Annotated in this window: 54 protein-coding genes and 1 tRNA gene (1 of these 55 running past the window's edge); 40 read left to right on the forward strand and 15 right to left on the reverse strand. The window is 68.5% G+C overall.

Features of this window, described 5'->3' with window-relative positions:
- The 10 genes from AB0N02_RS16855 to AB0N02_RS16900 all read right to left on the reverse strand — a co-directional run.
- Positions 1–2301 carry the 5' portion of an excinuclease ABC subunit UvrA gene (locus AB0N02_RS16855; protein ID WP_363946774.1) on the reverse strand. It extends 90 nt beyond the left edge of the window, so the window shows 2301 of its 2391 coding nt (coding positions 1–2301); it begins with the start codon at positions 2299–2301; the stop codon falls past the left edge of the window.
- Positions 2302–2349: 48 nt separating this feature from the next.
- On the reverse strand, positions 2350–2802 hold the full coding sequence (locus AB0N02_RS16860; RefSeq protein ID WP_363946777.1) for a pyridoxamine 5'-phosphate oxidase family protein: 453 nt from the start codon (positions 2800–2802) through the stop codon (positions 2350–2352).
- A gap of 5 nt (positions 2803–2807) precedes the next feature.
- Positions 2808–2975: a hypothetical protein gene (locus AB0N02_RS16865; RefSeq protein WP_363946780.1), complete on the reverse strand. Its 168-nt coding sequence runs from the start codon at positions 2973–2975 to the stop codon at positions 2808–2810.
- Positions 2972–3382: a VOC family protein gene (locus AB0N02_RS16870; RefSeq protein WP_363946783.1), complete on the reverse strand. Its 411-nt coding sequence runs from the start codon at positions 3380–3382 to the stop codon at positions 2972–2974. The genes AB0N02_RS16865 and AB0N02_RS16870 overlap by 4 nt, the downstream gene beginning before the upstream one ends.
- Positions 3383–3387: 5 nt before the next feature.
- A complete protein-coding gene (locus AB0N02_RS16875) occupies positions 3388–3837 on the reverse strand; it encodes a helix-turn-helix transcriptional regulator (protein ID WP_363946786.1) in 450 nt (149 codons plus the stop codon).
- Between the two features lie 124 nt (positions 3838–3961).
- Entirely contained in the window at positions 3962–6583 is a 2622-nt protein-coding gene (locus AB0N02_RS16880; RefSeq protein WP_363946788.1) for a family 78 glycoside hydrolase catalytic domain, read from the reverse strand.
- Positions 6580–7569: a serine hydrolase domain-containing protein gene (locus tag AB0N02_RS16885; protein WP_363946791.1), complete on the reverse strand. Its 990-nt coding sequence runs from the start codon at positions 7567–7569 to the stop codon at positions 6580–6582. The genes AB0N02_RS16880 and AB0N02_RS16885 overlap by 4 nt, the downstream gene beginning before the upstream one ends.
- Positions 7566–8384 (reverse strand): carbohydrate ABC transporter permease, encoded by an 819-nt coding sequence (locus AB0N02_RS16890; protein ID WP_363946794.1) that lies wholly within the window; start codon positions 8382–8384, stop codon positions 7566–7568. Before AB0N02_RS16890 ends, AB0N02_RS16885 begins: the two co-directional genes overlap by 4 nt.
- On the reverse strand, positions 8381–9235 hold the full coding sequence (locus AB0N02_RS16895) for a sugar ABC transporter permease (protein ID WP_363946797.1): 855 nt from the start codon (positions 9233–9235) through the stop codon (positions 8381–8383). Before AB0N02_RS16895 ends, AB0N02_RS16890 begins: the two co-directional genes overlap by 4 nt.
- Positions 9229–10518, reverse strand: coding sequence for an ABC transporter substrate-binding protein (locus AB0N02_RS16900; RefSeq protein ID WP_363946799.1), 1290 nt, complete (start codon positions 10516–10518; stop codon positions 9229–9231). Before AB0N02_RS16900 ends, AB0N02_RS16895 begins: the two co-directional genes overlap by 7 nt.
- 167 nt (positions 10519–10685) lie before the next feature.
- Here AB0N02_RS16900 and AB0N02_RS16905 point away from each other — a divergent pair, with 167 nt between their 5' ends.
- From AB0N02_RS16905 to AB0N02_RS16920, 4 genes are all read left to right on the forward strand, one after another.
- Positions 10686–11696, forward strand: coding sequence for a LacI family DNA-binding transcriptional regulator (locus AB0N02_RS16905; RefSeq protein WP_363946801.1), 1011 nt, complete (start codon positions 10686–10688; stop codon positions 11694–11696).
- A 70-nt stretch (positions 11697–11766) separates the two neighbouring features.
- Positions 11767–13347 carry a hypothetical protein gene (locus tag AB0N02_RS16910; protein WP_363946804.1) on the forward strand — a complete coding sequence of 527 codons (1581 nt, stop codon included), beginning with the start codon at positions 11767–11769 and terminating at the stop codon, positions 13345–13347.
- Positions 13348–13624: 277 nt separating this feature from the next.
- On the forward strand, positions 13625–14482 hold the full coding sequence (locus AB0N02_RS16915; protein ID WP_363946916.1) for an alpha/beta hydrolase: 858 nt from the start codon (positions 13625–13627) through the stop codon (positions 14480–14482).
- Between the two features lie 69 nt (positions 14483–14551).
- Positions 14552–16144: an AMP-binding protein gene (locus tag AB0N02_RS16920; protein ID WP_363946807.1), complete on the forward strand. Its 1593-nt coding sequence runs from the start codon at positions 14552–14554 to the stop codon at positions 16142–16144.
- A 239-nt stretch (positions 16145–16383) separates the two neighbouring features.
- Here AB0N02_RS16920 and AB0N02_RS16925 read toward each other — a convergent pair whose 3' ends face one another.
- Positions 16384–17391, reverse strand: a complete 1008-nt coding sequence (locus AB0N02_RS16925) for a LacI family DNA-binding transcriptional regulator (protein WP_363946810.1) — start codon at positions 17389–17391, stop codon at positions 16384–16386.
- A 370-nt stretch (positions 17392–17761) separates the two neighbouring features.
- Between AB0N02_RS16925 and rhaI the strand changes: the two genes are divergently transcribed.
- The 4 genes from rhaI (at position 17762) to AB0N02_RS16945 (ending at position 22717) form a co-directional block, all read left to right on the forward strand.
- Entirely contained in the window at positions 17762–18928 is a 1167-nt protein-coding gene (gene rhaI / locus AB0N02_RS16930; protein ID WP_363946813.1) for an L-rhamnose isomerase, read from the forward strand.
- A gap of 169 nt (positions 18929–19097) precedes the next feature.
- On the forward strand, positions 19098–21152 hold the full coding sequence (locus AB0N02_RS16935; protein WP_363946815.1) for a bifunctional aldolase/short-chain dehydrogenase: 2055 nt from the start codon (positions 19098–19100) through the stop codon (positions 21150–21152).
- Positions 21149–22576: a rhamnulokinase family protein gene (locus AB0N02_RS16940; RefSeq protein ID WP_363946818.1), complete on the forward strand. Its 1428-nt coding sequence runs from the start codon at positions 21149–21151 to the stop codon at positions 22574–22576. Before AB0N02_RS16935 ends, AB0N02_RS16940 begins: the two co-directional genes overlap by 4 nt.
- 54 nt (positions 22577–22630) lie before the next feature.
- A complete protein-coding gene (locus tag AB0N02_RS16945; protein WP_363946919.1) occupies positions 22631–22717 on the forward strand; it encodes a hypothetical protein in 87 nt (28 codons plus the stop codon).
- A gap of 222 nt (positions 22718–22939) precedes the next feature.
- Here AB0N02_RS16945 and AB0N02_RS16950 read toward each other — a convergent pair whose 3' ends face one another.
- Positions 22940–23506 (reverse strand): hypothetical protein, encoded by a 567-nt coding sequence (locus AB0N02_RS16950; RefSeq protein WP_363946821.1) that lies wholly within the window; start codon positions 23504–23506, stop codon positions 22940–22942.
- Positions 23507–23827: 321 nt separating this feature from the next.
- Between AB0N02_RS16950 and AB0N02_RS16955 the strand changes: the two genes are divergently transcribed.
- Positions 23828–24574, forward strand: coding sequence for a phosphotransferase (locus AB0N02_RS16955; RefSeq protein ID WP_363946824.1), 747 nt, complete (start codon positions 23828–23830; stop codon positions 24572–24574).
- Between the two features lie 178 nt (positions 24575–24752).
- On the opposite strand, the gene AB0N02_RS16960 is transcribed toward AB0N02_RS16955, so the two are convergent.
- Entirely contained in the window at positions 24753–25802 is a 1050-nt protein-coding gene (locus AB0N02_RS16960; RefSeq protein WP_363946827.1) for a LuxR C-terminal-related transcriptional regulator, read from the reverse strand.
- Positions 25803–25975: 173 nt separating this feature from the next.
- Here AB0N02_RS16960 and AB0N02_RS16965 point away from each other — a divergent pair, with 173 nt between their 5' ends.
- The 5 genes from AB0N02_RS16965 to AB0N02_RS16985 all read left to right on the forward strand — a co-directional run bounded on the left by AB0N02_RS16965 (position 25976) and on the right by AB0N02_RS16985 (position 31190).
- Positions 25976–26437 (forward strand): cupin domain-containing protein, encoded by a 462-nt coding sequence (locus tag AB0N02_RS16965; protein ID WP_067175093.1) that lies wholly within the window; start codon positions 25976–25978, stop codon positions 26435–26437.
- Between the two features lie 66 nt (positions 26438–26503).
- Positions 26504–27433, forward strand: a complete 930-nt coding sequence (locus tag AB0N02_RS16970) for an AfsR/SARP family transcriptional regulator (RefSeq protein ID WP_363946830.1) — start codon at positions 26504–26506, stop codon at positions 27431–27433.
- A 4-nt stretch (positions 27434–27437) separates the two neighbouring features.
- A complete protein-coding gene (locus tag AB0N02_RS16975; protein WP_363946833.1) occupies positions 27438–27923 on the forward strand; it encodes a cupin domain-containing protein in 486 nt (161 codons plus the stop codon).
- A gap of 728 nt (positions 27924–28651) precedes the next feature.
- Positions 28652–29707 carry a GRAS family protein gene (locus AB0N02_RS16980; protein ID WP_363946921.1) on the forward strand — a complete coding sequence of 352 codons (1056 nt, stop codon included), beginning with the start codon at positions 28652–28654 and terminating at the stop codon, positions 29705–29707.
- Between the two features lie 496 nt (positions 29708–30203).
- Positions 30204–31190: a hypothetical protein gene (locus AB0N02_RS16985; RefSeq protein WP_363946836.1), complete on the forward strand. Its 987-nt coding sequence runs from the start codon at positions 30204–30206 to the stop codon at positions 31188–31190.
- A gap of 556 nt (positions 31191–31746) precedes the next feature.
- Here the strand turns inward: AB0N02_RS16985 and AB0N02_RS16990 are convergent.
- Positions 31747–31820: transfer RNA gene (locus AB0N02_RS16990), tRNA-Arg, on the reverse strand.
- A gap of 199 nt (positions 31821–32019) precedes the next feature.
- Between AB0N02_RS16990 and AB0N02_RS16995 the strand changes: the two genes are divergently transcribed.
- Positions 32020–32898 (forward strand): site-specific integrase, encoded by an 879-nt coding sequence (locus AB0N02_RS16995; RefSeq protein WP_363946839.1) that lies wholly within the window; start codon positions 32020–32022, stop codon positions 32896–32898.
- 301 nt (positions 32899–33199) lie between these two features.
- Positions 33200–33493, forward strand: coding sequence for a hypothetical protein (locus AB0N02_RS17000; protein ID WP_363946842.1), 294 nt, complete (start codon positions 33200–33202; stop codon positions 33491–33493).
- 22 nt (positions 33494–33515) lie between these two features.
- Here the strand turns inward: AB0N02_RS17000 and AB0N02_RS17005 are convergent, their stop codons facing one another.
- Positions 33516–34181 carry a helix-turn-helix transcriptional regulator gene (locus tag AB0N02_RS17005; RefSeq protein WP_363946845.1) on the reverse strand — a complete coding sequence of 222 codons (666 nt, stop codon included), beginning with the start codon at positions 34179–34181 and terminating at the stop codon, positions 33516–33518.
- Between the two features lie 201 nt (positions 34182–34382).
- Here AB0N02_RS17005 and AB0N02_RS17010 point away from each other — a divergent pair, with 201 nt between their 5' ends.
- The 24 genes from AB0N02_RS17010 to AB0N02_RS17125 form a co-directional block, all read left to right on the forward strand.
- A complete protein-coding gene (locus tag AB0N02_RS17010) occupies positions 34383–34655 on the forward strand; it encodes a helix-turn-helix transcriptional regulator (protein WP_363946847.1) in 273 nt (90 codons plus the stop codon).
- Entirely contained in the window at positions 34652–34924 is a 273-nt protein-coding gene (locus AB0N02_RS17015; protein ID WP_363946849.1) for a hypothetical protein, read from the forward strand. The genes AB0N02_RS17010 and AB0N02_RS17015 overlap by 4 nt, the downstream gene beginning before the upstream one ends.
- Positions 34921–35727 (forward strand): phage antirepressor KilAC domain-containing protein, encoded by an 807-nt coding sequence (locus tag AB0N02_RS17020; RefSeq protein WP_363946852.1) that lies wholly within the window; start codon positions 34921–34923, stop codon positions 35725–35727. Before AB0N02_RS17015 ends, AB0N02_RS17020 begins: the two co-directional genes overlap by 4 nt.
- A gap of 130 nt (positions 35728–35857) precedes the next feature.
- The gene (locus tag AB0N02_RS17025) at positions 35858–36436 is read left to right on the forward strand and encodes a hypothetical protein (protein WP_363946855.1); all 579 of its coding nucleotides are present in this window, start codon (positions 35858–35860) and stop codon (positions 36434–36436) included.
- Positions 36437–37695: 1259 nt separating this feature from the next.
- On the forward strand, positions 37696–38238 hold the full coding sequence (locus tag AB0N02_RS17030) for a hypothetical protein (RefSeq protein WP_363946858.1): 543 nt from the start codon (positions 37696–37698) through the stop codon (positions 38236–38238).
- Positions 38235–38378 (forward strand): hypothetical protein, encoded by a 144-nt coding sequence (locus tag AB0N02_RS17035; RefSeq protein ID WP_363946861.1) that lies wholly within the window; start codon positions 38235–38237, stop codon positions 38376–38378. Before AB0N02_RS17030 ends, AB0N02_RS17035 begins: the two co-directional genes overlap by 4 nt.
- A 74-nt stretch (positions 38379–38452) precedes the next feature.
- Positions 38453–39007 carry a hypothetical protein gene (locus AB0N02_RS17040; RefSeq protein ID WP_363946864.1) on the forward strand — a complete coding sequence of 185 codons (555 nt, stop codon included), beginning with the start codon at positions 38453–38455 and terminating at the stop codon, positions 39005–39007.
- Positions 39004–39381: a hypothetical protein gene (locus tag AB0N02_RS17045; RefSeq protein ID WP_363946867.1), complete on the forward strand. Its 378-nt coding sequence runs from the start codon at positions 39004–39006 to the stop codon at positions 39379–39381. Before AB0N02_RS17040 ends, AB0N02_RS17045 begins: the two co-directional genes overlap by 4 nt.
- The gene (locus tag AB0N02_RS17050) at positions 39378–39818 is read left to right on the forward strand and encodes a hypothetical protein (protein ID WP_363946870.1); all 441 of its coding nucleotides are present in this window, start codon (positions 39378–39380) and stop codon (positions 39816–39818) included. Before AB0N02_RS17045 ends, AB0N02_RS17050 begins: the two co-directional genes overlap by 4 nt.
- Complete coding sequence (locus AB0N02_RS17055) at positions 39815–40114, forward strand: hypothetical protein (protein ID WP_363946873.1); 300 nt, start codon at positions 39815–39817, stop codon at positions 40112–40114. The genes AB0N02_RS17050 and AB0N02_RS17055 overlap by 4 nt, the downstream gene beginning before the upstream one ends.
- Positions 40111–40974, forward strand: coding sequence for an ERF family protein (locus AB0N02_RS17060; protein WP_363946876.1), 864 nt, complete (start codon positions 40111–40113; stop codon positions 40972–40974). The genes AB0N02_RS17055 and AB0N02_RS17060 overlap by 4 nt, the downstream gene beginning before the upstream one ends.
- A gap of 5 nt (positions 40975–40979) precedes the next feature.
- Positions 40980–41315, forward strand: a complete 336-nt coding sequence (locus AB0N02_RS17065; protein WP_363946879.1) for a hypothetical protein — start codon at positions 40980–40982, stop codon at positions 41313–41315.
- Positions 41316–41440: 125 nt separating this feature from the next.
- Positions 41441–41791: a hypothetical protein gene (locus AB0N02_RS17070; RefSeq protein ID WP_363946882.1), complete on the forward strand. Its 351-nt coding sequence runs from the start codon at positions 41441–41443 to the stop codon at positions 41789–41791.
- The gene (locus AB0N02_RS17075; protein WP_363946885.1) at positions 41788–41943 is read left to right on the forward strand and encodes a hypothetical protein; all 156 of its coding nucleotides are present in this window, start codon (positions 41788–41790) and stop codon (positions 41941–41943) included. Before AB0N02_RS17070 ends, AB0N02_RS17075 begins: the two co-directional genes overlap by 4 nt.
- An 80-nt stretch (positions 41944–42023) precedes the next feature.
- Positions 42024–42272, forward strand: coding sequence for a hypothetical protein (locus tag AB0N02_RS17080; RefSeq protein WP_363946888.1), 249 nt, complete (start codon positions 42024–42026; stop codon positions 42270–42272).
- A complete protein-coding gene (locus tag AB0N02_RS17085; protein ID WP_363946891.1) occupies positions 42269–43111 on the forward strand; it encodes an SPFH domain-containing protein in 843 nt (280 codons plus the stop codon). The genes AB0N02_RS17080 and AB0N02_RS17085 overlap by 4 nt, the downstream gene beginning before the upstream one ends.
- The gene (locus tag AB0N02_RS17090; RefSeq protein WP_363946894.1) at positions 43108–43797 is read left to right on the forward strand and encodes a hypothetical protein; all 690 of its coding nucleotides are present in this window, start codon (positions 43108–43110) and stop codon (positions 43795–43797) included. Before AB0N02_RS17085 ends, AB0N02_RS17090 begins: the two co-directional genes overlap by 4 nt.
- Positions 43797–44225, forward strand: a complete 429-nt coding sequence (locus tag AB0N02_RS17095; protein ID WP_363946896.1) for a hypothetical protein — start codon at positions 43797–43799, stop codon at positions 44223–44225. Before AB0N02_RS17090 ends, AB0N02_RS17095 begins: the two co-directional genes overlap by 1 nt.
- A gap of 84 nt (positions 44226–44309) precedes the next feature.
- A complete protein-coding gene (locus AB0N02_RS17100) occupies positions 44310–45407 on the forward strand; it encodes an RNA ligase (protein ID WP_363946899.1) in 1098 nt (365 codons plus the stop codon).
- Positions 45404–46309 (forward strand): AAA family ATPase, encoded by a 906-nt coding sequence (locus AB0N02_RS17105; RefSeq protein WP_363946901.1) that lies wholly within the window; start codon positions 45404–45406, stop codon positions 46307–46309. Before AB0N02_RS17100 ends, AB0N02_RS17105 begins: the two co-directional genes overlap by 4 nt.
- A 70-nt stretch (positions 46310–46379) precedes the next feature.
- A complete protein-coding gene (locus AB0N02_RS17110; RefSeq protein ID WP_363946904.1) occupies positions 46380–46829 on the forward strand; it encodes a hypothetical protein in 450 nt (149 codons plus the stop codon).
- 91 nt (positions 46830–46920) lie between these two features.
- Entirely contained in the window at positions 46921–47418 is a 498-nt protein-coding gene (locus tag AB0N02_RS17115; RefSeq protein ID WP_363946906.1) for a hypothetical protein, read from the forward strand.
- Positions 47419–47572: 154 nt separating this feature from the next.
- Entirely contained in the window at positions 47573–48229 is a 657-nt protein-coding gene (locus AB0N02_RS17120; protein ID WP_363946908.1) for a hypothetical protein, read from the forward strand.
- Positions 48230–48630 (forward strand): HAD domain-containing protein (locus AB0N02_RS17125; protein ID WP_363946910.1); only part of this gene is annotated, 401 nt, incomplete at its 3' end.

Here is a 48630-nt window from a genome sequence, read left to right on the forward strand (position 1 = left end):
GCCGCCGTCGTGACCGGCGCCGGGGCCGAGGTCGATGATCCAGTCGGCGTGCGCCATGACCGCCTGGTGGTGCTCGACGACGATGACCGACTTGCCGGAGTCGACGAGCCGGTCGAGCAGGCCGAGCAGCTGCTCGACGTCGGCGAGGTGCAGACCGGCGGTCGGCTCGTCGAGGACGTAGACGCCGCCCTTCTCCGCCATGTGGGTGGCCAGCTTGAGCCGCTGCCGCTCGCCGCCGGACAGCGTGGTGAGCGGCTGGCCGAGGCTGAGGTAGCCGAGCCCGACGTCGGCGAGTCGGCGGAGGACGGCGTGCGCGGCCGGCGTGCGCGCCTCGCCGGAGCCGAAGAACTCCGCGGCCTCGGTCACCGGCATCGCGAGCACCTCGCTGATGTCGCGGCCGCCGAGGTGGTGCTCCAGCACCGACGCGCGGAACCGCCTCCCCTCGCACTCCTCGCAGGTGGTGGCGACGCCGGCCATCATCGCCAGGTCGGTGTAGATGACGCCGGCGCCGTTGCAGCCGGGGCAGGCGCCCTCGGAGTTGGCGCTGAACAGCGCCGGCTTCACGCCGTTGGCCTTCGCGAACGCCTTGCGGATCGGGTCGAGCAGGCCGGTGTAGGTCGCCGGGTTGCTCCGCCGCGAGCCGCGGATCGCGCCCTGGTCGACCGACACCACATCCGCGCCCGCGGGGATCGACCCGTGCACGAGGGAGCTCTTGCCGGAGCCGGCGACGCCGGTGACGACGACGAGCACCCCGAGCGGGATGTCGACGTCGACGTCTCGCAGGTTGTGCGCCGTCGCACCGCGGATCTCCAGCTTTCCGGTGGGCGTGCGCACCGTCTCCTTGAGAGCGGCCCGGTCGTCGAGATGGCGGCCGGTGAGGGTGCCGGCGGCCCGCAGTCCCTCGACGGTGCCCTCGAAGCAGACGGTGCCGCCCGCCGTACCGGCGCCGGGGCCGAGATCGATGACGTGGTCGGCGATCGCGATCGTCTCCGGCTTGTGCTCCACGACGAGCACCGTGTTGCCCTTGTCGCGCAGCCGCAGCAGCAGGTCGTTCATCCGCTGGATGTCGTGCGGGTGCAGGCCCGTGGTGGGCTCGTCGAAGACGTAGGTGACGTCGGTGAGCGAGGAGCCGAGGTGGCGGATCATCTTGACGCGCTGCGCCTCACCGCCGGACAGCGTGCCCGAGGACCGGTCGAGCGAGAGGTAGCCCAGGCCGATCTCCACGAACGAGTCGAGAGTCCGCCGCAGCGTGGCGAGCAGCGGCGCCGCCGACGGCTCGTCGAGGCCGCGGACCCATTCGGCCAGGTCGCTGATCTGCATCGCGCAGGCGTCGGCGATGTTGACGCCTGCGATCCGCGACGACCGGGTCATCTCGCTGAGCCGGCTGCCGCCGCAGTCGGGACAGGAGGTGAACGTCACCGCCCGCTCCACGAAGGCCCGGATGTGCGACTGCAGCGCCTCCTTGTCCTTGGACAGCATCGACTTCTGGATCTTCGGGACCAGGCCCTCGTACGTCAGGTTGATGCCGTCGACCTTGATCTTGGTCGGCTCCTTGTAGAGCAGGTCGTGGAGCTCGGCCTTGGTGTACTTCCGGATCGGCTTGCCGGGGTCGAAGAAGCCGCAGCCGCTGAAGATCCGGCCGTACCAGCCGTCCATGCTGTAGCCGGGGATCGTGAGCGCGCCCTCGGCGAGCGACTTGGAGTCGTCGTAGAGCTGGGACAGGTCGATGTCGGTGACCCGGCCCATGCCCTCGCAGCGCGGGCACATGCCGCCGGTGATGCTGAAGTCGCGCCGCTCCTTCACGCTCTTCCCGCCGCGCTCGAACGAGACCGCCCCCGATCCGCTGATGGAGGCGACGTTGAAGGAGAAGGCCTGGGGCGAGCCGATGTGCGGCAGGCCGAGCCGGCTGAAGAGGATGCGCAGCATCGCGTTGGCGTCGGTGACGGTGCCGACCGTGGAGCGGGGGTTGGCCCCCATCCGCTCCTGGTCGACGATGATCGCGGTCGTCAGCCCTTCGAGCACGTCGACCTCGGGCCGCGCCAGTGTCGGCATGAAGCCCTGCACGAAGGCGCTGTAGGTCTCGTTGATCATCCGCTGTGACTCCGCGGCGATCGTGCTGAACACCAGCGAGCTCTTGCCCGAACCCGAGACGCCGGTGAACACCGTCAACCGGCGCTTCGGGATCTCGACATCGACGTCCTTGAGGTTGTTCTCACGCGCGCCGTGCACGCGGATCAGATCGTGGCTGTCGGCGACGTGCGGCGCAGGTGACCGCGTGTCCGTCCTCGGGGCCGTGCTCATCGTCTCTCCATCTGTTGGGCGGGATCGTCCTCGTGGTGGGCCGAGGTGTCAGACCAGCCAGCGGCCGTCGCGCATCAGCTCGCGGCCGGACATCTCGTTCACCTCGCGCCAGGCCTGGACGCGGCGCGGGAAGACGCGGAACCAGCGGTACGGCGTGGCCGACGCACGCGGGTCAAAGCCGGTGCGCGCGGCGAACCGGTCACCCCGCTCCCGCGGCAGCGCGTCGATCTCGAGGACCTCGACCTCACCCTCGATCATGGACACGTCGCGGGTGTGGCCCAGCCCCAGCCGGACGGTCCGGGTGGCGGCCAGGTTCATGCCGGTCGGGCTGTCCGCCGGCGTGGCCATCAGCAACGCCTCGCCGTCCCAGTCGAAGGAGAGCGGCACCATGTACGGCACACCGTCCGCCGAGGCACTGGCCACCCAGACGTCGACGTCGTGGGTGAGCCGGTGTTCGGTGTCGCGGCGACGCCGGGCGGGGGAGCGGGGGTCGGTGTTCATCGGTCCTAGCGGGGGTCGGGGACGTCGCCGTCGAGGTCGGTGACGGTGGTGGCGGCGGTGGCCCCCAGGCGGCCGTCACCGATTCCGTGCGAGGGCTCCTTCACGGCGCCGTGCGCGGGCTCCTTCGCGGTGCCGTCCGGGCGGGGCGTGGTTGTGATCGCCGGACGGTTCACCGCAGTTCCTGGATGCGGATCAGGTTACCCGCGGGATCACGGAAGGCGCAGTCACGGATCCCGTACGGCTGCTCGACCGGCTCCTGGACGACCTCGGTGTCGCCGGCCTGCAGCCGCTCGAAGGTGGCGTCGAGGTCCTTGGTGGCCAGGATGATGCTCGCGTAGGTGCCCTTGGCCATCATCTCGACGACGGTGCGGCGCTCGTCGTCGGTGATGCCGGGGTCGACGGCCGGCGGGTGCAGGACGATGGACGTGCCGGGCTGGTCGGCGGGGCCGACCGTGAGCCAGCGCAGCCCGTTGTATCCGACGTCGTTGCGCACCTCGAATCCGAGGGTGTCGCGGTAGAAGGCCAGGGCGGCGTCCGGGTCGTTGTGCGGGAGGAATGCCTGGTGAATGGTGAGGTTCATGACGGTCAGGCTAGTTGCGGCTTGATTAGCGGCGCTTCTTGATTCCTGACCGGTCTGGTGACCTGTTTCGCGACACACGACGGCATCCCCGCCGTCACGCGGGCGGTCTGGCTCCGGTAGGCGCTGGGCGGTACGCCGACCAGTTCGGTGAAACGGGTGCTGAAGGTGCCCAGCGACGAGCAGCCGACCGCGAAGCAGACCTCGGTGACGCTGAGGTCGCCGCGGCGCAGCAGCGCCATCGCGCGCTCGATGCGCCGCGTCATCAGGTAGCTGTAGGGCGACTCGCCGTAGGCGAGCCGGAACTGACGGCTGAGGTGCCCGGCCGACATGTTCACGCCGCGGGCGAGCGCCTCGACGTCCAGCGGCTGCGCGTACTCCCGGTCGATCCGGTCGCGGACGCGGCGCAGCCGCGCGAGGTCGCGCAGGTGCTGCGCCGGGACGGATCTGCTGGCCATCTGTGAATCGTACGTCGCACCGAAGCTCTCGGCGCCGCCGCCCTCCGACCCCGTTCCATGTCCAAATGCCCGCCCCGGCGAGGCCTCGGCCACGCTCCGTCGCAGTTCACATCCGGTCACCGGCTCACCGGCCCAGGTCGTCCCACTCCTGGAGCAGGTGGGCCGTGGCCGCCGCGGGGGCCGTGAACGACCAGCGGCCCGGCGGCAGGTTCAGGGCGCAGCCCCCGTCGGCCAGCCTGGTGGCCGGCAGCTGCTCGCCGAGGCCCATGAGGAAGGTGCCGTTGACGGTCATCCCGTCCCACGCGCCGCGCACGGGCAGCACCGCGCGGGCGGTCACGCCCTCCGGGACGGCGAACGTGAACTGGACCCCGTCGGGCCCGGCCCGCCAGCCCGACTCGACGGTCCCCGACGCGCTCTCGTAGCGGGCGTGCGCCTGGCGCAGCAGCGGGACGGGGCCGGGGCGCAGCAGCAGCTCGCCGAAGCCGCCACCCGTCCCGCGCGGGTCGTCGCCCAGACCCGCCACGTGCCGGAACAGCCAGTCGCCCACGCAGCCGTAGGCGTAGTGGTTGAAGGAGTTCATGGCCGGCGTCTGCAGGCCGTGCCGGTGGTGCCAGGCGTCCCAGCGCTCCCACATGGTCGTCGCCCCGGCGCGGAGCTGGTAGCGCCAGGACGGATAGCCCTCCTGGTTGAAGATCCGGCCCGCCAGGTCGTGGTGGCCGGTCTCCGACAGCACGGGCAGCAGCAGGGTGGTGCCGACGAAGCCCGTCATGAGCCGGTGCCCGTCGGCGCGGACCAGCTCGGCCAGCGCCTGCGCCGACGCGGCCCGGTCCTCGGGCGGGACCAGGTCCCAGGCGAGGGCGACGGCGTAGCCGGTCTGCGTCTCGGTGTGCAGTCTCGGCCCGTTGAGGAAGGCCCGCTGGAAGGCGCCCGACACGCGGGTGAACGCCTCGCCGTACTCCGGCGCGTGCGGCTTGCCGAGCACGTCGGCCACGTGCGCGACCAGGCGGAGGCTGCGGGCGAGGGCGGCGGTGGCGATGAGGCTCTTGGGCGTCTCGACCGTGCCGGGGGCCAGCCAGTCGCCCAGGGCCCTGCCCGGTCTGATGCCGCCCTCGGCCTGGGCCAGGCAGTAGTCGATCCACCGCCGCATCGGGTCGTACGCGCGGCGCAGCGTGCAGTCGTCGCCGTAGCGCCGCCACAGCAGCCACGGCACCTCGACCAGCGCGTCGGACCACACGGGGGAGTCGTATCCGTACTCGGGCAGGACCGGCGCGACATGCGGGACCGCGCCGTCGGCCCGCTGCCCGTCGATCAGCGTCGTCACCCAGCCGGACAGGAACGCCTGCGTGTGCCGCAGGAAGCTGAGCGTCGAGCCGAACACCGAGATGTCGGCCGTCCAGCCGGTCCGCTCGTCGCGCTGCGGGCAGTCGGTCGGCACGCTCACGAGGTTGCCGTCCGCCGACGCGCCGATGTTGGCGACGAGTTGCCGTACGGCGGGATCGCTCACGGTCAGCGAGCCGGTGACGGCGAGCGCGGAGGACAGCAGCACCGCCTCCAGGTCGTCCGGCGTCAGCGCGCCCGGCCAGCCGGTGACCTCCGCGTAGCGGAACCCGTGCAGGGTGAACGCGGGCTCCACGACGTGCGAGCCGGGGCCGAGGACGAACTCGTCACGCTGGTCCGCGGTGCGCAGGTTGTCGGTGTAGAGCCGCCCGGTCGCGGTCAGCTCCTCCCCGTGCCGCACCACGATCCGTACGGGGCCCGGCGCGTCGACGCGCAGCCGTACGCGCCCGACGACGTTCCGCCCGAAGTCGGCCACCTGGACGCCCGGCGCGGGTTCGGTCACGGACAGGGCGGGCACCGTGCCGATCACCCGCACCGGGGGAGCGGGGTCGGCCTCCACCGGGATCTCCGGGGCGGCCGTCGTCTCGGCGGGTCCGGCCTGTAGGGAAGGGGCCTGGACGGTCTCGCCCATCACCAGGTCGGCGCGCGGGCGGCCGAGATCCCGCCGGGTCCAGGCCGCGTCCGTGGCGAACACGCGGCGGACCCCGTCGTCGTTCCGCACGAGCACCTGGGCGCTGGCGGCGGGCCGGTCGCCGTAGCGGCGCGGGCCTCCGCCGGCGACGTGACCCGCGTACCAGCCGGGAGCCAGCCACAGCTCCAGCTCGTTCTCGCCGGGTACGAGCAGCTCCGTGAGCTCCAGCAGCCGATAGCGCGTCCGGTGGCCGTAGTCGGTCCAGCCGGGGGCCAGCTCCTCCTCGCCCAGCCGTACCCCGTTGAGCAGCGCCCGGTAGACGCCCAGCGCGGTGGCGGCCAGCCAGGCGCGCCCGGGAGCGGGATGCCACGTGAACGACCCGCGCAGGCTCACCGCCGCCCGGGGATCGCCCGCCAGCCAGGGGGCGTCCCACCCGCCGCGCGCCCGCAGGCCCGTGGTGAACGCGCCGGTCGCGTACCCTTCCACACTCCACGTGTACGGCGTCAGCGGCGCCAGCCACTCACCCGGCACGTCCACGCCGTGCGATCCGGCGGGCACGGACGACCGCCACACCTCGCGCCCGTCCGAGAACACCACCGCGGTGGCCTCCCCGGACAGCCGGGCGTTCCACGACAGCCGGGGCGACGGCTCGTCCACGCCCACCGGATCCGGCAGACCGCACGTCAGGCCCGCCCGTGAACCGGGCGGGGCCGAACGGATGAACGGCGCCTGCGCGCCTGAGACCTGCACTCCGAGCACCCCCGAGTCCCGGTTCACGCATCGAGCCCGGTGGTGAAGGCGTTGTGCAGACCGTCGACGTCGACGCCGGACAGGCTCGGCGCCATCACGTTGATCAGCAGCACGAAGCACGCGTCCTGCTCCGGGTACATCCACCACTGGCATCCCGAGGCGCCGCCGTGCCCGTACAGCCGCCGTTCGAGCAGCCCGGGAGCCGAGTGGCGCAGGTTCCAGGTGAGGCCCCAGTCCTGCCCGGCGTTGACCGGGTCGGGCTGCAGCTTGACCAGGCCCGTCGTCTGCGGGGCCGTCATGGCGGCCAGGGTGGTGGGGTGGATCAGCTCGCGGTCGCCGCGCAGCAGCGCCCCGCCCAGCGCCAGGAGGTCCTCGGCGCGGGAGAACAGCGCCCCTGCCGGGTGGCGGAGCCGTACGAACCTGTCGAAGTCGAAGCTGGGCCCGAGCAGTTCGACGCCGTGGACCTCGGCCGCGTCGCACGCCGGGTCGAACGTGATGCGCCCGCCGCCCGGCACCAGCGTGTTCAGGTCGGAGTCGATCACGTCGGCCACGTCGCGGCCCGTGACGTCGCGGACCATCTCCGCGATCCCGGCGAAGGCCAGGTTGGAGTAATGGCTGAGCGTGCCCGCCTCGAACATCGACGGCGCGGTGACGAGGTGCTCCAGAAGGTCGTCGGGCGTGAGCGTCTGCTCGGCGATGCCGCTGGTGTGGGTGAGCAGGTGCCAGAGCGTCACGTCGGGCCGCGCGAAGTCCGGCAGTACGTCCCGCAGCGGGCGGCGCAGCGACAGCAGCCCGCGCTCGACCTGGCGCAGGGCGGCCAGCCCCATCAGCGGCTTGGTCACAGAGAACAGCGCGAAGTGGTCCTCGGTCCTGGTCTCCCGGCCGTCGTGCTCGCCGAACGCCTCCAGCACCTGGATCCCGTCGGAGGTGGCGGCGCCGAACACCGCGCACGGCAGCCGCCCCTCCTTGATCTCGCGCCTGACCCAGTCGAGCGCGATGTCGTGAGTGGTCATCCCTTGAGTGAACCTTCCGTAAGGCCGGCCAGGACGCGCTTCTGCGCGACGACGTACACCGCCACGAGGGGCAGCGTGGTGAGCAGGACGTGGGCGAAGACGAGGTTCCAGTTCAGGCTCTGCAGGGTGCCGGAGGCGAACTGGAACAGGCTCAGCGGCAGCGTGGCGTTCGCGCTGCCCTGGAGCAGGAAGAGGGCGAAGAAGAAGTCGTTCCAGACGTTGATGATCAGGATCACGCCGCCGACGAACAGCACCGGCCGCAGCAGGGGCAGCAGGATGCGGACGAAGACCTGCGGGCGGGAGGCGCCGTCGATGGCGGCGGCGTTCTCCAGGTCGGGGGGGAACGCCCGGACGAATCCGGTCGCCAGGAAGATCACGATGCCCAGGCGGCAGCCGGTCATCGTCAGCACGTAGCCGAGCGAGCCGCCGTCCAGCGACAGGGCGCGCAGCAGGTAGACGGTCGGGATGATCGACGGAGGAAGCAGGATCGACAGCCCCATCACGAAGTAGGCCGCCTGCAGCCACCGCGACCGGCTGCGCCCGAACGCCCACGCCGCCGCCGCGCCGAGGAGCACCACGGCCACCACGATCGGCACGGTCACCTTGAGGCTGTTGACCAGCCCCGTCAGGTAGCCGCCCCGGTCGAGCACGATGCCGTAGTTCTCGGCGATCGCCCACGTCCTGGGCAGGCCGAGGCCCAGCTCGGCGGCCTCTCCCGCGGGTTTGAACGAGTTGACGACCACGAGCCAGACGGGCACGAGCACCCACGGGATCGCGAAGAGCGTCAGCGCCGTGTACTTGAGGACCGCTCTCATCCCGTCACCTCCCTGCGCCGCAGCCACCACACGAGGGGCACGGCGGTGGCGATCACCAGCAGCGTCACGGTGAACCCCAGCGCGCTGGCGGAGCCGAAGAAGCCCTGCCCCCACTGCTGGCGCATCACCACGTTCAGGGCCCGCGTGTGGTCGCCGGGCCCGCCGCCGGTGGTGGCGGCGATCACGTCGTACGCGCTGAGCGCGCCCACCAGCGTGACCGCCACGTTGAAGGTCAGCGCCGGGGCGAGCATCGGGAACACCACCCGCCGGAACCGGGTCCACGGCCCGGCCCCGTCGACGGTCGCCGACTCCAGCAGCGACTTCGGGATGGAGTTGAGGCCCGCGATGTAGACGAGGGTGATCAGCCCGCTCCACTTCCACGCGTCGATGAACGCGACCATCACCAGCGCGGTGGACGGTTCGCCCAGCCACGCCCACTCGATGCCGAGGAAGGAGTTGACCGCCCCGTCGGGGGCCAGCAGCCCGCGCCAGATGTATCCGGCGGCCAGCGGCGAGATGAGCGTCGGCAGGAAGAACGCCGAGCGGAAGACGGTGTTGATCCCGCCGGTCCGCTGGAGGGCCAGGGCCAGCGAGAGGCTGACCGTGTTCTGGATCGCCATGCACAGGATCGCGTACAGCACGGTCACGGTGACCGCGTTGGCCAGCAGGTCCTGGTCGATCAGCGTGCGGACGTTCTCCAGCCCGTTCCAGGTGATCTCGGCCCGGAAGCTCGTCCAGGAGGAGAACGCGAACCGGACGTTGAGCAGGAACGGGGCGACGAAGAAGACCGTGACCAGCACGATCGCGGGCAGTGCCCACGGCAGCCAGGCCGCCCTGTTCCGCATCACCATCCGGGCAGCCCCGCCGCCTTGGCCGCCTGCTCGACCTGGCCCTGTAGCTGGGTCGCCGCCTTCTGCGGATCCTTCTGCCCGGCGATCAGCTCGGACATGAGCTGGGCCAGCCCGCCCATGCCGGGGATGTCGGAGTTGAAGGCGATGACCGCGCCGGTGTCGTACGCCTTCTTGACGTCCTGCAGCACGGACGAGACGCCCTGCGGATCGGGCACGTCCTTGAACACGGGGAAGGTCTTGGACGCGGTGATGTACTCGGCGTAGGCCGGGCCGGTCATGAAGCGCACGAAGTCGAGCGACGCCTTCTCCCGCGCCGTGTCACCGGTCTTTGGCAGGTAGAACGTGCCGATCGGGCCGGGCGCGTAGGTCACGAGCGGCTTGTCGCTCGACAGGCCGACGAAGCCGACGGAGTCGTCGACGGTCTTCTGGTCGCCGCCCGCGGCCGCGAGGAGGGCCGGGAGCATGTCGGAGTGCTGGGCGACCATGGCGGCCTTGCCGGTCACGAGGGCCTTCATGGAGTCCTCGAACTTGGCGGTGACGATGTCCTTGTTGAAGCAGCCGTCGGCCTGCAGCTTGGCGTAGGCGGTCAGGCCGGAGACGAAGGGCGAGCCCGGGTCGGCCAGCGTGCTGCTGTGGCCCGAGATGGCCTTGCCGTACGCGTTGGACTGGTTGGCGCCCGCCAGGTAGAGGATGGGCAGGATCTGCACCGGCCAGATCGACCCGCCCGACTCGAAGACCGGTGTGACCCCGGCGGCCTTGAGCTTGGGGCAGGCGGCGGCGAGCTCGGCGAAGTTCGTGGGCGGGGTCAGCCCGGCCGCGGTGAAGACCTTCTTGTTGTAGTAGAGGCCGAAGACCTGGGGGAAGCCGGTGATGGCGGCGTAGACCTTGCCGTTGACGGACCCGGCGCTCTGGTAGAGGTCGCCGGACCTGGCGATGTACGCCTCACCTGTCAGGTCGCGCAGGTTCTCCGCCGGGTTGAGGGCGAGCAGGCCGCTCACCGTCGCGTGGTACTCCAGGATGTCCGGGCGCTCGCCGGTGGCCCACTTGGTCTGGGTGGTGTCCTCGAAGCCGTCGGACGGGATCGACACGAGCTCGACCTTGTGGCCGGACTGCTTCTCGAACTTCTTGTACATCTCCAGCAGCGGCGCCGGATCCGCGCTGTTGTGCCAGAGGGTCAGCTTCACCTGACCGGTTCCCTCCGGCGCGGACGACCCGCAGCCGGCGAGGGACAGGGCGAGGACGGCGCCGATCGCCGCGCCGAGCGTACGGGATGGTGCTCTCACGCCCGTGCTCCTGTTCATGTTAGGGGGTATTGTGTAGAACGTTCTCCATTGGTAGGGCACGAGAGAATCGCCCGTCAAGAGGTAGACCTGAGGATCAGTGACGGGTTAGCCTCCATCTTCAGAAAAGCGTGTAGTTCGTTCTACGAAAACTCTGTGAAGGACGGCGTGTGACGAGCGGACGGGTGACCATCGCCGATGTGGCCAGGCGGGCCGGGGTTTCCACGGCCGCCGTGTCCAAGGTGGTGCGCGGGGCCTACGGCGTGAGCGCGGAGATGCAGGCCAAGGTGACGCAGGCCATCGACGAGCTGGGCTACCGCCCGCACGCCGCGGCCCGCGCCCTGCGCGGACGCACCTACACCCTCGGCGTCATGCTCTCGGACACCCGCAACCCGTTCTTCCCCGACATCATCGAGGGTGTCACCGGCCGGTTGGGCGACACCGAGTACCAGGTGCTGCTCGGACCCGGCGGGATCGAGCCCAAGACGCAGGCCAGGATGACCGACGCCATGATCGACCGGAGCATGGACGGGCTCATCCTGATCTCGCCGGTCATGACGGACGCCGAACTCGCCGCCATCGCGACGGCCATCCCGGTCGTCGTGGTGGGCAGGCACGGCGGCGCCGCGGCCTACGACGCGGTCGTCGACGACGACGTGATGGGGGCGGGGCTCGTGGTCGACCACCTGGTCGGGCTCGGGCACACCCGGATCGCGCACATCACCCACCTGGAGCGGGCCCGCGCCCAGGGACTGCCGCACACGGTGCGCGCCGAAGGCTACCGCCAGGCGATGCGCGCCCACGGACTCGCCGACGACGTGCTGGCCACCTCCTTCACCGAGGAGGGCGGCTTCGAGGGCGCGCGGGAACTGCTCGCGCGCGACGACCGGCCCACCGCGATCTTCGCCGGGGCCGACATCGCGGCGCTCGGCGTGCTGCGCGCCGCCGACGAGGCGGGCCTGTCGGTGCCGGAGGACCTCTCCGTCGCCGGATACGACAACATCGGCATCGCCTCGCTCAAGCGCATCTCGCTCACCAGCGTCGACCAGGACGGGCACGTGATCGGGGCTACCGCCGCGCAACTGCTCGTCGAACGCATCGAGGGACGCTCACGATCGGTGACGTCGTCGGTGTCGCCCACGCTGATCGTCCGCGGTACCACAGGACCGCCTCGCCCCTGAGAACCGGCCGCACCTCGGGGGATCGTCGCGGGCCACGTATTGAAACGATTCAATGGAAGGACCCCCCCACGTGAGACGACTCGCTCTCCTCGCCCTTCTCCTCCCGCTGGTCGTGCCCGCGCAACCGGCCTTCGCCCAGGCGGCCGCTCCGGCCTGCCCGGTCAGGGTCGACCCCGCCGCGTTCGCCTCCGAGGCCCGCCTGAGCGCCCTGGCCGAGCGGCAGAAGGCGTTCGGCCCCAGGCCGACCGGCTCCACCGCGCACGCCGACTACGTCGACTGGCTGGAGGACGAGATGGCGGCCATCCCCGGCCTCCAGTTCTCCTCCCTGCCCTACGCCATCGACCGCTGGGACAGCCTCGGCACCGGCCTGACCGTCGGCGGTACGGCCGTGCAGGTCGCGGCCCCCGTGCCGTTCTCCTCCTCCACCGGCGCGGGCGGCGTCTCGGCGCCGCTCGTCCACCTGGCCGCGGGGACGAACATCACCGCGGCCAACGCCGCCGGGAAGATCGTCGTCAGGGACCTGCCGTGGACCAACGTGCCCAACCTGCTGTTCTATCCACCCACCCTCGGCTACTCCATGTACGACCCGGCCCTCACGATCAACATGCTCGGCTCGGAGTCGATGGAGGCCCCGGCCGCGGCCGACGCCGACCTCAAGGCGGCCGCCGCCGCGGGCGCGGTGGGCGTGATCGAGGTCAGCCAGCTCCCGCACACCCAGATCCAGGGCATGTACGCGCCCTACGAGGGCCTGCCGTACGGCGTGCCAGGCGCGTACGTCGGCGCCGACCAGGGCAAGCAGATCAAGGACGCGCTGGCCGCCGGGCAGCCGGTCCAGGCCGCGCTGACCGTGAACGCCGCCTGGACGCCGACGACGACCCGCACCCTGCTCGCGACGCTTCCCGGCGGGAGCGCCCAGAAGATCGTCGTGGAGAGCCACACCGACGGCATGAGCCCGGTGTGGGACAACGGCCCGCTCACCATGATCGAGATGGCCCGCTACCTGTCGTCGCTACCGGTGGAGTGCCGTCCGCGCACCGTGCAGTTCGCGTTCGTGACCGGCCACCTCTACCAGCACCTGACCGGCCCCAACGTCCGCGAGGGCGGCGCGGGTCAGCTCGCCGCCCAGCTCGACGCCGAGTACGACCAGGGCAAGGTCTCCTCCGTCGTCGTGCTCGAGCACCTCGGCGCCAAGCGCTACGACGCGGTCGCCAGGCCGAACGGCCTGCCGGGCAAGCAACTCGTCGCCAACCCCACCCTCACCGAACTGCTGCTGGTCCCCGTCAGCGAGAGCACGCCGCTGCGCGAACTGGTCAAGGGGCACATCCAGTACTGGGACGTGAAGCGCACCGCGATCCTCAAGGGCCTGTCCGCGGCCGACCTCACCAGGGTGCCGCGCCACTGCAGCTTCGGTGGTGAGGGCACGCCGTACAACCAGCACCTGCTGCCCGTCATCTCGCCCATCGCCGCGCCCAAGACGCTGTTCTCGCCGCAGTTCGGCACCGAGGCGATCGACCTGCCGGCGATGCACAAGGCGTCGCTCGCCTTCACCGACGTCGTGCTCGACCTCGGCCCGATGGCCCAGTCGGCCGTCGCGGGCGACGTGACCGCCATGCGCCAGCAGCGTGCCTCCGGCACGCCGGGGTGTGCGTGAGCACAGACAGGAGGACGCCCGTGCGTCGGCACACCGCCGTCGGCGCCGGGCGTCCGCCCACCGCCGGCGACGGGAAGTTCGCCCTCACCGCCGACGCCACCGGGCTGCGGACCTTCGCGCCGCTGGACACGCAGGCGCGGTGGGGCCGGCACACGATGCCCGCCCCAAGGGCCACGTGCTGGAGGACGCGCTCACCGACCAAGACGGCGTCGGCTGTCCGGAATCGTATTTCTCTCTCAGGAGACGTTCGCGTCTCCGAACAATCCACGAGGTGACCATGGAGAACTTCACCCGTCGGCAGGCGTTGCGGGCAGGGGCGCTCGGCCTCGTGTCGGCCGGATTCCTGTCGTGGACCACCGAGGCCAACGCCGCCTCCACCATCGAGACGATCTACAAGGCGGCGGGCCCGTGGCCGGTCGCCACCGGCACCTCGGGCGGCCACCGGCTCTACTACCCCGCGACCCTGGGCTCGGGCGGCGTCACCCACCCGATCGTCACATGGGGCAACGGCTCGTGGGCCACCCCCGACAACTATCCGGGACTGCTCAACCACCTCGCCTCGTGGGGCTTCGCGGTGGTCGCCTCCACCGACACGACCACGGGCACCGGAGCCGAGATCCTCGCCGCCGCCCAGCACCTCGTCGGCCTCGGCGCAGACCCCGCCAGCGTCTTCCACGGCAAGCTGAACACCGCCCAGGTCGCCGCCGTCGGCCACTCCCAGGGCGCGGGCGGATCCATCAACGCGGCCAACCACTCCGCCGGGCTGATCAAGACCGTCGTGCCGATCGCCGTGCCCGCGCAGTGGATGGCCGGCCCGGGAGACGAGTTCTCCGTCGCCGATCTGACCTGCCCGGTGCTCTTCCTCAGCGGCGCGAACGACTGGCTGATCTCCTCGGCCGCGACCGTGCAGGGCTACTACGACCAGGCCACCGCCGGAGCGGGCAGGGCGCTGCTCAAGGGCGCGGGGCACAACGACATCCAGAACACCGGCGGGGCCTTCCTCGGCTACGTGACCGCCTGGCTGAGGTACCGCCTCCAGGCCGACACCCAGGCTCGCGGGGCGTTCGCCGGCGGCACCGCCGAGCTCCCCACCAACACCGCCTGGCAGAACCAGGCACTCAAGAATCTCACCTGACCGGCGATCCCCGCCGGCCACCCGGGCACACCATGATCTTCAATGAACCCATCGACCGGAGGTTGTGACATGCACTCCTACTCGAGCGCAGTGGCGCCGACCCCGCTACTGGGCGAGACCATCGGCGACAACTTCGAGCGGACCGTACGGCGCTTCGGCGACCGCGAGGCACTCGTCGACGTGCCCTCCGGTCGTCGCTGGACCTACGCCGAGCTCGACGCCGACGTGAACCGGCTGGCCCTCGCGCTCCTCGCCTCCGGCATCGCCAAGGGCGACCGGATCGGCATCTGGGCACCCAACCGCGCCGAATGGGTGATCGTCCAGTACGCCACCGCGAAGATCGGCGCGATCCTGGTCAACATCAACCCCGCCTACCGCGGCCACGAGCTCGACTACGTCGTCAGGCAGTCGGGCCTGCGCCTGCTCATCAGCGCGCTCACGCACAAGGGCAGCGACTACCGCGCGATGGTCGAGGAGATCGGGTTCGCCGACGTCGTCTACCTCGGCGACCCCGGCTGGGACCGGCTGCTGGCGCTGACCGCCCCCGAGGAGCGGCTGCGCGAGCGCATGGCGTCGCTGAGCGCCGACGACGCGATCAACATCCAGTACACCTCCGGCACGACCGGCTTCCCCAAGGGCGCCACGCTCTCGCACCACAACATCCTCAACAACGGGTTCTTCGTCGGCGAGCTCCTCCACTACGACGAGCACGACAGGGTGTGCCTGCCGGTGCCCTTCTACCACTGCTTCGGCATGGTGATGGGCAACCTCGGCGCCACCTCCCACGGCGCGTGCGTGGTGATCCCCGCGCCCGGCTTCGACCCCGAGGCGACGCTGCGGGCCGTACAGCAGGAACGATGCACCTCCCTGTACGGCGTGCCGACCATGTTCATCGCCGAGCTCACCCTCGCGGGGCGGTACGACCTGTCCAGCCTGCGCACCGGCATCATGGCGGGCTCGCCCTGCCCTGTCGAGGTGATGAAGCGCGTCGTCACCGAGATGAACATGGCCGAGGTCGCCATCTGTTACGGCATGACCGAGACCTCGCCCGTCTCCACCATGACCAGGTCCGACGACAGCCTGGAGCGTCGCACCGAGACCGTCGGACAGGTGATGCCGCACGTCGAAGTCAAGATCACGCACCCGGAGACCGGGCTGACCGTGCCGCGCGGCGAGCCCGGCGAACTGTGCACGCGCGGCTACTCGGTCATGCTCGGCTACTGGAACGAGCCGGAGCGCACGGCCGAGGCCGTCGACGCCGCCCGCTGGATGCACACCGGCGACCTGGCCACCATGGACGCCGACGGTTACGTCAACGTGGTCGGCCGGATCAAGGACATGGTCATCAGGGGCGGCGAGAACGTCTACCCGCGCGAGATCGAGGAGTTCCTCTACCGCCACCCCGACATCGCCGACGTGCAGGTGATCGGCGTGCCCGACGAGAGGTACGGCGAGGAGCTCATGGCCTGGATCGTCATCCGCGAGGGCGGCACACCCCTGACCGCCGAGGCCGTCAGGGAGTTCTGCGCCGGCAAGCTCGCCCACTACAAGATCCCGCGCTACGTCCACGTCGTCGACGGGTTCCCGATGACGGTCACCGGCAAGATCCGCAAGGTCGAGATGCGCGAGGAGGGCGTGCGCCTGCTCGGGCTCGGCCGGTGAGCCGGTCATGAGGCCTGCGGTCACCACTCGTGGTGCTTCTCGTCACCGAGTGGTGACCTCGGGCGTGGCAGGTGTGTGCCGGCGGGACAGGTGACAGCAGGCTGCCTCCGTCGGTGCCGGCCGAGGCGGGTTCTGGCGCCGCGCAGGCCTGCGAAAGGGCGCGGGAAGGCGAAACGTCCGCGTGCCCCGGAGTGTCCGCGTGCCCTGGAGTGTCCGCGTGCCCTGGAGTGGAGGTGGAATCAGGCTTGCGTTGAAGCTCGCTCCACGAGTTCGGGTCGGAAGACGACCTGTCTGACTTCCTTCGTTCCGCGGCCCGACGCCTCCTGGAGCAGGAGATCGACCGCCGTCTGACCGAGCAGGGCGGCCGGCTGCCTGATCGATGAGAACGGCACGATCGCCGCGGCGGCGAAATCGATGTCGTCGTATCCGATCAGTGCCATGTCTTCCGGCACCCGTAGTTTTCCTCGCAGCATAAGCGCCTGCAACAGTCCCATCGCAAGCAGGTCATTGGCGGCGAACACCGCGTCGGGGCGCTCCGCCGGGGTTCTCGCCTGCAGGGCCTCGCCGGCGGTACGGCCCTCCAGCACCGTCAGGCTCTCGGTTGGAAACACCTCGATCGCGGCGCCCGCGACCTTGGCGACAGCGCGGCGAGCACCCTCAAGACGATCGGAGACCTGCCGGATGCCGAGTGGCCCACCCACGAAGGCGATCCGACGGCGGCCCCGCTCCAGCAGGTGCTGAGCGGCGAGGAACCCGCCGGCGACGTCGTCGACCGCCACCGAGGAGAAGCTGCGAGGAGGAGCCTGCCTGTCGACGAGCACGACCGGAGTACCGCCGCGGCGCAACCGCTCAAGCCTGGAGAGTTCCTCGTTGAGCGGAGTGATCAGCAGGCCGTGAACCCGCTGCTCCTCGAAGAGATCGAGATACGCCGCCTCTCGGACGCTGTTCGCGCCGCTGTTGCCGAGCAGCACGGTCAGGCCTTCCGCGGCCGCGCGATCTTCGGCGCCGCGCGCGACCTCGGTGAAGAAAGGGTTGCGCACGTCAAGCACCACCAACCCGATCGAACGACTTCTTCCAGCTCGTAACTGTCGAGCCGCGTCGTTCCGGACAAAGCCCAGTTCTTCGATCGCGGAGAGCACGCGTTCGACGGTCGCCGGGGCGACCTTGTCCGGGTGGTTCAGGACATTGGAGACGGTACCCACCGAGACTGACGCCGCGGCTGCGACATCGCGAACGCTCACCGTCATCAGTTCTCCCCTTGGTGCTCAGCCTGGCTGCCGGCTTCTCGCTCGCTGCGAGCATCGCCGCGCACAACCACACTCTGAAGGCGGCGACCTCTCGGATCGCCGAGGCACTCCGAGAACATAGCGCGTTGCGACTGGCATGACTTGCTCGCGCCGGCCGTTGTAACTACGCTTTGAAACGTTTCAATCCTACATCGCCCGCCTTCGACCGACCCTTCGACCGAGCCGAGACTCTCGAGCGCGGGTGCGTCCGACGACGATCGGCCCGACCGGGGCGCCCGGCGCCCGACCGAGATCTTCCACCTCGAAGCCCGGTTCGCCGCCCTCGACGACGAACCGGGCCGCGGCATCCGACCGACAGAAAGAAGCGATCGTGACCACGCTCTCCCCCGAGACCCTGGCCGAGCTCGAGCGGCAGGCCATCGAGTTGCCGAGCTGGGCGTTCGGCAACTCGGGCACCCGCTTCAAGGTCTTCTCGACACCGGGCACGCCGCGCGATCCGTACGAGAAGATCGCGGATGCCGCGCAGGTGCACGCGTACACGGCACTCGCGCCGACCGTGGCCCTGCACATCCCGTGGGACACGGTCGGCTCCTACGACGACCTGCGCAGGCACGCCGAGGACCTCGGCGTCGCCCTCGGCACGATCAACTCGAACACCTTCCAGGACGACGACTACAGGTTCGGCGCCCTCACCCACGAGGATCCGAGGGTTCGGCGGAAGGCGATCGACCACCACTTCGAGTGCATCGACATCATGCACGCCACCGGCGGCCGCGACCTGAAGATCTGGCTCGCCGAGGGCTCGAACTACCCGGGCCAGGCCGACCTGCGCGGCCGTCAGGATCGCCTGCACGAGTCGCTGAAGACGGTCTACGACCGGCTCGGCGACGGGCAGCGCCTCGTGCTCGAGTACAAGTTCTTCGAGCCGGCGTTCTACCACACCGACGTGCCCGACTGGGGCACGAGCTACGCCCAGGTCGCCGCGCTCGGCGACAGGGCCATGGTCTGCCTCGACACCGGCCACCACGCGCCCGGAACCAACATCGAGTTCATCGTCATGCAGTTGCTGCGCCTCGGCAAGCTCGGCTCCTTCGACTTCAACTCGCGCTTCTACGCCGACGACGACCTCATCGTCGGCGCGGCCGACCCGTTCCAGCTGTTCCGCATCCTCTTCGAAGTCATCCGCGGCGGCGGTCTCAACCACCCCGACGTCGCGTTCATGCTCGACCAGTGCCACAACGTCGAGCACAAGATCCCCGGCCAGATCCGCTCGGTGCTCAACGTGCAGGAGATGACCGCGCGTGCCCTGCTCGTCGACCGTGAGGCCCTCGCCGCCGCCCAGCGCAGTGGCGACGTACTCGAGGCGAACCGCGTCTTCATGGACGCGTTCCACACCGACGTGCGCCCGGCCCTCGCGGAGTGGCGCGAGTCGCGGGGTCTGCCCGCCGACCCGATGAGGGCCTTCGCCGAGTCGGGCTACCTCGCCCGGACCGCCGAGGAGCGCGTCGGCGGCACGCAGGCCGGCTGGGGCGCGTGAGCCCGTCGAGTCGCCGAGAATCGACCGCTCCCGCCCGGAGAGCATCGATCTTCGGTGACTCGTGGGAGATCGGGGGACCCTCAGACTCCCGGTACCACGACGGTCTCGACGCGGCCTGTCCAACCGACGGGGAACAGACCACCACCCGCCACACCGAAGGATCCCGCTCATGACGAACCAGGCAGCCGCAGACCTCATCGCGCGGTCGAACCGCCTCGGCGCCGACCCGAAGAACACGAACTACGCCGGCGGCAACACGTCGGCGAAGGGCACCGAGACCGACCCGGTTACGGGCGAGCCCGTCGAACTGCTCTGGGTGAAGGGCTCGGGCGGCGACCTCGGCACGCTCACCGAGGCCGGGCTCGCGGTGCTGCGCCTCGACCGGCTCCGCGACCTCGTGAAGGTGTACCCGGGCGTCGAACGCGAGGACGAGATGGTCGCCGCGTTCGACCATTGCCTGTTCGGGCTGGGTGGACCGCACGGCAGAGGCGGCGCCGCGCCGTCGATCGACACGGCCATGCACGGCCTCGTCGACGCCGCGCACGTCGACCACCTGCACCCGGATTCGGGCATCGCCGTCGCGACCGCCGCCGCCGGCGAGGAGCTCACGAAGAGGATCTTCGGGGACCGGGTCGCGTGGGTGCCGTGGCGCCGCCCGGGCTTCCAGCTCGGCCTCGACATCGCGGAGATCAAGGCGAAGAACCCGCGGGCGGTCGGCTGCATCCTCGGCGGCCACGGCATCACCGCGTGGGGCGACACCTCCGAGGAGAGCGAGAGGAACTCGCTCTGGATCATCGACACCGCCGCGGCGTACCTCGCCGAGCACGGCAGGCCGGAGCCGTTCGGCGCGGTCGTGCCGGGCTACGAGCCGCTGCCCGAGGCCGAGCGGCGCGCGAAGGCCGCCGCGCTCGCGCCGACGATCCGCGGGCTCGCGTCGTACGACGGGCCGCGGCTCGGCCACTTCACCGACAGCGAGGTGGTGCTCGAGTTCCTCTCCCGGGAGAAGCTGCAGCCGCTCGCGGCGCTCGGCACGAGCTGCCCCGACCACTTCCTGCGCACGAAGGTGAAGCCGCTCGTGCTCGACCTGTCGGCGTCGGCGAGCGTCGAGGAGAGCATCGCGCGCCTCAAGGAGCTGCACGAGCAGTACCGCGCCGACTATCGGGCGTACTACGACGCCTACGCGACCGAGGATTCCCCCGCGATCCGCGGCGCCGACCCGGCGATCGTGCTCGTGCCCGGCGTCGGCATGTTCTCGTTCGGCAAGGACAAACAGACCGCGCGCGTGGCCGGAGAGTTCTACGTGAACGCGATCAACGTGATGCGCGGCGCCGAGGCGCTGTCGGCCTATGCCCCCATCTCCGACGAGGAGAAGTTCCGCATCGAGTACTGGGCGCTCGAGGAGGCCAAGCTGCGGCGTATGCCGAAGCCCAGGACACACGCGACGCGCATCGCGCTCGTCACCGGCGCTGCCTCCGGCATCGGCAAGGCCGTCGCCACCCGGCTCGCGGCCGAGGGCGCCTGCGTCGTCGTCGCCGACCTCGACCTCGAGAAGGCGCAGGCGGTGGCGTCCGAGCTCGGCGGCACGGATGTCGCGATCGGCGTGCAGGCGAACGTGACGGACGCCGCGCAGGTGCAGGCCGCGATCGACGAGGCGGTGCTCGCCTTCGGCGGCCTCGACCTCGTGGTGAACAACGCCGGCCTCTCGCTCTCGAAGCCGCTCCTCGAGACCACCGAGGCCGACTGGGACCTGCAGCACGATGTCATGGCCAAGGGCTCGTTCCTCGTGTCGAAGGCCGCCGCGCGGGTGCTCATCGAGCAGGGCCTCGGCGGCGACATCGTCTACATCTCCTCGAAGAACTCGGTGTTCGCCGGCCCGAACAACATCGCCTACTCGGCGACGAAGGCCGACCAGGCCCACCAGGTGCGCCTGCTCGCGGTCGAGCTCGGCGAGCACGGCGTCAGGGTCAACGGCGTCAACCCCGACGGCGTCGTGCGCGGCTCGGGCATCTTCGCCTCGGGCTGGGGCGCCAACCGGGCGAAGACCTACGGCATCCCCGAGGAGGACCTCGGCAGGTTCTACGCCCAGCGCACGATCCTGAAGCGCGAGGTGCTGCCCGAGCACGTCGCGAACGCGGTGTTCGTGCTCACCGGCCCCGAGCTCAGCCACACCACCGGCCTGCACGTCCCGGTCGACGCGGGGGTCGCCACCGCGTTCCTGCGATGACCGCCGGGGCGGTCGCCGCGGTCGACCTTGGGGCCACGAGCGGCCGGGTCGTCGTCGGGCACGTCGACCAGGCGGCCGGCACGCTCGGGCTCGACCACGTCGCGCGGTTCCCGAACAGGCCCGTGCGCCTGGCGTCGGGCCTGCACTGGGATCTCACGGGCCTGTACCGCGACCTCACGCACGGGCTCGCGGACGCGTTCCGCCGCGAGCCCGGCGTCGCGTCGATCGGCGTGGACTCCTGGGCCGTCGACTACGCGCTGCTGCGCGGCGACCGCGTCCTCGGCGAGCCGTTCCACTACCGCGACGAACGCAACGAGGCCGCGGTCGAGGCAGTGCACGCGCGGGTGCCGTTCGAGGAGCTCTACCGCCGCAACGGCCTGCAGTTCCTGCCGTTCAACACCGTGTACCAGCTCGCGGCCGAGCGGGCGGGCGGATGCCTCGGGCTCGCCGATTCGCTCCTGCTCGTCCCCGACCTCGTCGGCTTCCAGCTCACGGGCGCGAAGGTCGCCGAGCGCACCAACGCCTCGACGACCGGGCTGCTGGACGTCGAGACGGGCGAATGGGACCGCGAGCTCGCCGAGCGGCTCGGGGTCGAGGCGTCCGTGCTGCCCCGCCTCGTCTCGCCGGGCGCCTCACTCGGCGGCCTGCGGCCCGGGGTCGCCGCCGAACTCGGCGCTCCCGCCGGGATGCAGGTCGTGGCCGTCGGCTCGCACGACACGGCCTCGGCGGTCGTCGCCGTGCCGATGCGCCCCGAGTCCGCGGCCTACATCTCCTGCGGCACCTGGGGCCTCGTCGGCGTCGAGCTCGAGCGGCCGGTGACCACGGACGCCGCGCGCGAGGCGAACTTCACCAACGAGGGCGGCGTCGACGGCCGGGTGCGCTTCCTGCACAACGTCATGGGGCTCTGGCTGCTGTCGGAGTCGGTGCGCTGGTGGGAGCGCGACGGGTCGTCGATCGACCTGCCCGGGCTTCTCGCACAGGCGGCCGCGGTCACGACCGCGGTGCCCGTGTTCGACGCGAACGACCCGCGGTTCCTCGCCCCGGGCGACCTGCCGGGGCGCATCGCGGAGTGGTGCGCCGAGCGCGGGGTCGCCGCGCCGCGGAGCCGCGCGGAGTTCGCCCGCTCGATCGTCGAGAGCCTGGCAGAGGCGTTCGCGAGTGCCGTGCGCACCGCGTCGGCCCTCTCGGGCGTCGGCGTCGAGACGATCCACATCGTGGGCGGCGGCGCGCTCAACGAGCTGCTCTGCCGGCGCACGGCCGACCGCTCGGGCCTCCCGGTGCTCGCGGGACCCGTGGAGGCGACGGCCATCGGCAACGTGCTCGTGCAGGCCCGTTCCGCGGGCTTCGCTGAGGGCGACCTCGAGACACTCCGCTCGCTCGTCGCCCGGGTCTTCAGCCCGATGCGCCATGATCCGGCTGGCTGAACGCCGCCCGCAAAGCAGAAGGACGAGACATGGTGCGACGCCGGTTTCGAGTATCTGGAGATCTGGCATAACCGGCGGCGGCACAGCAGCCTGGGCACGCTGACCCCGACAGAGTTCGAAAACACGACCATCGTGGCATGACAGTTCAGAAACCCGCCCCACGAGACCCGGGGCACACCAAGGTCTCCATCAAAGCCGGGGCGATTCATACATCCATCAGACCGGGATGTGGGGCGGTGGTCATTCCGCTCACTTGGAGCCGGGCTTTTGCTCCGTGGAAGCGTCCCACCGGCTGGTAAGTCGGCGGGGCGCCGTCCTGTGCGAACGATTGAGGAGAACTGACTCTTCTCGGTTCAGTCGCCGCTAGTCGCATGAGTCGCAAGCGCCGGTCGCGGGAAGCTGCACGAAGCAGCGGGGACAGATCCGGAGAGGCTTCTCCGCGGGTATGTGTCGACGCTCGATGGCAGCTTGATGCCGGGGGGCGAGTGCAGGAACGCCGCCATCAGGGGGCAGGGGCGCGCCGAAGCGGCGGTAGCACGCCAGCCGAGAGCGAGCGGCGTGCCACTCGCGGTCTTGAAGGTCGTTCACTGACGGCTCTCCGGCAATCTTGAGAACTTCCTTGTAGCCCTCGCCTACCATGCCGTCATCGGTGCGTACCACCAGAGCGGTAAGCGGCGGATCGCCGCGGTGGTGAGCTTCCCGAACCACCTTGCTCAGGACGGATCCGATCCAGTTGTGGAGCAGAGCCCTGGTGCGGATACCTGTACTCTCCTGGATCTTCTCGGCAAGCTCCTTGTAGGTGATGACTGCGTGATACGTGCGTGCCACACCGACGAGTAGGGGATAGGCCTCACAGGCCCAGATCTCCCAGGCCTCCGCCGCCGCCACGGGAGTGCCGTCAGATACGCGCCAATAGCCGTGCTGCGACATGCCCAGTTCCCCAAGGCCCACCGTGCGTCCAATTGTTCAGCGGGCGATCGGCGCCCTCCAGCGTCATCCTTCCGTACGCTGCGTGTGTACGCCATGAATTTGCTTGAGACGGCATTGGTGCCGGCAACGCTTTTCACCCTGAGTGGCGGCCTGTCTCGATGGCGTGCAGGACCGCGATGGCCTGCACGATCGTGGTGACGCGGTGCGGGCAGCAGCCCGTCGGCGGCCGGTGTCGTGCACGAGGCCGCCGGGCGGCGGGACGCGGTCAGCCACGCGGTCGCACGCGATGAACCCGGCGACGCCGGTGGTCATCCCGCGATAATGGCCGACGTGGAGGAGGTCGAGGTCGTCGTCGCCCATCACGAGCGCGCGACCCTGCGCGTCGGCGACGTGTTCCTGAAGATCGACGCTGATCAGACACGCACCGACGTCGAGGTCGAGGCGATGGCCATGGCGCCGATCCCGACTCCGGAGGTCCTGTGGCGCAGGCCGCCCGTGCTCGCGCTCGCCGCCCTCCCGGGGACGGCACTCGGCCGCCTCGGCGAGCCGTCGACCGCGTCGTCGGCGGCGTGGGCCGCGGCGGGTGCCGCCGCACGGAAGCTGCACGACGCGCCGCTGCCGCCATGGCCCGGCCGGAGCCTCGACGAGGTCGCATCGCACCTCGACGGCGAATGCGAGTGGCTCGTCACGAACGGCGTCCTTCCCGCCGACCTGGTCATGCGCAACCGCCGGGTTGCCGAGGCCGCGCTCCGGCCGTGGACACCGGTGTTCACGCACGGCGACCTGCAGGTCACCCACGTTTTCGTCGACGGTGACGAGATCACCGGTGTGATCGACTGGTCCGAGGCGGGCCAGGGCGATGCCCTGTTCGACCTCGCCACCTTGACGCTCGGACACGAGGAGCACCTTGGCGACGTCGTCGCCGGCTACGGCACCGATGTCGACCTCGACGTGATCCGCGCGTGGTGGTCGCTGCGAAGCCTGCTGACGGTCCGCTGGCTGATCGAGCACGGCTTCGACCCGTCCTCGCCAGGCTGCGAGGTCGATGTGCTGAGATCCCGGCTGTGACGCTGCACGAGCCCGACAGCCACGAGTGCCGTTCTGCCGCATCGAGCGGGCCATCTCCTGAAGCGCGCCGTCTTCCGGGCCGGCGAGGTCATCTTCCTCGAAGATCCCGGGCAGCCGGTCGGTGACACCGGAAGCCGACGCACGACCCGAGTCGAGGAGTCACCGCCGGTTCCTGTCCTCAGGAGCCGCGGAGACGGCCGACGAGCTGGTTGCGGCTGCGTACGCCGACCTTCGCGAAGATCGATTTGAGGTAGTCCTGAATGGTGTAGGCCGACAGATGCAACCGGTCGGCGATCTCGGCGGTGGAACGGCCCGTGAGGATCTCCTCGCACACCTCTCGCTCCCGCGCGGTCAGGGCGTAGGAGGTCAGCATGATGCTGATCACCTCGTCGGCGGGTACCGGTTCGACGGTGATGAGCACCCGCTCGGCCGGCGAGTCCAGGGCCACCAACTGCGCGGCGCGGAGCGCGACCCAGGTCCCCGAGATGTCACGCATGCGGGCGTACGCTGTGCCCGTAGGGGAACCGGACAGCGTGGCGGCCACCGCCTGCAGCGCGACGTCGAGCCAGCCGGGGCGTGTCGCCTGCCAGGCCTCCAGCCATTCGAGGGCGGCGGGCGTGGCGCCCTTGAACTCGCCGCCGGCACCGACCACGATCACGACCGGGCCGCCGGAGCCCGCACGGGTGCCGGGCATCCTGCTCCTGTTCGCCGTCCGCAGCGCTATGCCGATCAGCGGAGCGACCGAGGCCAGGAAGTCTGCCTCGGCCGTGGAGAAGTCGGGTCCGCCAGGGCCGCGCATCAGGCCGGCGATTCCCCAGCAGGCACCGTCGCTGACGAAGGAGGCGCGCAGGTCGAAGGCCACCCCGATGGACTTGTAGAGCTCGTTGAAGCGCCGGCTGCGCACGACCTCGCCGAACGGCAGGTCGGAGAGCCGGCCGATGGGGTCCTGTCTCCGCGCCAGGTCGGCGAAGCTGTTGCCGTCAGAGGGGCCGTACTCGATCTCGGCGAACAGGGCCTCCTGCTGTCTCGAGGGGTTGAGGTCGACCGTCACCGAACCGGTGGGCAGCATGGTCTGCGGGTCCACAGCCGCCCAGCAGGTGGCGTCGTACGGCACGACCCGGCCGACCACGTCGATCGCCTCCTGCTGGACGTCGGCCGGGCTCAGGCCGGCCGCCGCGAGGGCGGATAGGGCGCGCCTGGCCTCGCAGGCCCGTGCCTGGTTCACCATGCTCCCAGTATCGAAGAGTCGTCCACCGGCCACCATCCCAGATTCCTGGGGGTGCCGGCCGGGCGAGATCACCCTTCGCCTGGGATGGAGCGCGACCGCACCAGGTTCCTAGCCTGAGAGCGCAAAGCGGTAGCACCGGGGACTGCAACCCCCGCGCCACAGAAGGAGATTCGATGTCCCAGCAGATTCACCACAGCCTTGCCGGCGAGGGCAGGGAGCTGTTCACGGTCGACAGCACCGCGACGGTGAAGGTCGGCGCGGAGCACACCAACGGTGAGTACGAGTTGTTCGAGATCGACGGCGAGCGAGGTAGCTTCGTCCCGCCGCACCGGCACCCCTGGCCCGAGTCGTACTACATGCTGCACGGCAGGATGTCGGTTCAGGTGGGCTCCAAGCGGTACGAGATGGGCCCCGGCGAGTCGATCACGGTCCCCACCGGTGCCGTGCACACCATCGAGGTGCGTAGCAAGGCCGCGAAGTTCCTGGCTTTCAGCCTGACCGACGGCACCGGAAAGCTCTTCGCCGACCTCGACGCGAACGTTCCCACCGGGCGCGCGATGGAGGAACTGGCTCCGCTCATCACCGAGATCGCCGAGCGGAACCGGACCACCTTCATCGGCCGTCCCGCGCAGTAACCCTCTCATTCAGGCAGGCCGAGGGAGGCCCCGGCCAGGGGCCTTCCGGCATTCATGGAGGAGATCATGGACTTCCGACTACTCGGTGAGACGGCGGTGCTGGCGGCTGACGGCACGTCACTCGATCTCGGCCCCAGAACGCAGCGCATGGTGCTCGGCGCGTTGATGCTCAGGGCGGACAGGACCATCGACATCGAGCAGCTCATCGACGTGATCTGGCCGGAGACCGCGAACAGTCGCGTCGCCGTGAGGGGCCTGCATGTGTACGTGTCCAAGCTGCGCCGGATCCTCGAGCCGGGTACGGAGCGACGCGGCGACTACAAGATCCTCGCCAGGCGCCCCAGGGGCTACCGCCTGACCGTCCGGCAGGAGTCCCTGGACATCGGACGGGTGCGCATCCTGGCACAGGAGGGCCGCAGGCTTTTCGCCGCGGGCCACAGCGCGCAGGCGTCGGCCGAGCTGCGCAAGGCACTCGCCGAGTGGCGGGGGGAGCCGCTGGCGGATTTTCCCGACGGGCCGTGGATCCGTGACGAGGTGCACTACCTGGCCGAGTTGCACAGGGGCCTCATCGAGGACGCGGCGGAGGCGGATCTGGCTCAGGGGTTCGGCCCCGTGCTGGTCCCCGAACTGGGACGGCTGCTGGCGGCCTTCCCGTACCGGGAGCGGCTGCGTTTGCTCACCGCGCACGCCCTCTACCAGGCGGGCCGGCAGGCGGACGCGCTGTCCCTCATCGCCGAAGGACGCAGGCAGATGGCCGAGGTATTCGGTCTCGACCCCGATCCCCGCATCCGCCTGATGGAGGATCGGATCCTGCGCCACGATTCCTCGCTCACCCCGCGGCAGGTGGTGCGACTGCACGGCAACAGCTGTGCGAGGGCGCGGCGTCAGGCGACCACCGGGCTCACCACGAAGATGTCGGCAACGTCGCCGCAGACGGGCACTTTGCCGACGCCGAAAGGGTTGCTGTCATATGTCACTACCTGTTCCATCCCATGACGTCGTGGTGGTACGAGAGGCGGAGACCGAGATCCTCGCGACCGCCCAGGTGACCGGGCGACTGTATGCCGACAGCGGTCAGGTCGGGGGAGCTCTCAGCGCTCAGCGGATCACTCTCGAGCAGGGAGCCTCGGGAGCATCGCCGCACCATCACACCGGGGCCAGCGAGCTCTTCTACGTCCTGCGGGGAGCGGCCGAGATCCTCACCGGAGAACGCGTCCTCACGGCGGAGCAGGGAGACCTGGTCGTGGTCCCGCCTCGCGCCGTCCATGCCTTCGCCGCCGCCCCCGGAACCGAGGCCGATCTGCTGATCGTCGTCACGCCCGGAATAGAGCGCTTCGAGTACTTCCGTCAACTGCAGCGGGTCGCCAAGGGCGAGGCCGCCTTGGAGCGCATCCTCGAAGCCCAGGACCTCTACGACAACCACTTCGACGAAAACCAGGTCTGGCAGCGGCACCTTCTCCGGCGCGCACCGGGTTTTCGGGCTTGATGGTGTGATGCGGTTCCAGGAGCTCCCGGGGATCGTCTACGACGACACAGCGTGCCCGGGTCCGGTCGTTGACGGACGCCGACCTGTCGTACCGGCTTCTGGACGCGTCCCCATATAGACACGGGAGCATGGCTTCAGCTCCCATTAGCTCCCATTAGCCGCGGTGCGGACAAAACGGTCGCGTTCTTGCCGGGGAGTCCCAAGGGTCCCGGCCCGGGCGAAAGGCGTCCGCCGGTGCTCGCCAGCCCGCCACGCCGACATCGCGGAGTCCGGCCACAGTACCGAGATGATCTTCTGCTGCGACGACGGCGCGTTATCTCTATGGGCGACCCGCCGTACAACCGGCTTCGCACCACGGCGGCGGTCGCGCCCTACGCCCAGGCGGCCACGCTCAGTACGGATCCCGCTCTCCGGGCCTTTCTCGAGCGGCGGGCCAAGGAACTGCCGCGCTGGCCGATTCCCTGCCGATCACGAACCCGGCAGGCGGGCCTGGACCTCGCCCAGCCGTCCGGCAAGGAAAGCACCTTCGGCCCGCCAACCGATCGTAAGGCGCCGTACAAGTCGACTCCAAGAGCGCCGTCCCATCATGGCGGTGGCGAGGAGAAAGCAGCTTCTTCCGCTTATGGATCTTCGTATGAATTCGGTGTCGCTATTTCCCGGAGGGAATTGCCGCCGGATGACCCTCATGAAAGGAAAAGGGGATCGACGTGGGTGTCCATGCATTTGAAATGTTGTGCCAGGCCGTGGAAGAGACGCACGCGGGCCGAGCCGACACCGCCCGGCGCTGGCTGGACAAGTCGCGCGGACTGATCGACCCGGAGAACGCGAACGACGACTTCCTCCACCTGCTCTACCATGACGCGTTGGCCCGTCGGCTGGGAACCGATCAGGACGGGCGGGACAACCTCTACCTGCGCCGGCTCGAGCGGCCGCAGATCGAATTGTTCGATCTGGTGGCCGAACACCTGCCGGTGGTGAATCTGGCCGGCCGCATCGGCGGCGCCCTGCTCGCCCGGCATCTCGCCGGGCGGCGCACGGCCACCCTGCTGTCGATCGGCATCGGCTCGGGCGTCCAGGAGGCGGCGCTCCTGACCGAGCTCGTGAAACACGGCATGGCACCCGGACGGCTGACCGTCATCGGGGTGGACCCCGCGGTCGAAAGCCTCCACCAGGCCGAACGATCCCTCCGCGCCACCGGCGTCACGCTGGACTTCCACGGGGTCGCCCGCTTCGCCGAGCACATGACCGACGATGACTGGGACCTGGTGCGCGGAGCGCCTCGCCCGCTGGTCATGAACGCCGCGTTCGCGCTGCACCACCTGCGTGACTCCTCGGCCGGCGCCGACGAGAGGAGCACGTTCTTCGCGAGGCTGCGAGACGCGGAGCCGGAGGCCGTGGTGCTGTGCGAGCCGGACTCCGATCACCATCGGGTGTCTCTGCCCAAGCGGTTCCACAACTCCTGGCAGCACTTTCACCACGTCTTCCGGCTGATCGACGCGCTGGACGTCTCGGCCGCCGACCGTAACGCGATGAAGCTGTTCTTCCGGCGCGAAGTGGCCGACATCGTCGGCACCGCCGACGACGAGGAGCGCTACGAACGGCACGAGCCGACAGCGCGATGGCTGGACCGGTTGTGCCATGCCGGGTTCCGGCCGACGCCCGCTCCCGCGAGCACGCTGCCGGACACGGCCCATCCCGCCTTCGTCCGCCAAGATCGCGACAGCGTGCGCATCGGATTCGACGGCGAATCGCTCGTGGCCGTCATCCAGGCAATGCCGGCGTAGGCGAGTTGATCAGCTCGCGGGCATGGGAGCCCAGGTCCTGGGCGCCGACGGAGAGCGGCGCGCATACGCTCGTCGGCGTCCTTCACCTGGGGGCGGCCACGTGGGTGTGGCGCTCACCACGGATTAAGCAGCCGAACGCACGGCGCGACCTTCCCGGCCGTCCCGGTGACGACGTCATCCGGCGGGTACTGCGGGAGTTCTCCCTCGGAGGAGGCGCGGCCACAAGTCTGACAGCGGGCTCGATTCATCAGGCATGCGTTCATGATCCCGGTTGCGACGCTGAACTTCCGGAAGGGTCGGCCACATGGTCCTTCCATGGCCCGGTGACGGCCTGATCTTGTCTGGCATGGATCACGCATGTGACATGAGCAGGGGTTTTTCGGGGTAGGTCGAACTGTCAGGCGGTCGGATCCACGACGTCGCCCAGACAACCACAGCCAGCGTCAGCGAATTTGCAGAGGGCACGCGGCCGCCGATATTCGCGGTGGAGGGCTCGATGAACATGCGGACAGCTCAGCCCCAGGCTGGGATCACCCCGAACATGTTTGGGATCTCCTACGGGTTGGCCGGTCTGGCCACCTGCTGGGGGTACGCGGCCATGCGGGGGGTGGCGCCCGCGCTGGTGGCCGACCTCCTGTTCATCGTCACCGCCGTCGTGTGGCTGGTGCTCATAGTCGGCTACGTGTCGCAGGTTCCGCGCCGGCCCGGCGGCTGGCGCGCCGAACTGGCCGATCCGGTGCTGGCGCCGTTCGTGTCGCTGATCCCGATCGTCGGCATGCTCCTGGCGATCGGTCTGATGCCCCACGCCCCTACCGCCGGCCGATGGCTGTTCGCGGTCTTCGCCGCCGCCACCACCATCCTGGCCGGGTGGATCACCGGCCAATGGATCGTCGAAGAGCTCGACCTGGACCGGCTGCACTCCGGCTACGTCCTGCCCGCCGTCGCTGGAGGACTCATCGCCTCCATCGGCGCTGCCCGCGCCGGCTGGACCGCCATCGCCCACGCGTTCATGGGCATCGGCGTCGTGTCGTGGCTGCTCATCGGCTCCGTCATCATGGCCCGGCTACTGTTCCGCCCCCGCCTGCCTGCGCCGCTGATGCCCACCCTGGCCATCGAGGTCGCGCCGCCCGCTCTCGGCGGCCTTGCCTACCTGGCCATCACCCACGACAAGGTCGACGCCGTCGCCCTGGTGTTCGGCGGCTTCACCGTGCTCGCCGTCATCGTCCAGCTCCGGCTGATCCCCGTGTACCGGCGGCTGGCGTTCGGCCCCGCGTTCTGGTCGTTCGCGTTCCCATACGCCGCCGTCGCCATCTTCGCCCTGCACTGGATCGCCTACGGAAGGCCGGTCGGGTACACGGTGTGGGCCTGGTGCGTACTGATCGCGATCACAGCCTTCATCGCCGTGCTCGTCGCCGAGACGACGGCCGCTCTCGCCCGCGGTAGATTCCTGCCCCGACTCCAGCAATCGCAAGCACCGCAGTAACGGCATACCGGCCGACAGCCGATCACAGGTAATCACTTCCCCCGGCGCCCGCTCCTGGGCGCCCCAGTTGCGGGGCGCCTCACAACACAACATCAAGGGGGGCGCGGCGGCGTCCACTGCACGGATCATGGGAGGAAGCAGACGGACATGGAAGCGGCGCGGAGGGTGTCATCCCGCTTGGCCTCGCCGTGGCTCGCGACAGCCGCCGGGCTCGCCCAGGCCACGGGGTGGACGTGACGTTCAAGGTCTACGCCAAGTGCATCGACGGCCGGCGTGACGTGGCCGACCAGCGCATCCCGGACGCCCTCGCCGCATGACACTTACACCGCACATCCACAGGACCCCGGGGTCCGTCCTTGGGTCCTTCGGTGTTCCAGGCCCGGGAATCGTTCCGTGCGCCTCCGGAAAAGCCGCCCCCGCCTGGGGAAACGCACTCCGGAGTATTCCGCCTGTGTTCCGCGACCGGTGGCATCCGGCTACCTGTCGCTGTACACCCCGGGCGGGCCGTACACATGGAAAAGACCAGGTCAGAGTGGAGATGGCCTGGTCTTGGTCGCGCGCCCTGCAGGATTCGAACCTGCGACCGTCGGATTAGAAGTCCGGTGCTCTATCCAGCTGAGCTAAGGGCGCCAGTTTTACCGCCTTGAACTGCTAGTTCTCGGAGGCAAAGAGACGGTATCACGCGTGCACACACTGACTACAGCATAGGATCCGCCTCATGCCCCCCACCAAGAGACAGGATAGATCACCGCGCCTGAGATCCCTACTGGATTCGTGGACTCTCGCCCTCGAATCAGCGAACCGGTCTCCCCACACGATCGTCTCCTACATGGCTACCGGCCGCTACTACTGCACCTACGTCGAACACCACGGCATGCCCGACCGTGTCGAAGGCACCCAGGCCGAGCACATCCGCAGTTTCCTCGTCGCCTGCCTGCAGGGCTGCTGGGCCGACGACAACCACACCGAGCCCTGCCCGTGCGGTGTCCGTAAGCACAGCGCCGGCAACGCCGACAAGCACTACCGCAACCTCAAAGCGTACTTCAACTGGCTCATCAGGGAAGGGGAGCGCAAAGCGGCCCACCCGATGGCCAACGTCGTGCGCCCCACTGTTCCCGACGTTCCCACCGAGACCTTCAGCGACGAGGAACTGAGGGCTCTGCTGAAGGTCTGCTCGGGAGCCACACTGCCGGACCGCCGGGATGCCGCCATCATGCGGATCTTCATGGACACCGGCATCCGCGCCGACGCAATGGCAGGCCTGCGCTACAGCTCCGAGCCGGAAGACTCCGACGTCATGCTGTCGAAGAAGCTGCTGCGCATCCGCAAGAAGGGGGGAGGAGTGGCGATCGTCCCCATCGGCAAGAAAGCGGCCCGGGACCTGGATCGCTACATCCGGGTGCGCGCCCGGCACGCCGAGGCGGACTCGGAGTGGTTGTGGCTGGGGAAGAAAGGCAGACTGCAGAAGTCTGGAATCCAGCAGATGCTCAAGCGTCGCGGAGCCCAGGCCAAGGTCGTCAACGTGCACGCCCACCGGTTCCGGCACACCTTCGCCGACGACTGGCTGGAAAGCGGCGGCAACGAGAGTGATCTGATGCGCATCGCCGGCTGGTCTTCTTACGCGATGGTGCAGCGCTATGGCCGGGCCGCGGCGGATCGCCGAGCGAGGTCTGCTCATGCGCGACTATCGCCGGGTGATCGTATCTGAGATTTGATCGCATATGGATCTGTCAATCTGGCATTAAGGGCAGTCTTTTCTCCCCTTCGGGATCGGCGCGTTCCAGGCATAACGGGCATATTTGGCGTGCTCACCACCCCTTTGGTTACCGACCGTAATGACTCGCTTTCGGGCTGGCTTCGAGTGGTATTCGAACGTGATACTGAAAGTTCAACCCCTATTCCATCGCCGTTCACTGTCACATACAGTGGTCCGCACTGCCGCAAATGCCTCGGGCGAAGCACTGCCGCAGCGGCCGTCTCTGCGTGGGCGGCCAATGGAGGGAAAGCACATGGCACTACGCATCATCCGATGGTCTCTCACCGCGAGCGCCGCGGCGCTCTGGGGGGAAACCTTGGCGATTGCGCTCGATGACACGCACATCAAGATTTTCCTGACAGTCGCCATGGCGACGTTCCTGGTCAGCGTGGCAGCAGTGGGTGCTTGGATGATCCGGGCGGATCATCTAGCCCTCGCTCTGGCCCGCAACAAGATCAGAGAGACACGCCTCGCCGAAGCGCTCAGAGAGGAGGCTGACATGCGAAGAAACGAGCGCAGGATAGGCCACCTCAACCACGTCCTCTGAGGGCGCCATCCGGTTTAGTGGCTCATGGATTTTCTTCGATTCTTTTCTTTCGCCTCGCGGCGGCATCGACCTTGACCCTTCCCCGCTCGCGAGACGAAAGGAAAGGCGAAGACGCATCTTCCTCTGCGCTTTCGTCGTAGTCCGCCAGTGCCTCACTTCTCGCTTCGGAGATCGGCCGGTGGTGTATGGCTAGATCTTCTTCCGATGCCAAGCCGACGTGAACCAGCAGCTCTCCAAGCGTCCGCCCCAGGTCGTTCGCCAGTTTCTGCAATACGGCCACCGAATCGTCGATCACCTCCACGGCAACTCCCCGGCGATCCGCCTCACGGATGAACCACACCGGATAGCGCCGCTCGGTGGTGGCTTTGGCCGGCGCTGTGGCGGCGGTTTGAAATCCAAGGCGTGGAAACTCGGCCTGGGTCTCGAACGTTGAGGGCCGCACGAGTGGCGGGGTCGGCTCTCCGCGCGCCTCGGCGATCTTTGCGAGATCGCCTTGCTGCCATCCAAGGGCGGCTTCGAGTGCGCTCCTATTGCCGGCCTGCGGCCAGCGTTGGGCGGACTCCAGGTTGTAGAGGGTCTTGGTGTCGATGCCAGCAGCTGCCGCCAGGGCAGGGCGGCTTAAGCCCATCTCCCCGCGTCGGGCGACAACGTATGCGGCGGCGCGCTCCAAGTCGCGTCGTCGTCTCATGAGACCCCATCATGCGGGAACGAACGGGAACAAGCTAGAGCCTGACACGCCAAGTTTGCTGGAACAAGCGGCAAGGTCAAGGTCTATAAGGGCTGATCAGGGTCAATGTGGGAAAAATTGGAGCTCCAACCTGCCCAAAAGTTTCACTTTCTTGCCGTTCCTTCCTTGTAAAGTTCCCGTTTGTTCCCCTATGGTTCTTGCATGGCAGAACAGCCCCTTAACCCCGAGGACGTGCGCGTAGGCGCCACGATCCGCGCGCTCAGCGAAGCGCACGGTTGGAAGGTGGGCGAACTCGCGGCCGCGCTCGAACGCAGTCACAGCTATGTGAGCAACGTCATGGCCGGCCGCAAGCACGCGAACCACAAGCTATGCCGCCAGATCGCTGACCTGCTCCGCGTCCCTCTCGCGGCGATCATCAGTAGCGACGAGTACGCCAAGGCCGCCGACGCCGTGAAAAGCGAGGCACCCGTATGACCAGCCGCGCTGAGCGCAGGAGCATCGCCAAACTTGCGGCCAACGCCCGATGGGCCAACGAGGTCGACCGCACCGCAGCGACGGCGACAGCTCGTAAGAGCTCGCCCGCCTCGATCGAGTACTGGCTGAAGAAAGTCGACCCCGACAAGGTCATGCCATACCCGGAGCGGATCAAGCGCGCCGAGAACGCTAAAACTGCGTACTACGAGAAAGCCATGCTTAAGGCGCGCCAGGCCAAGGCGGCCAAAGCCGCAGGCGAGGCGGCATGAGCGGCCTCGACATCCCGGCCACCTCTCCGTTCGACGCGATCAAGCGAGTCGACGAGGGCGGAGACTATTGGCTCGCCCGCGAACTGATGCCGCTTCTGGGCTACCGGAAGTGGGAACGGTTCGCAGACTCCATCGAGCGGGCCATCGTCTCGGCACGCGTCGCTGGCTACGACGCCGACCAGGCGTTTTCCCGGCTCCGGGAAAACGGACAGAACGGCGGAGCCCGAGTCGACTACCGTCTCACCCGCCACGCGTCCTACCTCGTGGCGATGAACGGCGACGTCCGTAAGCCTGAAATCGCTGCCGCTCAGACGTACTTCGCTGTCCGGACCCACGAAGCGGAGACTGCTCAGGTCAGCAGGCCCGAGATCCCACAGACGCTCACCCAGGCGCTTCGCCTCGCGGCAGATCAGGCCGAGCAGATTGAGGAACTCGAAACGGTCAACCGCAAGCTGACGGTGAAAGCCGCGGCGTTCGATGACTGGATCAACGGCAAGGGCTGCTACCTGGTCGGCACGGTCGCGAAGATGCTGGGCCTCGGCCCGAAGCGACTGTGGGACTTCCTGTACGACGAGAAGATCCTGATCCACTCGCCGGGCACGAAGCGACACCGGGAGCCCTACGCGGGCAAGCCGTCCACGACGTGGTTCGAGGTCAAGGCGGTTGAGCCGGACAAGACCAACGGGCACGCGACCAACACCACCTACTTGCTCCCTTACGGGGCTGAGCAGCTTCGTCTGCTGCTGATCAAGCGGGGTGTTCTCCCGTCGCAGCAGCTCGCCCTGATCGGCGGCACCTCATGAACCTCACGGGATGCCTACGACCTTCTCGGGCGCCACATCTGCACTGAGGAGACAAGGCCCCGGCCATGCGAGGGCCGGGGCGCGGGAGGACATCCCAGCCCAAAGCTAGCAACCCATCGAGAGGACACCCATGAAGATCCGAATGACCTGTACCGGCACTCGCCCCTTGCTCCTGCATAACGTGCAGCTCGCGAGCCCCCTGAACCCTTACGCCAAGAAGCTGAAGGCGCTGAACTCCAAGCGGGTCAAGACCGACGAGGACCGACTGGAGGTCGCCCGCGTCGAATTTGAAGGCTCGCTCTACTACGACGTTGAGCTTGGCCCGGTGATGCCGTCCCAGAACGTGTTCCGCTGCCTGATCGGCGGTGCCCGCCTGATCAAGGCTGGCAAGAAGATCGAGCGCGGCGTTGCCATGGCGGACTTTCAGCTCCCCCTCATCTACCAAGGGCCGCGGGACATCGAAGGACTCTGGGGTGGCGGCGAGTCTGAGTTCGTCGACATCCGTCCAGTGACCGTACAGCGGAACAAAGTCGACCGTTGCCGCCCCATCTTCCGGTCGTGGGTGGTCGAGGCGGACATCGTCATCGACCCCAAGGCCATCGAGTTCGACGAGTTCTGTGAGGTCGCTCGCCTGGCCGGCGAGATGGAAGGACTCGGCGACTTCCGGACCATGTTCGGCCGCTTCGACGCACAGGTCAGCGAGATCTGACATGGAACTTTCCCAGGCCTGTTGCAGCGAGACGCGGCTCTGCGTGGCTCGGCATGTCGTGACGTGCCATGGCGCGGCAGGTCTGGGACGGGAGGGCGACCGGAAGGCTCCGAGGTTCGACTCCTTGGGCGCCCACGCTGTTTGGCCCGGCGAGGTCCGGCGTGGATGGGCCCGGAATGGCATGGATGGGCGGGCATGGCCTGGGTCCGGCATGGCATGGCATGGGGCGGTTAGGCAAGGCGGTGCTTGGCTTGGTGTGGTCCGGCTAGGTTCCGCTGGGTTTGGACGGGCGGATGGTCGTAGTGCGGGTTCGACTCCCGTGCCGCCCGCGCTTCATCGAGAGATCCCCAAAGGCACGGCTGGGCGACTGTTCGGCTTGGCATGGCAGGGCGCGGTAGAGCATGGCTCGGCATGGCGTGGGCTGGTGACGGCGGTTGATCGCGGGCTTCCCCCGGGGTTTTCCCCTGCCACTAGGCGGGACACGGCCGGGAGTGGTCGGGCGTGGCAGAACGCGGTTCGGTCGGCCAAGGTTCGGCCGGGCAAGGCTCGGCATGGCGATCTTCTGATGACAGTGGTTGATCACGGGTTTATCCCATGGTCTTCCCCTGCCATCAGGCAGGACGCGGAACGGCAAGCAGTGGCCCGGCCGGGATGGGCGGGGCAGGGAGTGGCACGGCACGGTCATGCCCGCTTCGGCTGGGCTGGGCAGGACTCGGTAACGGTGACGGCGGTCGGTCGCGAGCTTGTCTCGCGACCTTCCGCTGCCTCCGGGTGGCGTTTGGCTCTCTTCGGTGGGGCTCGGCAGGGTGCGATGGTGCTTGGCGGGTCCAGTCGGGGTTTGGTTTGGTCTGTCCGGGCTTGGCTGGGTTTGGCGTCGGCGACGGCGGTTGGCCGGGATCTTGAATTCCGGTCTTCCACTGCCTCTGAGCAGTACTTGGTGCGGCACGGATGGGCTGGGCTAGGCATGGCGGGGTTCGGCGGGGCTCGGTCGGGTGGATGGCCTTCGGCACGGTTCGACTCCGTGCCACCCACTTCTCAAGGCTTGGCGCGGCTAGGTGCGGCGCGGCGTGGCAAGCGCGGCGTGGCACGGCAGGGCAGGGCAGGGAGCTCACGGGCGTTCGGCCTACACCGGAGTTCGACTCTCCGGCGCTCACTTACAAGGCCAGGTTTGGCCTGGCTCGGCGGGGCATGGCGCGGCCTTCCTGGGAGGGCCGAGGTTGGGCAAGGCATGGATCAGCACTTTCATCAGGAGCTTCACCATGTTCGAAGTTAAAAACGATCAGGCCGAATGGCGGAAAATCTACGCCAAGGCCCTGACTCTCAACGTAGACGACGTCCTTACATACGACGATCTTGGCGACCTACTCGACAGGGATTTCCTCGCCGACCGCAGCCCTATCTACCGGACCATCCGCGAGCTGGAGAAGAACAACGCTCGCACCTTGGCCAACGTCAAAGGCATCGGTTACCGGCTAGCTGCCGCAGTTGAGCATGAGGGCTTGGCTCGATCCCACCACCAGAGATCACGCCGTCAGCTTCGTAAGGCGGTCTCTAAGGCAGCCAGCGCGAATCGTGCAGAGATGACGGTGGATGAGCGCAAGCGCATCGACGGTCTGGAGATGAGCCTAAGGCAGCACTCGCAGATGATCCGTCGCCTAGATCTGCGAGACAAGGAGCGCGAGGCGCAGCTCAAGGATCTACGTCGGGAGAAGAACGCCGACGTCGCCGAGCTCTCGGAGCGGGTCGATCGCCTCGCTGAGCTACTGGAACGTCATGGTGTTCAGCCTCAAGGGGCATCGTGACCGTCTTCATTCCCGGCCGGGTCTACGAGCTGACGCCGGAGAGGTACGTGGCGGCCGGCGTCCTTCGCCAGCAGGCCCTGATGGCTACTGCCGACGAGTGCCGGGCGTGCGGCAACCAGCCGACCGCCGCCCCCAACTAAGTGCGGGCCCAGCCGAGGCAACGGCTGGAACCCGCTGACCACCCGCTCACGAGCTACAGAGAGCAGGACAGTCAATGAATCAGAGTACGACCAGTGTCGCCGACGAGGCGAACGCCTGGCAGAAGATGAAGACCGATTCCCCGGAGCAGGCCCGCAGGCTGCTCGACGAGATCGAGCTGGGTGCTGACGTGGCTGACGCCCTGAACGGGGGGCGAGAAGTGACCGCCGCCGAGCCGATCAAGAGCGTCGTTAAGGCGCTGGAGTACGCGCAGGCCTTCCAGGACATCGCGGCCTTCCTCGCTGCGAACCCGGTCCTGGCGAAGAGGGCCTCTGTCCACCCCGAGCGAGTGTTGGTCTCGGTTACCACGGCGGATGACCCAGGCGCTTTCATCGTGGAGGCCGCCCGGTGCGGTCAGGCGGCGGGCGCAAGGGTCGAGGAGTACGCCACCGCCGAGTACGGCGGCATCAAGATTCACTTCGGGCCGGTCTGCGTGCAGGTGTACGCCAAGGCCGAGCTGGTGTGCAGCCAGGTCGTGGTCGGCCGCGTCCCGGACGTTCGGCACATGCTGATCGTGGGCCTGGACGGTATCCGGCGTGAGGCTGCGGTCGGTCAGGCGGTGGCCCAGTGAACGTCGAGACGCCTCTCGCTGCTGCCGCCCGTCGCGCCGAAGAGCTCGCGCGGAGCCTTACCGAACTGGCGGCGTTCGTCCGGTCGGACGCCGTCCGCACTAACCCCCGCCTGCTCAACACGCTCCGCGTCAACTTCGGCCAGCAGGACATCCCGATCGGCGTATGCGATGACGCGCACTGGGTGCTGCGCGACGTCAGCCGGGCGGCTGACGCGTACGGGCTGCCGGTGTACGCGGCGCTCCCGCAAGAGCAGGACGGGCGGACATTCCGGGGACTGCGGGTGGTCTGCGGGGTGATCGACCTGCGGGTGTGCGCATCACAGGAGCGACTGTCGCGGCCGATCGGTGACTACCTGCCGGAGGTGGCGTCGTGACCATCATGACCGTTAGCGCCCTGGTCGAGGCCCGTCCAGCGGACACTGAGGTCGCCATCGTCTACGTTCCCGCAGGCTCCACGGTGCAGGTTCACCACCCGGATGGTGTCCGGTGGTACGAGCCGCTGCTGCCGGACGAGGGGTGCTACGCGGTCGTCCCGGGCGACAAGGACAAGATCGGGTGGGGTGCCGTGCCGTGCTGGTACGGCTCCCTGACCGGTATCCGCAACGGCCGGCACCGGCTGGACCGGGAGGCGTGGCACGCCGCGGCGAGGGCGCTTGCCTCCTGCGGCGTGGTTTACGTCCGCTACGAGCAGCTCGACTACTACAACGCGCAGCGGTGGACCGCTGTCGGCTACCGGGTCGAGGTGGCGGCCCGGACTGTGGACCAGGAGCACCGCGTCTACGCCCGCTACATGGGCGGTGAGGACCAGTGACCCCGATCAGCTGGCTGACGGTCAGCACCGCCGCCGCCCGTCTCCACAAGACGGTTGAGGAGATCCAGCGGTTGGTCGACGCCGGCTCCCTGCACGGCCGGTGGATCCACGACCACCTGTCGATCTCCGAGGAGTCAGTGGAGGCCTACTCGCCTGACGCGGACGCCGAAGACGCCATGGCTGAGTACCTCGTTGAGCGGGCCGAGGACCTCCCGGAGCGGACGGTCTCCGTTCATGGCGGACCCGAGCTAGATCCACAGACCGAGTTCGAGTACGAGCGAGAGAAGCGCACGTGAGCGAGACGCTCAACATCGTTCAGGCACTGGCCGAAGTCAAACGCAGGGTCGGCGCGGTCGCCAAGGACGACAAGAACTACCAGCAGGGCTTCACCTTCCGAGGCGTGGACACTGTGGTCAACGCCGTCGGTCCACACCTGGATGAGGTCGGCATCGTGCATATGCCGACCTTGGAAAGGTGCACGTACGGCACCGTTGAGATCGGTAAGAACCGTACCCCGATGGCGCACGTCAGCCTCGAAGTCACCTACACCTTCTACGGGCCGGCACAAGACTTCATCTCCTGCCGGGTGCCGGGCGAGGCGATGGACTCCGGCGACAAAGCAACGTCGAAAGCCATGTCGGTGGCGTGGCGGACCGCGCTGATACAGGTCCTGAACCTTCGCACTGAAGACCCCGACCCTGACGAGAGCTCGTATGTGCGCTCTGCGGCCAAGACGGTGGAGGACTACCGGCTGGAGGTGATGAACCTCAACGCCACCAAGTCCGACCTGGAGCGGACGTACATGGAGGCGGGTCGGGCTGGGCTGCTGGCACAGGCAACTGTGGACGAGGCTGGCAACCAAGTCCGCCTGGGCGACCTCGTCATCCGCCGCGGGAAAGAGGCGCCGGAGGGGCTGCCCCGTAACAAGGACGGTTCTGTCTCCCGGTCCAAGACCACGGACGAGGAGAAGGCCGCTCATGGCCTGATGACCGGCCCTCAGCTGCGCGCCCACAACAAGCTGGTCAAAGAGGCTACCGAGAACCCCAAGGAAGCCGAACGGGTCAACGGCCCTGTCTTGTTCGACGAGTGGCGGAATGATCCGCCGACCGAGCTGGCGGGTGTGACTGAGATCAGTAAGCCCGGCGGTGAGTCGTGACGGAGATGCTCACCATCGTCAAGCAGCTCGGCCAGCTCTCCCGCGACCTCGACGACGCGGTCACGAAGATGGCTGACCTGGAGTTCATTGCGGTCGAGGCCGAGGGCGACTTCAAGGTGGCGTTCGCTGGCGCGTTCCGGGACGCAGCGGGCTCGATCGAGGACCGCAAGCAGATCGCGATCACCCAGACCGATCACCTGTGGCGAGTGTGGGGCAAGGCCGCTGCCGCGGTCCGCCTGCAGAAGGAGCACATCAAGGCCCTGCACGCCCGTATCGACGTGGGGCGGACGATCCAGTCGACGGCTCGTGCGGAGATGCAGTTGGCGGGTGGTCAGCTGTGAAGCGCGGCGCCCCTCTACGGCGGAAGAAGCCGATGCCCCGCGGCAAGGGTCTCAAGGCTGGCGGCTCTGCTTCGGTCCGTACGCCGGCCAAGGCAGGGCGTCGGGACACCGGCCCCACCGCGGCGGTGCGGCGGGCAGTTCGTGAGCGCGACCTGGACACCTGCGTGGTGTGCGGCGTCATCGTGACCGGCCGCCCCGCGTCGATCCACCACCGGCGGAACCGCGGCATGGGTGGTTCGTCAGATCCGCGCATCAACGACATCACCAATCTCATGATCGCGTGTGGTGATGGGTCCAGCGGCTGTCACGGCATGCTGACCGATCGGCCGTGGGAGCTCGACGCCGACAAGCACGGCTGGATCATCGGCCGTAACTCGGTCGCCGACCCCGCGCTGGTGCCGGTCCTGGTGGCGTGGCTGGGCTGGTGCCTGCCCACACCTGACGGCCGCTGGGAGCGTGTCGAGGTGACCTCATGACCGAGCTTCCCGGCCCCGAGTTCCTCGATTGCCCGACCTTGGCAGGCCACCCGTGCGGCTGCTGTCTGCGGTGTCTCGCCCAGCAGGTCGAGGCTCTCCGTCGTTCCTCGGCTGACCTGTACGGGTCGCCGTCTGACCTCGACTTCCCCTGACTTCCTGGTGCTGGTCCTGCACTCCATCGGGGGTGTGCGGGACCAGCACTCCACCCCCTGCCTCTGAAAGGAGGTAAGCCGTGCGAGCCGTGATCACCCTCGGCATGGTCGCCCTGATCGTCCTGGGCTGCGTCGCCATAGCCCTGATCTACAAGCGCGCCGAGCAGGCCCGCGAGGACCGGCGGGAGCGGCGCCGCCACGAGGAGTTCCTCGACCGCATCCACAAGTCAGCGATCGGCGCCCGGGACGTCGAGCCGTACGCCGCAGTCCTCGCCGACGAGATCCGCAACCACTTCAACCCCCTGACCCTCGGAAAGAGGACCCGTTGAACCGCAAGCTCCTCATCCCCGCCAGCCTGGCCGCCACGGTGCTCGCCACTGGCTGCTCGATCACCACGGACACCAACGAGCGCGGCCTGGACTACGACTACGACTCCTGGTCGGGCGAGAAGTCCCTCGAAGGGTGCGTGGAGCCCGGTCAGCGCGCATGGCAGGACATCAACGACCCTGGCGTGGTTCTGCCCGCCGACCAGCGGTCGTTCGAGTTCACCAACAGCCGTGACGCCGAGTCCAAGCCCATCACCGTGGTTTCGAAGGACAACCTGGAGATGTCCGTCGAAGGCGTCGCGACGTTCTACTTGACCGGCGACTGCAAGACCCTCGACGACTTCTACCGGAAGATCGGCCAGAAGTTCCGGGCCGACACCAACGAGGGCTGGGCGCGGATGCTCGGCGTCTACGTCAAGCAGCCCCTCGACCGGGCCATGGACGCCGCAGCGAAGAAGTACCCGTGGAAGGACCTGTTCGCCAACCCGCAGGTGAAGCAGACCTGGGAGAACGAGGTCGCCGCGCTGGCGTCGCAGTTCATCAAGGAGCAGGCCGGCGCCGACTACTTCACCGGCTTCAAGTTCACCCTCCAGCAGCCCCAGCCGCCGCAGAAGGTCCGCGACGCCCTGGCGGAGGCGCAGGAGGCGATCGAGCAGAACGCGGCCCAGAAGAACAAGAACGAGCAGGTGAAGACGGAGATCCAGTCCATCAGGGAACTGGTCGACGTCCTCGGCCCCCAGGGGGCGGTGCTTTGGCAGGCCATTCGGAACGGCCAGATCTCAGTCGTGCCGGTTCCGCAGGGCAGCAGCCTCAATGTCACTCCGAAGCGGGACGGCGAGTGATGACAGGTATCCAAACCGGCCAGCGGTTCGGGCACCTGGAAGCGCTGGAACCCTCCAAGAACGCGCGCAGCAAGGTGCTATGCCGTTGCGACTGCGGCGAGCAGAAGCGATTCATCCCCTACAACCTGACGAGCGGCAATACCCGCTCCTGTGGGTGCCTCAGACGGGCAGTGACCGCTGCGCGTAGCACGACACATGGTCTTGCTGATTCTCCGGAGTATCGGGCGTGGCAGCAGATGATCAGGCGTTGCACCGACCCTGACCACCCATACTTTCCGTACTACGGCGGCAGAGGCATCTCCGTCTGTGAGCGCTGGATGGACTTTGGCGCGTTCATCGCTGACATGGGGCGGCGCTCCGAGGGGTTGTCGCTCGATCGAGTGGACAACGACGGCCCCTATTCGCCAGAGAACTGTCGGTGGGCGACAGCAGTTGAGCAACGCGCTAACCGTCGTCCACAGCGGAAGCGGACACACTGTCCGAACGGTCACCTGTACACGTCCGAGAGCGTGGTGCTGAAGACCAAGAAGAGCAGGTCTGGCAAGTCGCACACGACTCGCAATTGCCGACTGTGTATCCGGAATGGCGAGGCTAAGGCGCGCCAGGCAATCAAGGACGGCAAGGTCACGATCGTCCCGGTCCCGTCTGGCAGCGCGGTCAACGTCACTCCGAAGGGTGGCCAGTGATGACCGACGTCGCCGACTGGGATGACCGTCTGCCGTATGACGACTCTCCGGAGCCCCCGGAGCACCCGCCTCTCAACCTGAAGCACGTCGAGGCCGGCGCCGAAAAGGCGCTCGCCTGGCTCTTCAAGAACAAGCTCGGCGAGTGCCCTGAGGTGGAGGAGACCGTCCGCGCGATGGGCGAGGTCTTGGAGCGACTCCGCTCGGCGGAGATGGAGATCGACCGCTGGGAGTCCCTGCCGGTCGAGACGATCCGCTGCGTCGTCGTCCCTGAAGGGGCGGACATCGACGACCCGGACCAGGTGCTCCGAGTCGTGACGGAGTCGACGGCGATTCGCTCCGCACAGAACAGGGGCGGGATCGCGTACGCGCAGGAGGCGACTCTCCGCCCGCTGGTGCAGATCTGGCCGCCCGTCAAACCGCCCTTCTAACCCTCCCGATTGCCCCGTCTTGTGCTCGACCTCAGGGGCGAGCACAAGCGGGCTCCCACCTCAATCACCTGAAGGAGGCTCGCCGTGGTCAAGCTCCACGTCGCTGAGCTGCTAGACCTCGAATGCCTCGAAGAGGCGATCAACACAGGGTTCGTCCGCGCGCAGAATCACCCCGTCGAGCCGTTGGTCATCTACAACTACACGGAGAAGACCCAGTACGAGGGGGAGTGGAATCGGGTTACGCAGACGTGCCGAGGCTTGATCGCTGACGGCTCCGGCACCATCGTGGCTCGCCCCTTCGCGAAGTTCTTCAACTACGGCGACCCCATGGCGGGGGAACTGGACTTGTCGGCGAAGGTCGTCGTAGCCGACAAGATGGACGGCTCTCTCGGCATCCTCTACCCGACCGCTTCGGGCGACTACGCCGTCGCGACCAGGGGGTCGTTCGCCAGCGAGCAGGCGCAGCACGCCACTGATGTGCTCAGGTCGCGATACAGCGACTTCTCACCGCCTGAGGGTGTGACGGTCTTGTTCGAGATCATCTACCCGGCCAACCGGATCGTCTGTGAGTACGGCGGCGCCGACGACCTGTTCCTCCTGGGCGGTGTCGAGATCAGCACTGGGAGAGTGCTTGGCCCCGACGAGGTCCCCGCTTGGAGTGGCCCAAGGGCGGCCGTGTTCAGTGCGCCGATGCTCGCCGACGCGCTGGCCATGCCGCCCCGTCCGGGAGCCGAAGGGCTTGTCGTTCGGCTGGTCGACACCGGGCAGATGGTGAAGATCAAGCAGGCCGACTATGTAGCCCTCCACAAGATCATCACTGGGTTGAACGCACGAGGCGTCTGGGAAGCCCTAGGCGAAGGCAAAACCATCAGCGACATCTGCGAGCCGCTGCCGGACGAATTTCATCAATGGGTGCGCGACCTCGCCGAGGGGCTACAGCTTCGAGCCGCCATGGCGTACGGCGCCGTCCAAGCCACCCACAACAACATCGTGGACAAGCTCGACCACAAGCACCCAGACGGCTGGCAGCGCCAGGACTACGCGACCTGGGCGACCCAGTGCACCAACCCGGCTTGGCTGTTCAACCTGCTCGACGACCGCGACCCGCGCCCGGCGATCTGGAAGACGCTTCGCCCGTCCGGAGACATCCGCCCGGTTGCCCTCTCGGAGGACGCCGCATGAGCACTCTCTTCGCCACCAGAGGCCTTCCTGGGTGCGGCAAGACGTACATGGCATCAGCGTGGGTCGCTGAAGACCCAGACCGGCGTGCCCGGGTTAACCGAGACGACCTGCGGGCCATGGTTCACGACAGCCTGCACATCAAAGGCATCACCGAGCCGCGCATCATCGCCGTGCGGGACGCCTCCATCACGGCGCTGCTCCGCAAAGGCGTGGACGTGGTCTGCGACGACACCAACCTTCCGCAACGCGTCGTGCGGGACCTAGCCAAACTTGCCGCCCGTGCGGGCGCTGAGTTCGAGGTGTGGGACCTGACAGACCGCTCGCTGGATGAATGCATCGCGCGAGACGCCGTTCGTGAGTGTTCCGTAGGGGAGCAGGTCATCCGCGACATGCACACCCGCTACCTGAAGGGGCACACCTACCCGCTACCCATGCCGACGGAGACCGACAGCGCCGTCGATCTGAAGCTGTACACGGCCAAGCCCGGCACACCCAAGGCGGTGCTGGTGGACATCGACGGCACCACGGCGTTGATGTGCGACCGCTCTCCGTTCGACGAGACACGCGTCGCTGGAGACCTGCCGAACCTGCCTGTCATCAAGGTCATCCGCGCACTGGAGGCGACAGGGCACCGGATCGTGTTCGTGTCCGGCCGGACCGACGCCTGCCGCGCCGCCACGGAGGAATGGCTGGCCGTGAACACCGGCATCCGCTACGACGCCTTGCACATGCGCGTCGCCGGCGACTTCCGCAAGGACTACGTGGTCAAGGCTGACCTGTTTGATGCCCACGTTCGCGACCACTACGACGTCGCCTGCGTGCTGGATGACCGGCGCCAGGTGGTCGACATGTGGCGGTCGCTCGGTCTGACCGTACTCCAGGTCGCTGACGGCGATTTCTGACCTTCCCCCGCTTGTGCTCGCCTCCGAGGTCGAGCACAAGCGGGCCTTCAACCCCTGATCGGAGAGATCCATGAGCACTGAGCAGGTCGACATCCCGCGGAGCGTCGAGGTCGTAGAGGGGCCTGTCGAGGAGATCCGCGCTGCCGCCACCCGGCTCCGTGAGGTGGCCGCTGATGCCACTCCTGGCCCGTGGCAGGTCGGCAACGGCACAGTCATCGGTCTCGGCATCGAGCAGACCAGCCGCGGCTCGTTCTCCTACACCGCCCAGCTCGCCGAGGTCTTCGACGGCACCACTCGCGATGAGGAGAACTACGGCGGCCACGACCTCGGCAGCCCCGAGGGAGATGCCGCCTGGATCGCCCTCGCCCACCCCGGCTTGGCCGAGCCACTCGCCGGATGGCTGGAAGAGGTCGCCGACGACGCGGAGAAGCACGCCCGCGGCGGGTGTGGCAACTCCGCCGACGAGATCGCCTGTGGGTGGCCGCTCGCCGTGGCCCGACTCATCAACGGCTCCGACTGATCCACAATCCCGCTCCTCCCTGCAGTCACCAGGGAGGAGCGGGACCCCACCTCATGAAACACCCGTTAAGCCGATTAGGGGAGACCCGAAAATGCGATCCAGGGATAATGAGCAGCCTCCGCCCGCCGATCAGCTTGTTCACCCGCCCGCCCCGGTCGTGCGATTCGCCACCGATGCCGCCGCCCAGTCCGTCACCGGACCGCTCAAGCAGCGCTACGACGATGCCGCCGCCTTCGCTTTCGCCGAGTGGCAGCAGGCCGATCAGTGCGACGCCGACATAGCGGGCTGCCAGAGGGAAATCGCTGACCTCAAGCGCCGCATCGTCGAGCTGGAGGAGACGATCCAGCGCCGCTCCTTGGACCGGCAGCAGCACCTCACGCACGCCCAGCAAGGCGTGGACGTGGCCAACCCAAGCGCCGACCTCCTCGGCTACACGGGAGTGCAGGTTCCTCAGGTCATCCGCCCTCTACCGATGCCCCCTCCGGTAAGCGGACCGTCATCGCTGGGGGAACTGGACGAGCGATCCCAGCAGGCGCTCGGCGCGTTCCTCGACGAGCACGCCGCAATCGGTCAGGACGGAACGCGGTGAGCGCGTTACGGCGCCTGTGGCGGCACTACGTGCGACGTAGGCCGTACGCGGGGCGCCACGCCGGAGCTCGCATCTCGGCCCTTCAGGACGCCGGCACCGTCCCTGTTCCCGCTATCCGATCTCACCCGTCCCCCGACCCGGAGGAGACCGCACAGTGACCCGCATCGTCTTCCTTGACACAGAAACCACTTCGCTCGACGACACCCGGGGCGGGGTGTGGGAGATCGGCGCCATCGTCCGCGATCCCGGCCAGGCTGATGTCGAGCACTTGTGGCAGATCTGGCCGGACCTGTCCACCTCAGACCCGAACTCGCTGCGCATCGGCCGCTTCTACGAACGCCACCTGCTGGCCCGACAGCCCGCTGCCCCCGAGTACGCCATCGAAGTCGCCATCGACGGCAAGACCGACCTGCTCGACAACCAGTGCCACACCGGCAAGGTCGCCCGCGAACTGGCGCACATCCTCGACGGGGCGCACGTCGTCGGCGCAGTCCCGGACTTCGACTACCGGTTCCTGCGCCGCTTCCTCGCCACCTGGGGGCAGGCGTGGAGCGCCCACTACCACCTGATCGACATCGAAGCGCTCGCGGTCGGCTGGCTGCACGGCAAAGCCGCAGCTCTCGCTGAACTCAAGGACAGCGGCCCCAACTGGCACGACGAGGCCACCAAGACGTATGGCCTGCCGTGGGACTCCAAGGCGTTGTCCCGAGCACTCCGCGTGGACCCCGACCAGTTCGACCAGCACACCGCGCTCGGCGACGCCCGCTGGGCTCGCGCCCTCTACGACGCCGTGATGGGTGGTGCCGCCTGAATGGGCGCCGTGACCTGCCTGAAGCCCGAGCTCCCCGCCGCGGAGGAGCCCCGCCGCCCGCTGCTGCTCATCGATGTGGACGGGGTGTTGAACGCCTTCCGTCGCCCTGGCCCCGAATGGTTCAAGACGAAGTGCACGGCGGACGGGATCACGTACAACATGATCCTCAACCCCACGCACGGGCCGAAGCTCCTCAACGTGGCCAAGACGACCGGCTGCGAACTCGTCTGGGCGACCACGTGGGAGCACGACGCTAACACCGAGATCGCACCGAAGATCGGCCTCCCACAGTTGCCGGTGATCGAGGTCGACCGCGCCAACAGGCCCTACCGCGGCGACGTGATGTTCAAGACGCCGCACATCGCCGACTGGGTCAAGGGCCGTCCGTTCGTGTGGCTGGA

Origin of the sequence: Streptosporangium sp. NPDC051022 (genome assembly GCF_040683035.1) — a bacterium.
In the GTDB taxonomy this organism is placed as follows: Bacteria; Actinomycetota; Actinomycetes; order Streptosporangiales; family Streptosporangiaceae; genus Streptosporangium.

What these genes read in the sequence shown, in the direction of transcription:
- AB0N02_RS16860 (WP_363946777.1), bottom strand. Translation starts at nt 2,802, where the DNA reads ATGAACACCGACCCCCGCTCCCCCGCCCGGCGTCGCCGCGACACCGAA.
- AB0N02_RS16870 (WP_363946783.1), bottom strand. Translation starts at nt 3,382, where the DNA reads ATGAACCTCACCATTCACCAGGCATTCCTCCCGCACAACGACCCGGAC.
- AB0N02_RS16875 (WP_363946786.1), bottom strand. Translation starts at nt 3,837, where the DNA reads ATGGCCAGCAGATCCGTCCCGGCGCAGCACCTGCGCGACCTCGCGCGG.
- AB0N02_RS16885 (WP_363946791.1), bottom strand. Translation starts at nt 7,569, where the DNA reads ATGACCACTCACGACATCGCGCTCGACTGGGTCAGGCGCGAGATCAAG.
- AB0N02_RS16890 (WP_363946794.1), bottom strand. Translation starts at nt 8,384, where the DNA reads ATGAGAGCGGTCCTCAAGTACACGGCGCTGACGCTCTTCGCGATCCCG.
- AB0N02_RS16895 (WP_363946797.1), bottom strand. Translation starts at nt 9,235, where the DNA reads ATGGTGATGCGGAACAGGGCGGCCTGGCTGCCGTGGGCACTGCCCGCG.
- AB0N02_RS16915 (WP_363946916.1), top strand. Translation starts at nt 13,625, where the DNA reads ATGGAGAACTTCACCCGTCGGCAGGCGTTGCGGGCAGGGGCGCTCGGC.
- AB0N02_RS16920 (WP_363946807.1), top strand. Translation starts at nt 14,552, where the DNA reads ATGCACTCCTACTCGAGCGCAGTGGCGCCGACCCCGCTACTGGGCGAG.
- AB0N02_RS16925 (WP_363946810.1), bottom strand. Translation starts at nt 17,391, where the DNA reads ATGACGGTGAGCGTTCGCGATGTCGCAGCCGCGGCGTCAGTCTCGGTG.
- AB0N02_RS16935 (WP_363946815.1), top strand. Translation starts at nt 19,098, where the DNA reads ATGACGAACCAGGCAGCCGCAGACCTCATCGCGCGGTCGAACCGCCTC.
- AB0N02_RS16940 (WP_363946818.1), top strand. Translation starts at nt 21,149, where the DNA reads ATGACCGCCGGGGCGGTCGCCGCGGTCGACCTTGGGGCCACGAGCGGC.
- AB0N02_RS16950 (WP_363946821.1), bottom strand. Translation starts at nt 23,506, where the DNA reads ATGTCGCAGCACGGCTATTGGCGCGTATCTGACGGCACTCCCGTGGCG.
- AB0N02_RS16955 (WP_363946824.1), top strand. Translation starts at nt 23,828, where the DNA reads ATGGCCGACGTGGAGGAGGTCGAGGTCGTCGTCGCCCATCACGAGCGC.
- AB0N02_RS16960 (WP_363946827.1), bottom strand. Translation starts at nt 25,802, where the DNA reads ATGGTGAACCAGGCACGGGCCTGCGAGGCCAGGCGCGCCCTATCCGCC.
- AB0N02_RS16965 (WP_067175093.1), top strand. Translation starts at nt 25,976, where the DNA reads ATGTCCCAGCAGATTCACCACAGCCTTGCCGGCGAGGGCAGGGAGCTG.
- AB0N02_RS16970 (WP_363946830.1), top strand. Translation starts at nt 26,504, where the DNA reads ATGGACTTCCGACTACTCGGTGAGACGGCGGTGCTGGCGGCTGACGGC.
- AB0N02_RS16980 (WP_363946921.1), top strand. Translation starts at nt 28,652, where the DNA reads ATGTTGTGCCAGGCCGTGGAAGAGACGCACGCGGGCCGAGCCGACACC.
- AB0N02_RS16985 (WP_363946836.1), top strand. Translation starts at nt 30,204, where the DNA reads ATGAACATGCGGACAGCTCAGCCCCAGGCTGGGATCACCCCGAACATG.
- AB0N02_RS16995 (WP_363946839.1), top strand. Translation starts at nt 32,020, where the DNA reads ATGGCTACCGGCCGCTACTACTGCACCTACGTCGAACACCACGGCATG.
- AB0N02_RS17000 (WP_363946842.1), top strand. Translation starts at nt 33,200, where the DNA reads ATGGCACTACGCATCATCCGATGGTCTCTCACCGCGAGCGCCGCGGCG.
- AB0N02_RS17005 (WP_363946845.1), bottom strand. Translation starts at nt 34,181, where the DNA reads ATGAGACGACGACGCGACTTGGAGCGCGCCGCCGCATACGTTGTCGCC.
- AB0N02_RS17010 (WP_363946847.1), top strand. Translation starts at nt 34,383, where the DNA reads ATGGCAGAACAGCCCCTTAACCCCGAGGACGTGCGCGTAGGCGCCACG.
- AB0N02_RS17015 (WP_363946849.1), top strand. Translation starts at nt 34,652, where the DNA reads ATGACCAGCCGCGCTGAGCGCAGGAGCATCGCCAAACTTGCGGCCAAC.
- AB0N02_RS17020 (WP_363946852.1), top strand. Translation starts at nt 34,921, where the DNA reads ATGAGCGGCCTCGACATCCCGGCCACCTCTCCGTTCGACGCGATCAAG.
- AB0N02_RS17025 (WP_363946855.1), top strand. Translation starts at nt 35,858, where the DNA reads ATGAAGATCCGAATGACCTGTACCGGCACTCGCCCCTTGCTCCTGCAT.
- AB0N02_RS17030 (WP_363946858.1), top strand. Translation starts at nt 37,696, where the DNA reads ATGTTCGAAGTTAAAAACGATCAGGCCGAATGGCGGAAAATCTACGCC.
- AB0N02_RS17040 (WP_363946864.1), top strand. Translation starts at nt 38,453, where the DNA reads ATGAATCAGAGTACGACCAGTGTCGCCGACGAGGCGAACGCCTGGCAG.
- AB0N02_RS17065 (WP_363946879.1), top strand. Translation starts at nt 40,980, where the DNA reads ATGCTCACCATCGTCAAGCAGCTCGGCCAGCTCTCCCGCGACCTCGAC.
- AB0N02_RS17075 (WP_363946885.1), top strand. Translation starts at nt 41,788, where the DNA reads ATGACCGAGCTTCCCGGCCCCGAGTTCCTCGATTGCCCGACCTTGGCA.
- AB0N02_RS17095 (WP_363946896.1), top strand. Translation starts at nt 43,797, where the DNA reads ATGACCGACGTCGCCGACTGGGATGACCGTCTGCCGTATGACGACTCT.
- AB0N02_RS17105 (WP_363946901.1), top strand. Translation starts at nt 45,404, where the DNA reads ATGAGCACTCTCTTCGCCACCAGAGGCCTTCCTGGGTGCGGCAAGACG.
- AB0N02_RS17110 (WP_363946904.1), top strand. Translation starts at nt 46,380, where the DNA reads ATGAGCACTGAGCAGGTCGACATCCCGCGGAGCGTCGAGGTCGTAGAG.
- AB0N02_RS17115 (WP_363946906.1), top strand. Translation starts at nt 46,921, where the DNA reads ATGCGATCCAGGGATAATGAGCAGCCTCCGCCCGCCGATCAGCTTGTT.